This is a genomic window from Mucilaginibacter sp. 320_HR (assembly GCF_059691875.1).
Window position 1 is genome coordinate 807,402 of sequence record NZ_JCAWAI010000003.1, and the last position, 57,671, is coordinate 865,072.

Consider the following 57,671-nt stretch of genomic DNA (forward strand, 5'->3'; position numbering starts at 1 on the left):
TTTGGTAGGGTCGTTATCCAGATCTACCATGTTACCTGCTTCTTTTGCTGCCTGGGTGCCGCTGTTCATGGCTACGCCTACATCTGCTTGTGCGAGAGCAGGGGCATCGTTAGTACCATCGCCCATCATAGCTACAAGACGGCCGCTTAGCTGCTCCTGCTTAATGTAGTTCATCTTGTCCTCGGGCTTAGCCTCCGCAATAAAATCATCTACACCGGCTTTTTCGGCTATGAATTTTGCTGTAAGTGGATTATCGCCGGTCACCATCACCGTTTTAATACCCATTTTGCGCAGGCGCTCAAACCGTTCGGCAATGCCAGGCTTGATGATGTCCTGCAACTCTATTGTTCCGAGGATAACTTCATTTTGGGCAACCACCAACGGAGTACCACCATTTGATGCGATTGCTTTTACCCGGTCCTGAACTTCGTCCGGAAATTTGTTGCCCGCTGAAGTAGATAACTTTAACATCGAATCGAAAGCGCCTTTGCGTATACGAATGCCATCCGGAGTATTAATCCCACTGGAACGTGTCTCGGCTGTAAAGTTGATGAACTCCGCTCCTGCAGGTGCTACATTGGTTATGCGTGTAGTGCTTTGTTGTGCTAGTTCAATAATAGATTTACCCTCTGGTGTTTCATCAGCCAATGAGGATAATACAGCCGCTTTTACCAGATCTTCGGGCAATATGCCGGGAGCAGGCCAAAATTGTGTTGCCTTACGGTTGCCTATGGTAATAGTGCCGGTTTTATCAAGCAATAATACGTCTATATCGCCTGCAGTCTCAACGGCTTTACCAGATTTGGTTATAACGTTTGCGCGCAGCGCCCTGTCCATTCCCGCTATACCAATGGCTGATAAAAGGCCACCGATAGTAGTAGGGATTAAACAAACGAAGAGCGAGATTAGCGCAGCTATAGTAATAGGGGTGTTGGCATAGTCGGCAAAAGGCTTTAAGGTTACACAAACGATAATAAAGATGAGTGTGAAACTTGCCAGCAAAATAGTAAGTGCTATTTCGTTGGGTGTTTTCTGGCGGGATGCACCTTCTACCAGCGCAATCATTTTATCTAAAAAACTTTCCCCTGGCTGTGTGGTAACTACTACTTTTATTTTGTCGGATAAAACTTTTGTGCCGCCCGTTACAGATGACTTGTCACCTCCTGCTTCGCGGATAACCGGAGCTGACTCGCCGGTGATTGCCGACTCATCAATAGTTGCTAAACCTTCAACAATCTCACCGTCTGTAGGTATTGTATCACCTGCTTCGCAAATAAAAACTTCACCTTTCTGCAGCGTACTTGACGAACGCTGTTCAACTGTACCATCTTTTAGTACAACATTAGCAGGAGTTTCTTCACGGGTTTTACGGAGGCTGTCTGCTTGTGCTTTACCACGTGCCTCTGCAATAGCTTCTGCAAAGTTGGCAAACAACAACGTAAGCAGGAGTACCACAAATATTACTACGTTATAAGCAAATGACCCCTGGCCGTTGTGCGTAAAGCTGTAAAAGCACATGTACAGCATAATGAGTGTACCAATCTCCACGGTGAACATCACCGGGTTGCGCATCATTACTTTAGGATTCAACTTTATCACCGACTCCTTCAAAGCGCTTTGCACCAAAGCCGGTTCAAATAATTTATTTTGAGTTTTCATGGATCTTATTTTAGGTCCTTTTTAATAGATAGTGGGAGCTTAGTGCATTGAAAAATATTCGGCAATTGGCCCTAATACCAATGCAGGGAAATAGGATAATGCATTGAGTACAAGTATTACCGCCAGGGTCATCATTCCGAAAGTCATCGTGTCTACCTTGAGGGTACCGGCAGATTCGGGGATAAATTTCTTCTTGGCCAGTAAACCAGCTACAGCTACAGGGCCAATAATCGGCAGGAATCGGCCCAATAAGAGTACTATACCTGTGGTTACATTCCAGAACACGTTGTTGTCACCCAAACCCTCAAAGCCCGATCCGTTGTTGGCATTTGCAGATGTATATTCGTAAAGCATCTCTGAAAATCCGTGATAACTTGGGTTGTTTAACCATGCAGATGGTTTTACCGCCCAATCGGAATTGCCATGGTTCATGAATACGTAGCTGGATAATGCAGTGCCGGCCATGATCAAGAAAGGGCTAAGCAAAGTTATTAGGGCAGCGATCTTCACTTCGCGAGCCTCTACCTTGTGCCCTAAAAACTCCGGCGTGCGCCCAACCATTAATCCGGATATAAAGACGGCAATGATGAGGTAAATAAAGTAGTTAAGAATACCAACACCACAGCCCCCAAAAAAGCCGTTAATCATCATGGCGAGTAGCTGCCACAGGCCGGTGAGTGGCATAGTACTATCGTGCATTCCGTTTACCGATCCGGTAGATGTTACCGTGGTAAGTGTGCTCCAGTAAGCAGTGGCTGCCGGCCCGAAGCGAACTTCTTTACCCTCCATGGCGCCGGACGCTTGCGTGATGCCCATTTTAGACAGGTTAGGATTGCCGCCCAATTCGCTTGTGACAGATGGTGCCATAAGCATCATCACGCCGAGCATCATTACCGTGAATATTACCCAGCCAAGCTTTTTGCGCCCAATAAAATAGCCGAAAGCAAGTATCATAGCAATAGGAATGATCATCTGAGAGATGATCTCTACCATATTAGTGAAGTAATTGGGGTTTTCAAGCGGATGAGCGGAGTTTGCACCAAACCATCCGCCACCATTAGTTCCCAGGTGTTTAATTGCAATCATCTGCGCAGCTGGCCCGCGTGATACGTTTACTGTGTCTCCCTGTAAGGATATAAACTGGTCTTTACCGGCATAGCTTGATGGCGTACCATTAAATGTTAGGATCAACGCTACAACAACCGATAAAGGCAGCAGCAGGCGAGTAATTGCTTTTACAAAGAAGTTCCAAAAATTACCAACGTCAGTAGTTGTTTTTTCTTTAAATGCTTTAAAGACGGCCACAGCACAGGCAATACCTGTTGCCGCACTGGTAAAGTGCAGGAACATGAAGATGAAGTGCTGCGTTAAATAAGTAGCGCCGCTTTCGCCACTATAATGCTGTAAGTTGCAGTTTACTACAAAGCTAATGATGGTGTTAAAAGACAAATCGGCCGTCATACCCGGGTTACCATCCGGATTTAATGGCAGCTTATCCTGGAACATCAGTACAAAAAAGCCATATACCAGCCAAAGCAGGTTAATGGTCATCATGGCCTTCAGGAACCGTTTCCAATCCATTGGCTCACTAGGATTAATACCGCTCAGTTTGTAAATGAAGTTCTCGAGTGGGCGCATAAAGTCCGTCCATACCCGTTGGCCGGCAAACATCTTAGCCAGGTACTTACCAAGTGGGATGGCGATAACCAGCGTAATGGCGAACGTGGCAATTATGCCTAATAGTTCAGTGTTCATTGTGTAGATGGGTTAAAAATTCTCTGGTTTAAGCAGTACATATATCATGTACATGAATACTGCAATGGAAATGATAAATAATGCAATCATGGCAGACTAAATTTTTTCGAACCAGTTGATAGTTTTACATGCAAGCCACCATAAGAAGACGATGGCCAGAAAAAGGATGATAGTGATCATACGTGTATTATTGTTTGATCACCCTATGCCAATAGGAATGCCGATTTCAGTAGACCAACATCAATAAACTGTTTATCAGTTAGTTAGTTATTGATGTTTATTTACAGCAACAAAAAACCTTTCCATAATGGAAGGGTCTAGTATCGTTTTGGAAGGATTTTTAAATGAAGATCAATGGTATGCTTTGACCATTGTCTTGCGAACTTTACCCTAACTGGTACTCTTCTATCTTTCTATAAAGTGTAGTGAGGCCGATGCCAAGTAAGCGAGCAGTTTCGGTTTTGTTGCCGTTGGTGTAAGCGAGCACTTTAACAATGTGTTGTTTCTCTACACTTTGGAGATCGAGCGCGTTGGAGTTGGTCTGGTTGTTAAAATTCGGAGGCAGGCTGTAACGGTCGAGTATATTATCAGAGAGAATCACAGCACGCTCCATTACGTTTTTTAATTCACGGATGTTACCTTTCCAGGAATGCTGTTTTAGCTGATCCAAAAAGTCATCATTCATGGTTAACTGATGACCGGCCTTATCTGTGAATTGTTTGAGGTAATATTTGGCAAGCAGCTCCACATCGCCTTTGCGTTCATTTAACGATGGTAAGGATATAGTAAATACCGATAGCCTATAATACAGATCCAGCCTGAACTTGCCTTCTTCAGCTTCCTTCTGAAGGTCACGGTTAGTGGCTGCCATAATACGGATATTTACCTTTGTAGCAACGGTATCTCCAACTTTAACAAATGTTTTGTTCTCCAGCACACGCAGCAGTTTGGCCTGTAGTTCGAGGCTCATCTCACCAATTTCATCCAGGAATATGCTACCGTGATGGGCTTCCTCCAGCAAACCTTTCTTGTCTTTTACAGCGCCGGTAAATGCCCCGGCCTTGTATCCAAACAATTCGCTTTCCAGTAATTCGGCGGTAAAGCTGCTACAGTTAATAGCCACAAAAGGCATCAGCCTTCGTTCACTTTCATAATGTATAGCTGATGCAAAAACTTCTTTACCGGTACCGGTTTCGCCAAGCAGTAGTACCGTAGTATCTGTAGCAGCCACGCGACGTGCAAGGTTGATGGCGTCCAACAGGGGTTTGGATTGGCCTATGATCTGCGCAAAACTGAACTTGCCCGCCACTTTTCTCTCTGCTTTATAAGCGTTTTGCTGTAAAATGGCCTTTTCTACAGCTTGATTGAGCAATGGGATGATCTTGTCATTATCATCACCTTTAACAATGTAGTTGAACGCGCCGTTTTTAATTGACCTTACACCATCATTAATGGTGCCGTAAGCAGTAAGGTTAATTACTTCAACATAGGGTTTTTTAGTTTTAATGGTATTAACCAGGTCGACACCGTTTACATCAGGAAGCTTAACATCACTTAAAACAACCTGTACATCTTCCCGCTCCAGTATCTTTATACCGTCTTTGCCATTATAAGCCTGCATAACCTTAAAGCCTTCCAGACCAATGATCCGGGCAAGCAGGTCATTAAGTTTTTTTTCGTCGTCGATAATGAGGATGGTTGCCAGCATTGTGAATGCAATAATATAGATTATTGCTGGGTTACAAAGGCCTTCTGAAAAATAGCTGGCCTTGTCCTGCCTGCTACTTCGTGAACAATTCCACTAAATCCACCTCGCCGGTTTTGTACTTGTCTTTGCAGGCGTATTGCTCATGATCAGCGTACATCGCTCAATAGTAAAACGTATGGAGCACTAAGTAACTGCAGTTCGTTGGTGTTAGTTTTGCTTTGCGCAACTTATCAGAATATCCCTATCTTGTTCTAGGCGATATGCTATGTGCAAGATTGGCCGTATCGTCGGTGATAGTCTAACGCTTAGGAGGGCCGCCAGGCGCCAGCCGAATCCCTTATGTTACTTTTAATTTTACAGGATGACTGATACTGATATTCGGGCGACCGATGATTACCTTACCGAACTGTTCCCACAATTTGAACCTGAACTGAAAAGGTTTTTAGGTGATCATGCTAAACAAAATGCCTTCAAGGCAGGTGAACTGCTGATGCAGACGGGCCAGTATATGAAAGCCACGATGCTTATTGTTACGGGTAGGGTGAAACTGTATCGTCAAGGCGGAGACGGAGGTGAATTTTTCATATATTACCTGGAGCCGGGTAACGCCTGCGCGCTGTCGATGATCTGTGCCACCAAACAGGAAACCAGCCAGGTGATAGCTAAAGCTGTGGAAGATACCACCGTATTAATGATACCGATCAGTTACATGGACGACCTGATGCGCCAGTACAAAACCTGGTATTATTTCGTACTCGAAACCTACCAGGCCCGGTTTGAGGAATTGCTCACCGTGATTGACGATGTAGCATTTCGCGCTATGGATGAGCGTCTGTTTTTTTTACCTGCAAAAGCAGTATCGCCAGATAAAATCTGCGGAGCTCAAACTTTCCCACAGTGAGATAGCGGCCGATTTAAATTCTTCACGGGAGGTGATCTCGCGTTTGTTAAAGAAAATGGAACAACGCGGAGAGGTTCGCTTGCATCGCAACTGGATTAAATGGTTAAAAAAAGGCGAAGTGTGACTAAGTCACCGTGATCCTACCCCCAAGCCGCCATCTTTGACTCACAATTCAAATGATGGAAATATTAGCTTATATCGCGTCGGCTTTGATCGGCATTTCATTAGGCCTTATAGGGGGCGGCGGATCGATATTGACGGTACCGGTCCTGGTGTATCTGTTCGGCCTCAATCCGGTTTTGTCTACGTCTTACTCCCTTTTTATTGTCGGCTCTACCAGTCTGGTCGGCGCTATAAACAGTTACCGCAAAGGCTTGGTGCGTATCAAGACGGCCCTGCTGTTCGGCCTGTCTTCTATAACCACCGTACTCCTGACACGCAGATACCTGATCCCAATTATTCCGGACCAGCTACTGATGATCGGAGGCTTCAGTGTAACCCGCGATTTAGCAACCCTGGTGTTATTTGCGACACTCATGATCGCCGCGTCGTTAGCAATGATCGGCGATAACAACAAGCTTAAGTCTGGTGAAACAAGTAAAAAAGGGGTACATATACCCAGATTGCTGTTAACCGGTGTAGCGATAGGCCTGGCAACTGGCCTACTCGGTGCAGGTGGCGGGTTTCTGTTGATACCCACTTTGGTACTGCTCATTGGCTTACCGATGAAAGAGGCTGTCGGCACATCTCTGCTGATCAGCGTACTAAACTCACTGATCGGTTTTATAGGTGACCTGGGCCACTTTGACATTAACTGGTTATTCTTGCTTAAGATCACCGCCATTGCCATTGCCGGAATAATCGCCGGCGAAGCGCTCAGTAAACAGATAAGCGGCCAAAAATTAAAAAAGGGATTCGGCTGGTTCGTGCTGATGATGGGCACTTACATTATTGTTAAAGAACTCTTCTTAAAAAAATACACGCCAAAAACTTTCAAAAACAACAACCGGCCGGACCTTGCCCAAAAAGCAGCGCACCTTACACAGGAAGAACTGGCTGGTACATTATACGACTCCTTGCGCAACAAGATCATGCCCCTGAATGATGACATCATCATCTATCCTGCGCATGGTGCAGGTTCTGCCTGTGGTAAAAATATGAGTAGGGAAACCACGGACACTTTGGGTAACCAGAAAAAATACAACTATGCGCTGCGGGGAAATATGACGCGGGACGAATTTATTGTGGAGGTAACCCGCGGCCTTATGCCTCCACCTGCTTATTTTCCGATGAATGTGAAAATGAACAAAGAGGGCTATAAAAGCATAGACGCCATCCTTAGCCAGGGAACTACCCCTTTGTCCGTGCAGGCATTCGAAGCCGCTGCCAATGAAACAGGTGCTATTGTGCTGGATACCCGCGCTCCTGAGGTTTTTGCCCGGGGATTTATACCCAAATCTATCAATATAGGAATTGAAGGTAGCTTTGCACCGTGGGTTGGTGCCCTGATAAGTGATATTAACCAGCCGATTTTGATTGTTGCTGAAAATGACCAGGTGGAAGAAGTAGTCACACGGCTGGCCCGTGTAGGTTACGACCATGCTTTAGGTTATTTGCAGGATGGTTATAAGGCCTGGATGGCAGCAGGTAAAGATACCGACAAAATTGAATGTTTGTCTGCTGAAGAGGTTGAGAATTTGAAACTAAGTGTTAGGGAGGTGAACATCCTGGACGTACGTAAAGCCAGTGAATTCAATTTGGAACATATCATTGGCGCCGAGAACGTCCCATTGGATAATATCAATGATCACCTGAGCCAGGTGGATGAAAACAGAACCTATTATGTACATTGTGCAAGTGGCTACCGGTCCATGATCTTCATTTCTATCCTGAAAGCACGGGGGTACGAACGCCTAATCAATATTAGCGGGGGATTTAAAGCACTTAAAGAGACGGGTAAGTTTAACATCAGCCCGTATGTTTGCCCCAACACGATGCTTTAATTTAATACAAAAACGAAATGTTCGAAATACTTAAACAACCCTGGCCCTGGTATGTATCGGGCATAGCCATCGCCTTTATTATGGTTCTGTTGCTTTACTATGGCAAGTCCTTTGGCTTTTCTTCCAACCTAAGAACGATTTGCACCCTGGCCGGTGCAGGAAAGAGGAACGCCTTCTTTGATTTTGACTGGAAGCACCAGCGCTGGAATTTATTATTTTTACTGGGGTCTATCCTCGGCGGATTTTTAGCATCAACCATCCTGAAAAGTGATGCGCCCTTGAAGTTATCTGCAGTCACGGTGCATGATCTGAGATCATTAGGTGTCTCTTTTGATGGTGGCTTTAATCCGTCGGCTATCTTTAACTGGCATTTCGCTGCCAGCCTCAAGGGTCTGTTGATCTTATCAGGCAGCGGTTTTTTAGTTGGTTTCGGTTCGCGCTATGCCGGAGGCTGCACCTCGGGGCATGCCATCAGTGGTTTATCTAATCTCCAGCTACCGTCGCTCTGGGCAGTCATTGGCTTTTTCGCCGGCGGACTGCTCATGACACACTTGATATTACCGTTAATATTTTAACCATGAAAGGACTAAGATTCATAATAGCCGGGATTATATTCGGTATCATCATGGTGAAATCCGAAGCAGCTTCCTGGTACCGTATCCAGGAAATGTTCCGGTTTCAATCGTTTCAGATGTATAAGATTATCGGCACAGCCGTCGTGCTGGGCATGCTGTCCGTTTACCTTATTAAGCGTTTTCACCTAAAAGATCATACCGGCCAAACGATCAAATTTCAACAAAAAGACAAACGCTGGCCTAAATATGTTATCGGTGGTACTATTTTTGGCTTGGGCTGGGCGCTGACAGGAGCCTGCCCCGGGCCCATGTTTGTTAATTTGGGTTTTGGCTATACTGCCTTTGTAATGGTCATTATTGGCTCGTTATTGGGTACCTATGTGTATGGCCTTATCAAGGACAGGCTGCCACATTGAACGCGCCGTGGATGCAATTACATTCATCAGGTGGCTCATATGGTGTTGTTTTAATCATAAGTGTACTTGCCGAACAGTTCAGCCAGCAACTGACCAGCGCTAAATTAAAAAAGGCTGTATCCACTTTAAAACTAATGAGCCCTTGCCACTGGCAGGGCTCCAAGCCCTCGTCACGGCTGCGCCGTACATATGCCGGCATTGATAGCACAAGTCAAAAAAATAACGGACGTTGCTACTCAGCACTTTCAAACCGCCCGCTGGTTTCGCCCAACCGAATCCGGTAAATGACCAACTCAACGTTGGTACCCACATCGCTTTCCTTTTCGGTGATACCGTGTGAGGGATGACCCTCCGGCTTCGTGACCAGCGGCATGATCCGGTGGATGATGCCCTGCATGGTCTGCTGTTTTTCTTCTATATCGGTGATCTCCTCAAAGGTGCCCTGAGCTATCACACTTTGCCAGTTGAACACACTCCGGATGTCATCCACCGCAAAGCAGACTTTGGGGTTTTCCCGCATCATGCGGATCTTCTTGCCCTCACCGGAATGAGCGTAAATACACCCGTCACGGTACACATAGTTAATGGGTACCAGGTAGAGTTCGCCCTTACTCTGGCAGGCGATACGGCCGACCACCTGCTCGTTCAGCAGGCGCTCAATCTGTGCGTGATTCAACTTTCCTAACATAATCTTATTGCTGAAAGCAAAGGAGCCGAGCCATAATGGTGCAATGTCCTTCACCAACAAAATTACAACAACAACTACAGGTCTGGGATGATCAGGGTATGCCGCTGAAGTGATGCTGGTCACTTTTGCCCCGGCCGGCCTTACCCTTGGGCTGGTTTAATGTTTTGAAAAGTGTTCAGAGGCGGTTACGTGAATGATATCGATCAATAAATTGACTGCTGCTGGTCATTATAGCGGGTGAAAGAATGAAGGATCTTTGAGCATGGAAAAGATCATGGTAACCACTGATATGTCTGTTAATTCAAAGTCAGCCCTCCGGTTTGCAGTTCAGCAAGCCGTAGCCAGAACGGCTGAGCTAGAGATCGGCTATGTCTATCATTTAATCAAACCGTTCAACTGGTCGCCACTAGCTTTCGAGATTTACACGACCGATTATAAACGCACCATGCGGAAAGAACTATCTGCTTTCGTCCGGGGGATTTTACGCCAGGTTGGCAATCCTTCCCTGGATTACCGACTTGCATTGATTGATGACAGTGACGTCACCGAAGGGATCATCCGGCATGCAGTAAAAGAACGCTGTTCCTTTATTTGCATCGCTACACGCGGTGCCGGGCCTATTAAAAAGCTATTTGGCACGCATACCAGCAATCTTATTGGCCGTTCGCCCGTGCCGGTGCTAACTATACCAAGTCATTACCGGCTAAAACCCCTGAAAACGCTGCTTTATGCCAGTGATCTTACGGATTATAAAAGAGAATTGAAACAGGTCATTTCTTTCGCACAGCCCGTCAATGCCAACATTCAGCTATTGTACCTTAAGGAAAGCTACGAAACTGACCCCACCCCTGAATTGGTTTCGGCCGCCTTAAGCAAACAGATCAATTATAATGTCGAGGTGATCGTAAGCGATCGAAAAATTGTTCATACGCTTTTGGATGATATCGGCAAGATGCTGCGCAAGATCAATCCGGACCTGTTGGTTTTAGTCACGCATCAGGAGAGGTCCCTGACCGAAAAACTTCTTTATCCTTCAAATGCCAAGAACTATTCTTTTAAAGGAAAATTACCGTTGCTGACATTCCCGAAGTTACCGGAATAGCCGCTGAGCCGGCATGGCTATTATCTTTACGAGTAAGCCGACCATTCCACATATGGCTCACGCTATCTATCTGAAGTATTCTTAGACATTCTAATTTGTTTTGTAAAACAAAACAAACAGTGGTCATCAGCTACGGCGCGTTCCACGCCTTCTTTGAGCGGCATGTCGGATGCACGGAGGCAATAAGCGACTGGTACCGGATGGTGCCACATCGGGTTCTAATTCCTATAAGCTAAATTGTGGGCAACTAACAACCACCGTCCGAAACCGCATTCTGTTTAAAGCGTAATCACCTAAATCGTTCACACGGAAAGATGCGCCATAGATGACGCCCTGAAATATTGGTGATTTTTGACAATTTGGGAGGCCTTAAAAACAAAAACCCTTCAAATATCTAAATTTGAAGGGTTCTGCACATTTGTGAATGTATTTTGCGGAATGGACGGGACTCGAACCATTCAGTTATCGTAAAGACTATCAATAATTTATGTTTTTAAATATCCCGTTGGTAACCGATTAGGTAACCGAATATTTTAATATCAATTGACTGGTTTTGAAAGAACTACAATATAAATATAGCAAGAAAAGGTTTAAAATCCAAACTTTATCTTTTAAATATCACTGATTAGAAGTTAGTGTGTAAACCTGGTTGAAGTTATATAATTTGCTTACCACTACATGAGGTATTACGTCACTTAATAATCTAGTCTAATTCGTAAATACCAACAAAAACATCGGTACTACCGAAAAGCTTGTCATTAAGTACAATTTGCTATTACCAGATTTGTATAAAATAATTCAAATCATGGCAACAGAAATTATAACGAAAGAAGATCTCAACGAATTCAGGGAACTGTTATTAAACGACTTCAAAGCAATTCTACAAGGAAAACCCATCGCTGAGAACACTAAGTGGCTCAAAAGCTACCAGGTAAAAAACATGCTTAAGATTTCGCCGGGAACTCTTCAAAATTTAAGGGTCAACGGCACCATTAATTATACAAAGATTGGAGGTATCCTGTATTATAAGTACGAAGACATTCAGCGTTTACTTGAGGGCAACCATAAAAGAAAATAAAGTTTGCATTGAATTAACTTTTAAGGAAGCATGCTATTAGCATCAACGAATTGGGACTGCTTATAGCAAGCACTAGAACCTAGCTTATACAATGCTTTTATCGCTTCGGCCTATTTGGTTTCTGCTCGTTAGCTACAGCCACCTCGGTAAATTCAACCATATCTTTACACCAATCAGGGATTAGCTGCTCCTTAAAGACTACTTTCCCGTTTTTAAGAGTTAATAAAAGCTGTGGCTGTGTATTAATTGCCAGATTGCTATTAATGCCTGAAAGAAGCATAACTCCGTCAAAGTAATTCGAAATTTTAAGCATGTTTTGAGGACCCTGCTCGAAATTGATTTTGATACTGGCCGCATCTACAAAGTGTCCTTTCTGTTTTACACGCAAAGCTACCCGGTCCATTGAAGCAGCTATATCTGGCAGTAAGAGGTAGATGAGCCGGGTTTCGTATCCTGCACTTTTAAAGAGCTCAGCACTCTCTGATAAAAAATCGTTCCGTAGATTTGTCTCTACTGTCAGATGCAGGCCCGTACCTAGTGCCTTAGTTTGAAAATTGAGGTATACCCTGTTTACCGCTGATTCGAGTGCCTCCTCCGCTATGTCAGGGAATTGCTTCTCAATTTTAAACTTTTCAATATCCGGATCGAAAATTAACGTACCAGGCCGAGAAAAGAAAGTAGAAAAAGTGCTTTTACCAGCACCATTCGGACCTGCCACCACAGTAAAAACCGGCATGCGCTATCGCTTTTTTACAATATGTTCCTTGCCGGTTTCCATGTCATACGCTACCGTTTCCTGTGAGCCATCTTTGTACTGGTGGATAAAAGTATTTGGCAATCCTGCAGGATAAGAAAGATACAGTCCATTTTCCAGCGCCTTATTCACTAGCTGCTGTGAAGGGAGCTCTAAATATTCAGAAAATTGAGAAGCGTTCATTTCAAAAACATCAGGATGACTTAGGTCATCCATTAGCTTATAAAGCTCGCTGGCTTTATTAATGCCGAATTTAAGTGTTTCCCATTCCTCTAATGGAAGGAAAACGCCGCGTGGACGTTGTCCATTATCAAGTATTACTTCCATAGGAGCGCTTTAAATAACAATCAAATATAATCATATTTAACAAATGTTATGCCCAAGGGTTAGCAGGTTTTTGGGAGAGTATGCCGGTTAACTGTTTCGATCCTGATTATATTCTCATGCATAAACTGACTCAAAAGATTGCCTTAATAACTCTAATGCTTTCTTTTGTTCCCTGACTTTGCCAACACGTATAGCATCAACTAATGCCAACATATTATAAAGCTTTTCATCAGCCAGAGCTGCTTTAACCTGGTTAGGGTAAAGCGGGTTTATTGCCTGGCCTTTTACTTTTCCTTCAGGGCTTGCCCAAACGTAATGATCTTCTGCAATAAAATAATCTTTGAGAATAGGCGCACTATGTGCTGTAGGTACTCCCCTTACAACCGCGCCAGGTTCCGCAGGAAAAACAAATTTCAAGCCATGCTCAATAAAGTTATATAAAGCTGTTTTAAAAACGACCCGTTTATCAGGGCTGATCAGTTTGGCGATCATGGACCGGTTTAAAGACTCACTGATCTCCGAATTACTAATAAACAAACTTGCGGCAAGGTCTTTATTTAACCAATCCCTATCGGATGCGATGATTTTCAGAAGCACCACCAGATCGTGTGGCCTCATGCCGTTATGTGCCTTCATATACAAATTTACCATTTACTCTTCAATTCGCAAATCGCGAATTATACCAATATTTAATTTAGCCTCCATTATCTTTTGTTCGTTCTGGCCTTTCTTTGACGGTGCCTGTTCCTGCCGTGAATTGCTTCATCATCGATATCATCACTTATCTCTATTCTTGGGTTGCTTTGTAAATCAGTACCAGTGTAACTATTGCTATCAGTATCAATATAACTATCGTCCTTAATATCTTTAGCGCTACCTGTTGACTGGTTACCGTCTTCTCCAGATCGGTTATCCGTTGTGCGTTTATTTGCTGGCTGTCTTTCATCTCCCGAAGAAACTTCGCGCTCGCTGTCGCGTTTAGTTGCATTTGGGCTAACGTTTGAACCAGTATGGCCTGGTTGTCTTCCTGCTGCGGTTTGTCCTTCAACTGATTTTCCGGCTGTAGTGAGTTCGCCGTATCTTGCTTTTGTAAGATCGTTTGCGCGGCTAATTGCCTTGCGGTCTCTGTCTTGCTCATAGTCAATAAATTTAGTTAGCTCCGCCCACTTGAACCGGTTACCTAATGCCTGGCCCTTGATCTTAAAATCATTGATAAAATAAGTGATGCCGCTTATCCTACCGGTGCTGGCCTGGTTAAAGAGCAAGTATATACCAGCTTGCTCACAGCGTTTAATAAATTCTTGAAGAGATTGATGGTTTTTAAAGATGATCGGCTCAAGCAAGGCTTGTAAAAGGCTTTTATCTGAAGGAATACCGGTACGCACCGCCTTTTCGATTTCGTTCTTGGTCAGAGAGCGCTGGGTTGCACGGTTACGCGGTTCAATTGTTCTTTTGCGATAAAGTTCTGCCGTTAGCTCATTACTTTGTTCGCCGGCTCCAAGGTTAAGTTGATTTTTTGATCCAATGTTATCTTGTGCTAATGATATGAGGTTATATTGTTCTTCCAGCTTTCTTAACGCAGATAAACTTTTCCTGTAATTATTGCTGTCGGATACGACGCTGCCATCGTAACGGATACGGTTGACCAGTAAGTGAACATGAGGGTGGTCTGCATCATTATGCCGGACGATCAGGTACTGGTTATCATCATACCCCATGGCTTTCATATAGTCAAAAGCAATGTCCAGTAAATTCGCGTTAGTCAGGTTCGTCGGTTTCTCATCATTGGAAAAATTGAGGCTGGTGTGCCAAACGTATTTGCCCAATGTCGGCCGCAGCTGCCTGATCAGTTCCACCTCTTTCTTTATATCGCCCGGCAATAGGGAAATGAAGCTGGTCGCTAATAACTCGGCTTGTTGCTTCCTATCCGGGTGATTCAGCTTTTTTAGGTTATAAGCTAACGCACCTATAAAGTTTGATCCGAACTTTTCAACCGCGATCATCCAGTAAGTGCTTAATGATGGTTTGCTGCTGGGCAAACAGCGCATTTAGTACCTGTAGCAATCCCACTGCCAGTTTGCCGGAATTCACCTGCCTGGTCAGTTGGTTCAGATTTACGCCGATGCGGTTGAGTTCAGCGTATAGCTGGACGGTGATTTTCGGAGGCAGGGCTTTAGGGTAATTGCCCGAGAAAAGTCGTTTCCTGACCATTACGGAAACATGCTGGCGGCACATGATGCTGAATTGTTCCAGTTGCCGCAATTCGCTTTCGGTCAGGCGAACTACGAGCACTTTGGATAGCTTATGTTCTTTTTCTTTTTTTGGCCGGGCCATTTTGCTGCATTGATTAGAAGCAAAGCTGGGGTTTAAAAAAATGCGTTTATGACAAGCATTTCGGTAGTACAGAAACATAATTTTCGGGCGGATGCAAAAACGCTAATATCCACCTCTTCTTTTATTGGTCTGCGGAACGAAGTGAGGTAGCAATTAGGAGCACACCGAACGAAAGCAAGTCGTTTTGGTATTACCAAAACATAACTTGCTTAAACTGATTACTTAATTTTTTAGTTCTGAATATAGATAGGTATAAAGGTTTTATTATTTTATCCATTTGAATTCTTTGCACTTCAAAATTTCTCCAACATGTTTTGGTAAATCGCCAAAAAGATTTTAATGGCATTGTACAAATTAGTTAGGCTGGCTGCTAAATTTTCGAAGGATTTATTAAATACCCATCTATCGAAAAACATGCACTTTCATAATTTATCACATACCCAGTATGTGGTAAACGCAGTTACAGAGATCGGGTTTAAATGCAAGATAAGCGATCTCGAAATGGTTATTGTACAAACCGCTGCATGGTTTCATGATACCGGTTATTGCTATGCTTACCTTGGCCATGAGGACAATAGCATTGGTATTGCAGCTACTTTTCTAAAGCAGGTAGATGCGGCTGCAAGTTTCACTAATGATATTTTAGCTTGTATTGAAGCTACTAAAATGCCGCAAGCGCCACAAACGCTTTTACAACAAATAATGTGCGATGCTGATATGTTTCACCTGGCGGATGATGATTATCCAGCTTATGCGGAGCGCCTCCGCAGCGAATGGGACCTTGTTTTAAACCAACGCTATACTGATGAGCAATGGGGTAAAACAAATCTGAATATGCTAATACAGCATAAATACTTTACAGATTTCGGAAAAACCGAATTACAGGAGCACAAGCTTGCCAATATAGATATGCTGTTGAGATAATTACAGTAGCGAATACTGCAATCCTCTAACTTTAAATATTAAATTTATAAAGTGAAAATACTTATTGTAGAAGATGAGACCGGTCTGCGCGATAGCATTGAGGCCTACTTTACCGGCAGCGATAGTATCTGCGAAACAGCAACCAATTTTACGACGGCACTGGCTAAAGTAAGCGTTTATCGTTACGACTGTGTGATACTTGATCTTACACTGCCTCATGGGAACGGTTTGGATATTGTAAAGCATTTAAAAGAACATAGTCATAATGATGGTGTGCTCATCATTTCGGCTAAAAATTCACTGGATGACCGCCTAACTGGGCTCGACCTCGGCGCCGACGACTACCTCACTAAGCCATTTCATTTGTCTGAATTGAAATCCCGGGTTACGGCCATTGTCAGGCGAAGATCTTTCAACGGAAGCAGTCAGCTTAAATTTAATGAGATTAGTATCGATCTGGATGCAAAAGTAGTAAGAGTGAACGAGGCGGTAGTAAAATTTACTCGTAAGGAATATTCATTGTTAATTTACTTCATTGCCAATAAAGGAAAGGTGGTATCCAAAAGCGCCATTGCTGAGCACCTTTGGGGTGATAGTATCGATATTGCCGATAATTTTGATTTTATCTATTCACATATAAAAAATATCCGCAAAAAATTGGTTGAGGCCGGCGCAAAAGATTATATCCATGCAGCTTATGGCATGGGTTATAAATTCACCGATGCATGAAATTACTTACTAAATATAACCGGATCAATATAGGACTTACCGTTATCATCATGCTGGTGACAGGCCTCATCTATTATTACACAATCAGCCATATTTTAACTGGGCAGATAGATAAGGACCTAGTATTAGAAGAGAACGAAGTGTTTAGCTATGTAAGCAAAAACCACCGCCTGCCCGATGTTTATGAAAGCAATCATCAACAAATAATTTTCACCCCGTTAAAAGAAGAGAAAATAAAACGCCGTTTTTTAGACACCACCTACCATGACTCGGACGAAAAAGATCTAGAGGCCGGCCGTGCACTGATCAGTTCGGTGGTAGTCGCCGGCCGCAATTACAGGGTACTGGTAACGCAAAGCAAGGTGGAGACAGAAGACCTGATCCAGATCATCTTTTTGATCACTATTGGAGTGATCGTTGCCCTGCTTGCCATCTTACTCATTCTGAACAGGGTGATCTTAAAAAGTATCTGGAAGCCATTTTACAAAATTCTCCTGCAGTTAAAAGATTTCAGTTTGGCTAACCATGCCAGTATTTACTCCACCCCGTCGAACATAGACGAGTTCGCAGAGCTTGACCAGGCGGTAATCAGTATGGCTGACAGGGTAAAAAGCGATTATCAAAACCTGAAAGTATTTACTGAAAATGCTTCTCATGAATTGATGACACCCATATCCATCATCAATTCCAAACTGGATACCCTTGTGCAGACCGATGAATTTACCGATAGGCAAAGTAAGCTGCTAAACGACATATACGGCACGGTATCCCGTTTAACCCGACTGAATAAATCGATGTTGCTCCTTGCTAAGATCGAGAATGGGCTGATACATGATCAATCAGACGTTAATTTGAAAGCGGTTCTGGAAGAAGCCCTTTACCAGCATGAAGAACTGGTAGAGCAGTTAAATATCCGGTTAACGATCAATATGCACGATAAAACGGTTCAGGCAAATAAGTCGCTTATGGAAATCATGTGTAACAACCTGCTTAGTAATGCAATCAGGCACAACCACCAGAATGGCGAACTATCGGTTTATCTCAGCCAGGATAAACTAATCATCAATAATACCGGCAAAGGCAGTTTTGATTTTAAACAGGTAATAAAAAGATTCCATAAGTCTGATGGATCTGAGGGTATAGGTCTTGGCCTAACCCTTTGTAAACAGATATGTGACAACTATGGATTTACACTTTCTTACCAGCCGGATGGTAAATTACATACCTTCTTGGTAATATTTAATAATCCCAATTCTCTACAGTATTAGTCCAGATTGTTCACAGCTTTTGCAAATAGTTTAGTGCAAAATGATTAAATATGAAATACACTAAAACAACAGCAGCTATTTTTATAGCAACAGGCATGGGCTTGACAGCGATAGCCCAAAAAATCAATTCAAAACAAATACCTGCAGCGGTTAAAGCATCGTTCGCCAAAACTTACCCGGCGGTAAAAACTATTAAATGGGAAAGAGAAAAGGGCAACTTTGAAGCAGGATTTAAACAGGGCAACAACGAAATGTCGGCAGTTTTTAAGGCTGATGGCACGCAGACAGAATCTGAAATGGAAATAAGCTCGGCTACCCTGCCTGCCCCGGTTTTAGCCTACGTGAAGCAGAACTACAAGGGAGCCACAATTAAAGAAGCCGCAAAGATCACCAAAACCGATACCGGAGAGGTTAATTACGAGGCCGAGGTTCAAGGCAAAGACTTGCTTTTTGACCATACCGGCAAATTCATTAAAATAGCCAAAGACTAACAGCAAACATGCCCATTTATTAGCCGATTGTGGCCTGTTAAAATACTGCGGGTAAAATTACCCGCAGTATTTTTTTATCGTACAAAATGTTTACAGATTTACTTAGCAATTTACGCTTTAAACTGCATAACTTAATAGCCCATAGCCGGATACCGGATGAAATATTTTACAAATCTGTTATTACTTCTTTTACTTACAACAACCTGTTTTGCCCAAAACAAAACGCTGGATGATTACCTGCAACAGGCGGTAAATAACAGTCCGCTGATCAAAGATCTGAACAACCAGATCTTATCAGCCCAATTAGATAGCGTACGTATTAAAGCAGGCTTTAAACCACAGGTTACTGCCAGCAGTACGGGTTTATATGCGCCGGTTATTCGTGGATATGGTTATTCATCGGCTATTACCAACGGGCAATCATTAAACGGATTGGTAACTGTAAATAAGGCTTTTATTGGCAAAGGTTACCTAAACGCACAATTTGCATCGCTCGGTATTCAAACCGACTCTTTACGCAATAGCATAAAACTATCTGAACAAGACCTTCGTCGTACAATCATCGGCCAATACATTACCGCTTACGGCAGCCTGCAGCAGCAACGCTTTAATCAGGAAGTGGTTGACCTGTTGAGTAAAGAAGAAGACCTGCTCAAACGCCTTACCCGCAGCAACGTTTATCGGCAAAGCGATTACCTTACTTTTTTAGTCACCCTTAAACAGGCGCAGTTACAGCTATTGCAAACCCGACTGCAATACAAAACAGATCTCGCGACCCTTAGTTATATTTCCGGCGTAGCTGATACCACTGTTTTTGAAATAGCTAAACCCCAACTTCAAAAGGCAGTAAACCTTACTGACCGCAATACAAGTATCTTTTTTAAACAGTATCAATTAGATAGTATACGGCTAAACAATAGTCGTAAATTGATAGATTATAGCTACCGACCCAGGCTTAGTGTTTTTGCGGATGGCGGCTACAATTCTGATCTGACCGCTCAATATTATAAAAACTTTGGCACAAGCGTTGGCTTTACTGTAAGCGTGCCACTGTACGATGGCGGGCAACGGAAGCTGCTTTATAAAAAACTTAGCCTTGAGCAGGAAACCAGCCGGGGTTACAGAACGTTTTTTCAAAACCAATACACGCAGCAAATCAATCAGCTTAACCAGCAGATAGGGGAATATGATAAGCTGATAGCCGAAATAAACGATCAGTTCAAGTATTCTGAAAGCCTGATAAAAGTGGATACCAAGCTTCTGCAAACCGGCGACCTTAAAATTGCCGACCTGATATTAGCAGTTAACAACTACCTTACTATAAAAAACCTGCTTACACAAAATACCATCAGCAGGCTGCAACTCATTAACCAACTTAACTACTGGAGCCGATAAGATGACACTATATAAGAAGCCGTTAGCCCTATTTCTTGCCTGTTTAGTAATGACGGCACTTTACTCCTGCGGAGGCGCCAAGCAAGCTGATGAAGAAGACAGTGTAGAATCGCAAACACCTGTTACGGTCACTACCATTGGCAACAGTGCACTGGCAGATACAATTGAATTAAACGCTACTTCATCGTTCCTGCAAAAGAATTTTGTAAGTGCAAACGCTATAGGCTACATCCAAAAAGTAAGTGTACAGCCAGGCCACTATGTTGAAAAAGGCCAGCTTATGTTTACCCTTAAAACCAAGGAAGCGCAAAGCATTGGCAATACCATTAACGTACTGGATACTACATTTAAGTTCTCCGGCATGAATAACATCCGGGCATCCCGCAGCGGCTTTGTAACCCAACTGCTGCATCAGGTAGGCGATTACGTGCAGGATGGCGAGCAACTGGCCATCATCAGTGACCGCGAAAGTTTTGCTTTTGTATTGCAATTGCCTTACGAATTAAGAAGCGTTATCGCCCATAACCAAAATATGACCCTCACCCTGCCTGATGGTGAGAAACTAAGCGGGCACATTGCCTCATTGATGCCGTCGGTCGATACGCTTTCGCAAACCCAGGGCATTGTAATAAAAGTAAATAACAGCCACCCTATCCCAGAAAATTTGGTAGCAAAGGCGCTTATCATCAAGGCGGCAAAAAGCAGCACGCCATCGTTACCAAAATCGGCGGTGCTGTCAAACGAAACCCAGAATGAGTTTTGGGTAATGAAGCTAATCAATGACACTACGGCGGTTAAGACGCCTGTAAAAAAAGGTATCGAATCGGGCGGGAAAATAGAGATCCTGTCACCCGCATTTAACCCAACTGATCGTGTCGCGGTGACCGGCAATTATGGCTTGGCAGATACCGCCAGGGTTAAAATTGTAAAACCATGAACAGTCTTAACAATTTTTTCATCAGCCATAAAAAGCCTATTAGTCTGGTGCTTTTCATTATACTGCTGGGAGGCGGGTTCGCTTATTCGAGACTTCAAACTTCTTTGTTCCCTGAAATTACTTTCCCCAAGATCAAGATCATTGCCGATGCGGGTTTACAGCCGGTGAATAAGATGATGGTTACGGTAACCAAACCCCTGGAGAATGCCGTTAAACAGGTACCTGATCTGCAATACGTACGCAGCACGACCAGCCGGGGAAGCTGCGAGATCTCCGCCTATATGAACTGGGATGCGGATATTGATCTTAGCCAGCAGCGTATTGAATCGCGCATAGCGCAGATCAAAAACCAACTGCCACCGGAAGCCAACGTAACGGTAGAAAAAATGAACCCCTCGATATTGCCGGTTAGCGGGTACACGCTGGAAAGCCATGATCTTTCGCCTATTGAACTAAAACAACTGGCTACCTATACAGTAAAGCCATTTCTTTCGCAGGTTGATGGTGTGTCGGAGATTAGGGTTATCGGCGGCAAAACCAAGGAATACTGGCTAGTGCTGAACCGCCAAAAAATGAGCGCGCTGGGCTTAACACCAGACATGATCACCAACACGCTGGCGCAAACGGCTTTCATTAAGAGCAACGGCTACCTGTCTGATTTTAAGATGCTGTATCTAACCGTTACGGATGCCAGCGTAAATACCAGCGAGCAATTGCAAAACCTGGTGGTTAGCAACAACCGCAAGCGCATTATCCAGCTAAAAGATGTGGCTGAGATCCAGATCAACCCGGGCATCGAATACACAAAAATAAACGCCAACGGGCACGAGGGTGTATTGATAGCAGTTATCAAACAGCCAAATTCCAATCTGATAGACCTATCCGCTGCCATGACTGCCAAGGTTGCCGAATTACAAAAGGTACTTCCAAAAGGAGTGTCCATTAAGCCTTATTACGTGCAGGCGGATTTCGTGAATGAATCCGTAAAAAGCGTAAGTGATAGCCTATGGATAGGCTTGGCGCTGGCTATTATTGTGGCCATTATCTTTCTGCGTTCCATCAAGGCAAGTGCTACCATTTTACTAACCATCCCGGTTACGCTGGGGTTAACGCTTATTATTTTATACGCCATAGGTTACACCCTGAACATCATGACGCTGGGCGCCATTGCGGCTGCCATCGGTTTAATTATTGATGATGCCATTGTGGTTGTGGAGCAGATCCATCGCACGCATGAGGAGCATCCTGAGGAGCCAACTATAACGCTTTTACAGCGGGCCATCAATTACCTGCTCCCGGCAATGGTGGGTTCGTCTATCAGCACTATTGTCATATTTATTCCTTTTTTACTGATGACTGGCGTTGCCGGTGCTTACTTCAAGGTAATGACCGATACCATGATCATCACACTGGTATCATCCTTTTTTGTCACTTGGATAGGCCTTCCTGTTATTTATCTTCTGCTCACCAAAAACTCGGAAGTAAACGCCGTCGGTAAAAAAGAAGAAGCGCACGAAGTAAAAAGGCAGCGCTGGGTATCATTCTTTATCCTGCGCCCGTTCATGAGCATTGTTTTGATACTGGCCCTTGTGGCAGTTATTGTGATCATCCCGGGCAGGTTAGAAACAGGTTTCCTGCCCGATATGGACGAGGGTAGTATCGTATTGGATTACACGTCGCCGCCCGGCACCTCACTAGAGGAAACCGATCGCATGCTACGGGAAATTGAAAAAGTGATTATCAAAGAACCTGACGTAGCTGCCTACTCGCGCCGTACAGGTACGCAAATGGGTTTCTTTATCACCGAACCTAATACCGGCGATTACCTGATCCAGCTGAAAAGAGGGCATAGCAAAACATCTGAAGAAGTGATCAGCGACCTGCGGGCACATATCGAGGCGACGCAGCCGGCACTGCGTGTGGATTTCGGCCAGGTCATCGGCGATATGCTGGGTGACCTGATGACCTCGACCCAACCTATTGAGATAAAAGTCTTCGGCGATGACCAGGCAAAGCTACAGGTGCTATCTAAACAAGTAGCAGCCATCGTAACAGATGTAAAAGGTACTGCTGATGTATTTGACGGTATTGTTATCGCAGGCCCATCCGTAGATGTGGTACCCGATTATACAAAGCTTGCGCAATACAACATTACCCCTGCCTCATTGCAGACACAAGTGCAATCAGCCTTGGAAGGCAATGTGATAGGTAACTTGTTCGAGCGCGAACAGCAATCACCTATTCGGATGGTTTACCCCGGTAACCGCATGCAGGATGTAGCGGGTATCAAACACCTCAGCCTGTTTTTACCTGACGGCAGGTTAATACCCATCACACAATTAGCCAGTATAAACCTGCACGCCGGAGAAGCCGAAGTAGAACGGGAGAACCTACAGGCAATGGGCGTTATCAGCGCACGTTTAGAGAACAGCGACCTGGGCAGCGTTATACCCGCTATACAAAAAGGCATAGCCGAGAAAGTAAAACTGCCGCCCGGTTACCACGTGGAATATGGTGGCGCATATGCGGAGCAGCAACAATCGTTCAAAGAGCTATTGATGATATTGGTTACGGCAAGCCTGCTGGTTTTCGGGGTAATCCTATTTCTGTTCAAACAATTCAGGATAGCGCTGTTGATTTTGGTTGTAGCCGTTTTAGGCATTGGCGGCAGCTTGCTCGCCTTATTCCTCACCCACACGCCGCTTAATGTAGGCAGCTATACGGGGCTCATCATGATCGTAGGGATCATTGGTGAAAATGCCATCTTTACTTTCTGGCAGTTCCGCGAAAGCGCGAAAGCAAGCAGTGTGGATGATGCCATTGTTTATTCTATATCAACACGGCTTCGCCCTAAATTAATGACGGCTTTGGGTGCTATCATCGCGCTTATGCCTTTAGCATTGGGTATCGGGGCAGGCGCGCAATTGCACCAGCCATTAGCTATAGCTGTAATTGGTGGCTTTTTAGCTGCGCTGCCTTTGTTATTAATTGTTTTACCGTCGATGATCAGGGTGCTGTATAAAAACCATTCTTTTGAAAACGCAACTACGTCTGTCAAATAAATATAAAAATCATGTGGTGGATTTATGCCCTTTTATCAGCCTTTTTTGCCTCTTTAACGGCCATTTTCGCGAAAATAGGTGTAACGAATGTTAATTCAGATTTGGCTACAGCCATCCGTACAATCGTGATATTGGTTGTAGCATGGGGTATTGTTGTTGCCCGCGGTGAATTAAAGGGTATTACCGACCTGTCTAAACACAGCATTTGGTTTTTGATCTTATCCGGTCTCGCAACCGGTCTTTCCTGGATTTTTTATTACAAGGCGCTGCAGATAGGAAAGGTATCGCAAGTTGCACCGGTAGATAAACTAAGCGTTGCGCTAACCATCATACTTTCTGTAGTAATTTTGAAAGAGACGCTTACCATAAAGGCAGCATTTGGTGCCGTATTTATTTTGATTGGCACCATCATCCTCATTTTTTAATGTTCTTGTTCTGTTTACAATTGCATAGCGAAATGTAAACCCAGCACACCGTCGTTGTATGAAGGCATTATTATAGAACTGGTTTTAGGTTGCTTTTTCAACTCGTCGGGCACGTCCCTGTTATTTTCCTTTTCACGGCCGGCTTTAAACAGGCGGTTACGGATGTAAGGATAAAGCAGGTATGCCGCTTTTGTAGAAAGGATGCCAAAACCGGCTCCTGCAACTACGTCACTAAACCAGTGATCGCGGTTATACATACGTAAAATACCGGTAGCCGTTGCAAAACCATAACCCACGGCGCTGTAGCCAATAGATTTATCACCTAATTCCTGGGCCATAAACTCCGCGCCAAGAAAAGCGTTGGCAGTATGGCCTGATGGAAAAGAGTAATAGTTAGAACCATCGGGACGAAGCCTATGGGTTACTTTTTTTAAACTAAAGGTTGTTAAGCTCATCATCCCTTCGGCCATAGCAAATATTAAGGTGCGGTCAACAAAAGTGTTTTTGCCATGTATGCCAACTAAATTCAACCCGTAAACCAAGGCTACCGGGGTGTACTGAAAAAAGTTCTCCGGGTGATGTCGAAAGTTAGGCGCGTCCTCCATGATATCATTATTGATACTAATATCGAGCCGCCTTACAGGATGAAAGAAAAAATTACTGGCGCCATAAGCTACCAAAATCGATGGCGGTACTAAAGCCCATGCTTTACTGCGTAAATGCTTGACCGTATCGGGCGCGGTAAACAGATCTTTTTTGAGTGTATCAACTATGTTTACTTTTTTAGTACTATCGGTTACCTGTGCAGAGGCATTAAACCCGGCAAGGCAAAGTATGATGTAGATTACTTTCTTCAATGTACAGTTGTTAGGGGTATTACTTACCTATTTCTATAATATGGAACGAACCGGCTATCATGTGCGGCCTGGGGTGTGCATTTTCTGCAGTTGGCGGCGTTGCTTCCATTTGAGCGGCTGGTAAAAACAAGTGATGGGTTGTTAGATCGATGCCGATAGTACGCGCGCTTTTTTCTGTGGTAATATTTTCGATGAACATAAATTTATTAGCGTTCAACTCTTTTATAACCGACATATTACCATCTCCGTTTGAGCTGTATATCAACTTTAAGGCAGGGTCAAAAGCCACACCATCACAATCGCCAATTTTAAATTTGGCTATGTTTTTACCATTTGCGGCATCCATCACAACCATGGTAGCATTACCACCGCAACCGATGAATAAGCGGTTGGACAGCTTGTCAATAGCGAGGCCGGAGGGCTCATCGCCTTCGTTTATTTTGTAACGGTTAACCACCTTATAAGTATTGGCATTTATCACAACCACCTCGTTGGTGGTTTCAGAATTTACAAAGATCTTCCCTTTACCATCAGATACGCCTGTTTCCGGTTTACCACCTAACGGAATAGTAGCAACTACCTTATCGGTAACCGGGTCAATTACCGAGGCATCGCTGCTCTTACCATTAAATGCATAAACCTTTTTAGAAAAATCGTCATAAAATATCGCATCGGGGTTGGTGCCGACGGCTATTTTACCTATCTCTTCATTGGTCTTTAAATCGAACACGGTACAACTGTTATCACGGCCGTTACTGGTGTAGCCCTTTCCTAAAGCTTTAACCAAAGCGATACCATGAACGCCGTTCGTGTTTGGGATCACTCCGATAGAATCACCGGTTGCAGTGCTTAAAATATTAACCTGCGTACCATGCGATACATAGATCTTTTTATCGGCAGCATCAACGGTAACATAATCCCAGCCACCGCTGCTTTTTATTGCGTGCTTTTTGAGGATGTGTAAACCGCTTTTACTTTGGGCTGACACATTTAGCGATGCAAGGGTAATTAAAATTATACCTAAAGCTCTTAATTTATGAGTAAATAACATAGCTACCTTAATTTGATGCTATTTAAGGGTATATTCTGTAGGAATGTTGGATAAAGTGGCCGAAAGATGTTGCAAAAAAAATTACAAAACTTGCGAATGATTAGATTAGTAATATATTTGCAGTGACCTATGTAACTAAGACACTATATATGATAGAAGTTAAAGGATTAGAATTCGGCTATGCTAAAAAGAAACTATTATTTCAGGGACTTGATCTGGAGCTTAAAAAAGGCCATATATACGGCTTATTAGGGAAAAATGGCGCAGGCAAATCGACCTTACTAAAAAATATCACCGGGCTAGCTTTTCCAACAAAAGGCAGTTGCCTATACAATGGTGTTAACGTTGCAAGGCGGCCGGTCGCTGTACTTTCCGATATTTATTTTCTGGCCGAGGATCTTTATGCACCCTCGCTGTCTTGTGAAAAGTTTGCCGCAAGTACCGCCGCCTTTTACCCCAAATTCAGTAAGTCTGATTTCTACCATTTTTTGAATGTATTTGACGTTGACGTGGCTGCAGAAATGGATCAGCAATCATTCGGGCAGCAAAAAAAAGCTTTGATCGCATTTGGCCTGGCAACAAATACTGGACTGTTGATCCTGGATGAGCCAACAAATGGCCTTGATATCCCTTCGAAAGCCCAATTTCGAAAACTCATTGCATCGGTGTTAACCGAAGACCGCTGTATAGTGATCTCTACGCACCAGGTGAGAGATTTAGATAATCTGATAGATACTTTATTAATATTAGATAACCGCGACATTGTCGTCAACCAATCTCTTGATAAGCTCGCAGCTCTACTTACTTTTGGGATTTACCCCGCTACGGAGGGCTTACCCGTGTTATATGAAGAAAAAGATTTTCGGGGCAAAAATGCAATCTTAAAAAATCACAAGGGCTTATTCAGCAAAGTAGATCTGGAACTGCTATTTAACGCGGTCATCAGCGGCAATACAACTCTCTTAGATTTTATCAATTCATCCAAATAATATGGCACTGACCTCTTCATTCAGCTATAACCGTTTTGGCCGGCTGTTCATCAAACACACGGCTGACCATTATAAAACCTACTTCATGAGCTGGGCTGTACTTATTGGTGTTTTATTATTAGGAGGGATTCTTTTTATCTACGCACTTCCGGATGAGATGAACGTCAGCTTTCAGATTACATTATACGTTATGGTGATGCTTGCTGCAGGAACCATTTTCACAAGTACCCTTTTTGCTGACTATGGCGAAAAGAAGAAGTCCGTTTCAGCTCTAACACTGCCGGCCTCGCACTTTGAAAAATACCTGGTCGCATGGGTTTATTCATTTCCATTGTTTTTAATCATTTATACGGCAAGTTTTTACGGAGTGCTGATTTTCTTGCTTCGGTTAAAGCCCGGGGGGGAACATGCAAGGATATTCAGTATTATCGCTGATAATCCTGCGGGATTCAAGATATACATTGTATATGGTTTATTACAGGCGGTTTCTTTTTATGGTGCCATCCATTTCAACAAACTACACTTTATAAAAACGGCATTTGCGTTTTTCATAACGATCGCTTTGATGATGATAAGCAATAAGTATCTGCTTGGCTTGATGACGGGTCAGAAAGTAAGGCCTAATGTACCGTTTGGAGAAATGAGGTTTACCGAACAAATGCATAACATCGTGATCAGGACGCCCCCTCACTATGACTGGATAACACAATACACGGTGATAACGTTCATCCTGATTTTGTGGGTTGCCGCATATTTCCGCTTAACAGAAAAACAGGTATAATTATGGAGTTTAGAGATAACGAGGCGATATACCTGCAAATTGCCGCCTATATAAGTGAACACATTTTGCTAGGCAAGTGGAAAGCGGAGCATAAAATTCCTTCTGTTCGTGACCTTGCGGTTGAACTGGAGGTTAATCCCAATACGATCTTGCGATCATATGAATTCCTACAACAGCAGGGCGTGGTGACCAATAAAAGGGGCCTTGGCTTATTCGTTGCAGTCGATGGTCTTGACAAAGTAAAAGCTTACCGAAAAGAGCGTTTTGTAGCACAAGACCTCCCGGAGTTTTTCCGTAATATTTTCCTGTTGGATATTGGTTTGCAGGACTTGCAGGAACGCTATGAAAAGTTTATATCCGAAAATTACAAACAGCCCATAAACCAACAAAATGAAAACAAGTAACCGATTAATAATACTTGCTCTGCTACTGATCGTTGTTTCGCAGCTGGGTTATGATAATCTATTAAAAGCCGAATTCATCAGTGGCCGTTATAAAGATCCATATAAGGACTTTGTAAAATTAAATTTTAAAGATTTTGACGCGGTAGATCTTGTGTCTTCTACTGCAGCCAATGTCAAATTTGTACAAGGGCCATTCAAAATAATAGCTGATGCCGCGGCATTAACTAATATAAAAATTTCCCAGGAAGGTAGAAAGCTAGTCATAAAGGCCGTATATGATAAAGAATATTTATGGAATGTCAATCCATACCTAATCGTGATTTCCTGCCCAAGATTATCTGCTGTACACGCCGGTGCAACCTATACCGTCAGTAAAGATATCAGGGTTACAGATACGGTAAATTACAACAGCTGGAACATGCGCAAAGTTTTGGTAGACGGATTTAAACAAGATAGTTTGACGATCTCGCAGGACGATGGCAGTATGGTGGAACTTGCAAATAATGAATTGGTAAATGTAAACGCTACGGTAGGGAAAAGCCCCGGAAGCGGTTCAAAGATCAACCTGTTGAAAGGCAACCGGCTAAAAAACGCAAACTTTGAAATTCTGAACCGCAGTGAGCTCCTACTCAGTAACAGCGGAATCGAAAATATCCGTTATCATTTAGCTGATAGCGCCAAATTGACCATCGGTGCGCAGTCCCAGAACTTATTTAAAAAGCAATAACCATTTATCCAAGTCGAATGCAATTAACCATCAATTCCCTTTCAAAAACTTACTCCAACGGGGTAAAGGCATTGAAAGGTGTTTCACTTAATTTAAGTAACGGTATGTTCGGTTTACTTGGGCCGAACGGTGCGGGCAAATCATCCTTAATGCGAACGATCGCCACGCTACAGGAAGCAGACAGCGGAAGCATTTTTTTGGATGATCTGAACGTTCTGCAGGATAAAACGAAAGTTAGGCAACTACTGGGTTACCTGCCGCAGGAATTTGGGGTATACCCGAAGATATCAGCCGAAAGGATGCTGGACCATATCGCGCAATTGAAGGGGGTAGGCAATAAAAGTGAAAGAAAAGAACTTGTTGCTGCATTACTGGATAATGTAAACCTATCAAAAGATAAAAAGAAAAGCCTTGGCACTTACTCAGGAGGGATGAAGCAGCGATTTGGTATCGCCCAGGCACTGATAGGGAACCCAAAACTTATTATTGTTGATGAACCGACCGCCGGCCTAGACCCTGCAGAACGAAACCGCTTTTATAATCTTTTAAGTCAGCTGGGCGAAAATACGATCGTTATTCTTTCCACCCATATTGTGGAAGATGTCAGCACGCTTTGCTCCAACTTCGCGATCATCTGCCAGGGCAAAGTGCTTTATGCCGGCCAGCCTGATAACGCCGTGAAAGAAATGGAAGGAAAGATCTTCACCAAAGCGATCTCCAAACAAGAGCTGAGCTTTTACCAGGATGATTTTACCGTCATATCCACTCAGCTAAAAACAGGGAAATTGCATATCCGCGTATTACATGAAAGCGATCCAGGGAAGGGTTTTTTACCTGCAACGCCTAATTTGGAAGACGTATACTTTAGCAATATTGCGACCCGTGTTGATGTAAATACTATTTAAACCACCACTAAAAAATAGATTATGTTTTGGAAAATATTTGTTTTTGAGGCGCAGAACCGCCTCAGGAGACCGGCGGTTTATGTTTATTTTTTAGCTGTATTACTTTTCGTAATCTTCTCATTTTCAGCAGGTGCACTTCCGGCCGGCGAAAAAGAACATTTTAACAGCCCGATGATGATCGCCCGGACGTATGCGTGGTTAAGCATCATTATGATGCTCGTGACGTCGGCAATAATGGGCATGCCATTGTATAAAGATATCGAGTATAATACGAAAGATTATTATCTCACTTACCCGATCACAAAGGCAGGGTATTTTTGGGGGAGATACTGCAGTTCATTATTGTTTGTTCTAATTATTGGCAGCGCAGTGATGTTTGGCGCATACATCGGCACATTCCTGGGGCCCCTACTCGGTCTTAACGACGCCGGTCGTTACGGTCCCAATAAATTAATATACTATTTACAGCCCTTTCTGCTGATCGGTGTACCTAATCTTGTATTTACCTCGTCCTTATTTTATGGCTTGGTCGCGCTTACCCGTAATATTAAAGTGATTTACAGCGGTGGCACTATTCTGTTTTTGGGTTATTTAATAGCCACCTTTTTTCTTGCTCATTCCAGTAACGAGATGGTAATAAAACTGGCCGACCCATTTGCCTTTAACGGAGTACGCATGCAGGTCAATCAGGCTGATGACTATCTTAAAAACATTTCTACGGTAAGTTTTGAAGGGGTGCTTTTAATCAATCGCCTGCTGTGGCCGGGTATAGGTTTCGCACTTTTGTTATTCAGTTATCTCCGGTTTAATTTTGCAGATTTTTTTAGCGGTAAAAGGGATAAGAAGATCATCAAAGATGAAATCGTTAACCGAAGTGCGCAGCGGCCAAAAGTCTCAACCAGCTTTGCCGGCAAATATAATATCAGGACCTTACTTACGCTAACCAAAACCGAATTGTCAAATATCATCCGGGACAACTATTTTTGGATCATTATCGGCTGCGGGCTTACCTTTCTTGGCTTCATATTTTACCTGGGGGATAGTTTTTATCGTGTGCCCAACCTGCCGCGTACCGTTTCCTTGCTGGTGATCTTTTATGATAATTTCCTGTTCTTCATATTTTTCATCATCATCTTTTATACAGGCGATACCGTTCACCGTGACAGGACAACACGATATGCTTACATTAACGATTCACTCCCGGCCCCAAACTGGGTGTTGAATGGTTCCAGATTGTTAAGCCTTCTTGTCTTGGGGACTTTCCTGTCCACTATACCCATGTTCCTTGGAATTTTCATCCAGGTTATAAAAGGATATTACCAGTTTAACCTATTAGTTTATTTGCTGGACGTATTTGTGCTCATGCTACCGCGTTTCCTGGAAATGGTGGTGTTTGCTTATGTGATACACGTGGTGATCAATAATAAGTTTGCCGCACATGGCGTTGGCATCGCCATCTGGATCGTCCTGTTCTTCGCGCACATAACTGGCGTGTTTAATTACAATTTGTTTTTATACTCTTATCCTCCGAATTATTCAATATCCGATATGGATGGCATCGGCCATATGCTGACCCCGGTATTATGGTTTAACATTTACTGGCTACTGGCCGGTGGATTACTCATTATTATGTCAGCATTGTTTTATTATCGTGGCATTTCATCGTCCTTTAAAGAGAGATGGCAACTGGCCAGGGAACGCTTTGACCGCAAAACGAAATGGATGGCCTTCGCCGTAACGGTATGTTTTCTCGCCGCAGGGTCATACATCTATTATAATGTAAGCTATTTAAATAGCTACCTGACAGGTGCCGAATCCGACAAGCGTGCGGTGGATTACGAAAGAACATTAAAGCGGTATGAAAACCTACCGCTGCCAAAATTAACCAGTATAAAATTGGTAGTCGACCTTTTTCCTAATAAGCTGGAGGCTAAAACACATGCCTATTTCACCTTAGTCAATAAAACGGATAAACCTATTTCAAAAATGCTGCTTGATGGTGAAGGCATCACATATGACCTCAAAATTGAAGGAAAAGATATGGATTACACCGTTCCGCTAACCTATGCCCGCGGCAAGTTTAACTGGTTTAGGCCGGAAAGAGATACCGCTGATTTCCGTATCTATAGCTTTGCCAGGGCGCTTGCACCGCATGATTCTGTTGTGGTTGAAATGAACTCTGTTGTCAAACATAAAGGATTTCAGAATGATTCTTATAGCGGTGACATTCTCCATAATGGCACATACTTCAGCGGAGGAATACCCGGGTTAGGATATGATGAAGGCGAGGAACTGGGTAGTAACTATGAGCGGAAACGTTTCGGCCTCAGTCCAAAAACGGATAAAGAGGTATCCCAAAATGATCCCGTCGGAAAGAGCACTTTAATCATGGGTTCAGCGGCAGATTTATACAGCCTCGACATTACTGTCAGCACCGCGGGCGACCAAACCGCCATCGCACCGGGAGAGTTGCAAAAGACATGGAAACAAAATGGCCGTAATTATTACCATTACGTGCAGCAAAGCCCCGGCCTTTACCCGTCGTTTAAAATCTTGTCAGCAAGATATTCAGTATCTTCAGGTAATGTAAAAATTGACAGCTTGCATAACGTAAAAACAAGTATTTACTATAACCCTGCCCAGTCGATCAATACCTGGCGGTTTATGAATGCGATGGAGGATGGATTGAAGTATTACTCTAAGGTTTACGGCACTTATCCTTATAAAGACCTGCGGCTTGTTGAAACGAGTATTTATAGCGGCGGCTCATCTTCCTATCCAACCTTAAATACCTACAATGAAAATACCGGCTGGAGTGCTGATTTTAGTCACCAGGGTTTGCTTGACTATTGTTACTATGATGCGTCAAAGCTCATTGCAAGACAATGGTGGATCTTTCAAACACCTCCAAATAATACGGTTGGTTCACAGGTTATTTCTGTCGGCCTGCCGAAGTACGATGCTTATGTGATGATAGAACGTAAATATGGTAAAGAGAATATGGGTGAAATACTGCAGGAGGAGATCTGGAATTACCTTTTTTGGCATAGTCGCGGACAGGAACCTGAACGTCCACTGATCAATGCAAACCGATGGTATGAGTGGGAAACGAAAGCCGCTCAGGTGTTATACGGCTTACGGGATCTTATCGGTGATGAAAACATGAACGCAGCGCTCAGAGGATTTAAAAATGAATATGCTTTTAAAAAAGATCCTCCTTACGCAGGGAGTAGAGACCTTTATCGTTACCTAAAAATGCATACACCGGATTCGCTGCAATACTATCTAAAAGACACGTGGGAGAAAATAACATTTTATAACAATAAGATTCTTAGCGTCACGGCGTCCCCGCTAGATAAAAATAATTACAAAGTCACCATCATTCATAAGGCAGAAAAGTCTTATTTGCTTGGAAAAGGCAACTACGTCTCTACTCCCATGGACGATTACGTAGACCTAGCGGTATTTGCAGCACCATCCGAGGATAAAACCGGACGGATGCAATTGAATCCGTTATATGTAAAAAAACAGAAATTAAAGAGCGGAACGCATTCGATTGTCCTTGTTGTAAAAGGGAAACCGGTCTCCGTGGGAATTGATCCTTATGGAAAATTAATAGACCAAATGCCTGATGATAATATAAAAAAATTTTAAAATTAAATTCTCGGCTATGCCAAACAATTGAAAGTAAACGTGATGCAAATGTTTACATATCAAAATGTTTGACTTCTTGGGCCTACAGTGGTAGGTAGCCCCATTAAGACCCAAACCAGGTAACATTCCTTTTTCGTTAAAAAGCGGTTTTTTAAATTTCTGTATACGTTAATTTCCGGTTCAGTGCTGCCATATCGCGGCTTATTTTATTTTCTTGAACACGGGCATAAATTTGAATTGTGGTTATTTTAGTATGCCCCAACATCTTGCTAACTGTTTCAATAGGTACATCATTGCCTAAGGTTACTGTCGTTGCAAAAGTATGTCTTGCAATATGTGTTGTGAGATTTTTTTCGATCTCACATAAATCGGCTATTTCTTTCAAGTAGGCATTCATTTTTTGATTGCTTTTAATTGGAAGCAGCCTGTTGGATGCTGTACATACATCATTGTCTTTGTATTTTTTAATAATTGCTATTGCCTGGGGGAGCAATGGTACGTTTGCGACTATCTCCGTTTTAGTTCTGCTTGTCTCAGTCCAAAATTCACCATTGTTTCTTCTATGGATATGGGCCGATGTTAATTTTTGCGCATCCACAAAAGCATAACCGGTATAACAGCTAAAAAGAAAACAATCCCTGACCTCTTCCAGTCGCTTAATTTTAAACTCTTTCGAGGAAAGAACGAATAGCTCATGCTCCGTTAAATGTGTCCGGGAAACCTTACGGCTTGTGCATTTAAATGCTAAGAAGGGATTATGTGCGACCCATCTATTATTAACGGCAATAGTCAAAATTCGTTTTAACCTTTTAATGTAACTCATCGCAGTATTATGCTCAATACCTTCTTGAATTTTAAGATGTTTTTCAAAGTTGCTTATAAAAGTGAAATCAAGGCTGTCAAGAAATAGATCTTGCTTTTTATACTTCTTTATGATAAAGTCGCTCACCTTCCCCCTTATTGTTCTATATTTAGTTACGGTGGCTTTAACATAGTCTTTACCTACAAGGCTTTCAATTTCCCGGTTGTGTTCTTCAAAGACCTCCAATAAACTTCTGCCTGGGACATCAACATTCATTTGGCCTGTAAACTTAATTTTGATGTCGTCCGCGCTAATCTTTTTCTCACTTCCATTAATTTCCATGTAGATCTCGAATAGCTCGTTACGAACTTCATTGATATATTTGTTAGTTATGCGCACATCTTCTCCGCTGCCTTTCATAAAACCTGTTCGCACGTCCCACTTTTTGAGATTCAGTTTCTTTTTAAGGGATATCTCCGCTCTTTTACCACCTATCGTAACCCTTGCATAGAGAGGTACGAGGCTATTATTGTCTGCTTTTGCTTTGTTAGTCCAGAAAAGGACCGAAAAACTTGTCGAATTCTTCATAATACCATGAATTTTTAGTTACCGAATTAATACGTTTTGAACTACTATGATTTGCTTTGCAATTCATTCAAAATCAATCAATTATTAGCTATTCGGTTACCTCAAATTTAGTGAATCTCAATAGGTAACCGAATAGGTAACCGAATGATCCATTTTTCTTGGTATGAAACGGGTATTTATGGCATAAAAAAAGCGCCTAAATCATTGATTTAAGCGCTTTCGATGGGTTTTGTTACCCTTTTTGCGGAATGGACGGGACTCGAACCCGCGACCCCATGCGTGACAGGCATGTATTCTAACCAGCTGAACTACCACTCCGTTTGGGACTGCAAATATACGCTTCGTTTTTTATTACGCAAGCGCTTTTTTAAAAAATTAAAAAAAATGCCTTTTCCAGCTTTATTTGCAGCAAAATGCCACAATTTCAAAAATTAATTTAATTTCGTTGCTGGTTCTCCAAGTATTAACCTTTACTAAATTTTCTACTGAACATGTTGCTATTAGGCATCGATATAGGCACCTCTTCGGTGAAGGTAAGCGTGGTGGATGCTGCTGCACAACGCGTTGTTGCTTTTGCGAGTTACCCGGAAACTGAATCGCCTATAATTTCTTTGCAAACTGGTTGGGCCGAGCAATCTCCCGACATGTGGTGGCAGCAAACCGGCCAGGCAATAGCGCTCTGCCACAAAAAGGGGGGCTATAATCCGGAGGACATATCGGCCATTGGTATAGCTTATCAAATGCACGGCCTTGTGCTGGTAGATAAGAACCAGAAAGTGTTGCGCAACAGCATTATTTGGTGCGATAGCCGCGCTGTTGAAATTGGTGATAAAGCCTTTGAAGACATAGGCCAGGAGGCTTGTTTATCACACATGCTTAATTCACCAGGTAACTTTACAGCCTCAAAGCTTGCTTGGGTTAAAGCTAATGAACCTGAATTATACGATAAGATTGACAAGATAATGCTTCCAGGCGATTACATAGCCATGAAGCTTACCGGTGAGATAACAACTTCTGCATCTGCTTTGTCTGAAGGGATATTCTTTGATTTTCAATTTAATGGATTGTCCAAAGATGTTGTAGATTATTTTGGATTTGACAACGAATTATTCCCGGTGGTCAAGCCTGTATTCTCATCTCACGGCCGCTTAACGGCTGATGTAGCAGCGGCATTACGCCTAAATACAGGCATTCCGGTTACCTATAAAGCGGGCGATCAGCCTAATAATGCACTCTCATTAAACGTATTAAAACCAGGAGAGGTAGCAGCTACTGCAGGAACATCCGGCGTTATCTATGGTGTTAGTGATGAGCTAACATATGATCCGCAATCGCGCGTGAACACTTTTGCCCATGTAAATTACACTAACGAGCGCAAGCGCTTGGGCGTTTTACTTTGTATCAACGGTACGGGGAGCTTATATCGATGGATAAAGAATAGTTTTGGCAGCAACTTAACTTATCAGCAGATGAATGCAGAAGCAGAAAAAGCACCGATTGGGGCAGACGGCTTGCGTGTACTTCCGTTTGGTAATGGCGCAGAACGCATGCTGAACAACAAGTTAGTAGGTGCTCATTTATTGAATATCGATCTTAATTTACATTCGCCTGCCCACATCTTCCGTGCTGCGCAAGAAGGTATAGCCTGTGCTTTCAGGTATGGGCTTGATATTATGCGTGAGAACGGCATGAACCCTACTCTTATTAAAGCAGGGAAAAACAACATGTTTTTAAGCGAAATCTTCACCAGAACATTTGTAAGCGCTACGGGGGTGCCTGTCGAACTTTACAATAATGACGGCAGTGCGGGTGCCGCAATAGGTGCGGGAATTGGTGCAGAAATATTTTCGTCTGCTGCAGATGCATTTAGTAATACGGGTCCTATAGACCGCATTGAGCCAAAGAGCGATAGCTTTGAAGAAGTTTACCAGGATTGGAAAGGCCTTTTGCAGAAGCAGATAAACAGTTTACAACCATCAAATAATACATAATCTTTAATTTAATTCAACAACAATGGCTATAGTAACCGGCGATAAAGAGTTTTTTAAAAACATCGGACAAGTTAAATACGAAGGAGCAGCATCAGACAATCCTATGGCTTTCCGCTGGTACGATGCGGACAAGATTGTTGCTGGAAAGTCGATGAAAGATCACTTGCGCTTTGCCTGTGCTTACTGGCACTCGTTCTGCGGCAACGGTGCCGATCCTTTTGGTGGCCCAACCCATAACTTCCCTTGGGATGAAAAATCTGATGCGGTAGAACGCGCTAAAGACAAAATGGACGCAGCGTTTGAGTTCATTACTAAAATGAATTTGCCTTACTACTGCTTTCATGACGTGGACGTAGTAGACTATACCAATGACATAAATGAGAATGACCGCCGCTTACAAGCTCTTGTTGAATATGCTAAGCAAAAGCAAGCCGCCAGCGGCGTAAAACTACTTTGGGCTACCGCCAATTTGTTCAGTCACCGCAGATACATGAATGGTGCTGCAACTAATCCTGATTTTCACGTGCTTGCGCATGGTGCCGCTCAGGTGAAAGCTGCGCTGGATGCAACTATTGCGTTAGGTGGCGAGAACTATGTATTTTGGGGGGGCCGGGAAGGTTACATGAGCCTTTTAAATACCGATATGAAGCGAGAGCAGGAACATTTAGCCAAATTTTTGCACACTGCTAAAGATTACGCCCGCAAACAAGGTTTCAAGGGCACTTTCTTTATTGAGCCAAAACCATGCGAGCCAACTAAGCATCAGTATGATTATGATGCAGCAACAGTATTCGGCTTCCTGCAGAAATATGATCTGCTGAACGACTTTAAACTGAACCTTGAGGTTAACCATGCAACCCTGGCCGGTCATACCTTCCAGCATGACCTGCAGGTAGCTGCAGATGCTGGTCTGCTTGGCTCGATAGATGCCAACAGGGGCGATACTCAAAACGGCTGGGATACTGATCAGTTCCCGAATGACATTAATGAAGTAACCGAATACATGCTGATTATTCTTAAAGCAGGTGGCTTTGCAGGTGGCGGTATCAACTTTGATGCTAAGATTCGTCGTAACTCTACCGATCCTGCTGATCTGTTTTACGCACATATTGGTGGCATGGATATGTTTGCACGTGCGCTGATTACTGCAGATAACATTCTTGAGAAATCAGATTACAACAAGATCCGTGAGGAACGTTACGCGTCTTACGATAGCGGTGCAGGTAAAGATTTTGAAGCGGGGAAGCTCACATTAGAAGACCTTCGTCAGTACGCGATGGACAATGGTGAACCAGCCACTATCAGCGGGAAGCAAGAATACCTTGAAAATTTAATTAATCGTTATATCTAAACATTAGCCACTACGTTAGCATTGGCCAAATTAAACCGGCGGAGTAAATGAATGCATTATCCAATAGCGACAAGATCGTTTTTGTTATCTATTTTCTGATAGTTTCTTTCTATGGCTATTGGATATACCGTCGCAAGCGCAATGCTGATGCGACCTCAAAGGACTATTTCCTTGCAGAAGGATCACTTACCTGGTGGGCTATTGGCGCCTCGTTAATTGCTTCTAATATTTCTGCAGAGCAGTTTATAGGAACCAGCGGCTCCGCATTCAAAATGGGCCTGGCTATTTCAACTTACGAGTGGATGGCCGCAGCCACGCTGATCATTGTGGCTGTATTCTTTATCCCGATTTACCTCCGTAACAAAATATTCACTATGCCGCAGTTCTTGCATCAGCGGTATAATGGCACAGTAGCTATGGTAATGGCAATATTTTGGTTGCTGTTGTACATCGTGGTGAATTTAATGTCTATCCTGTACCTTGGTGCACTGGCCATTAGTGGTATATCCGGCATAAACATTTATATATGTATACTAGGCCTTGCTGTATTTGCCGTGGTAATTACTTTAGGCGGTATGAAGGTTATTGGGTATACCGACGTTATCCAGGTATTTGTACTAATTCTGGGCGGGTTGGCCGCTACTTACTACGGCTTGGGTGAGTTGACTAAAAACGCGCCAGATCAATCGTTAATTGCAGGTCTAAAAACGTTGCATGCCGAGGCGAGCGATCACTTCCATATGATATTTAAAAAAGATAATCCTAACTATATGGACCTGCCGGGCCTTTCAGTCCTGATAGGCGGTATGTGGATCGTAAATCTAAATTATTGGGGATGTAACCAGTATATCACTCAACGTGCTTTAGGCGCAAACCTTAAGACGGCCAGGGGTGGTATTCTCTTTGCTGCATTCTTAAAATTATTAATGCCGATAATTGTGGTATTACCTGGTATTGCAGCTTATGTATTACACGAGCGTGGAATGTTCCACCAGGAAATGCTAAGCTCAAAGGGCGTTATCGATTATAATAAAGCCTATCCTACTTTGCTTTCTTTGCTGCCTTCAGGTTTAAAAGGACTGTCGTTTGCTGCATTAACAGCCGCTATTGTAGCATCTCTCGCAGGTAAGGCCAATAGTATTGCTACCATATTCACGCTGGATATTTACAAGAAGGCTATAAACCCGGAAGCTCCGGACAACAAGTTAGTATCCTTAGGCAAGTGGTCGGTGGTTGTGGCCATGGCAATAGGTGTAATCATGTCACTTGCAATAGGCGAATCTTTGATGGGTGAGGGTAAACAAGGATTCCAGTACATACAGGAATACACCGGGTTTGTATCACCGGGTATTTTTGCCATGTTCATACTGGGTTTCTTCTGGAAAAAAGCCACCTCCAATGCAGCATTATTTGCAACGATTGGCGGATTCATATTTTCGGTATTTTTTAAGTTTCTTCCAGATTTTGCGAATCTGCAGTTCCTATCGCCAATGGGGTTTTCTAAGCTGAACGACAAAGGCATCTACGAAATCCCTTTTATTGACCGTATGGGATTTGTGTTCCTGCTATGTGTTATAGGCATGTACATTATCTCCAAAATAGATAACGCTAAAGGTGTAGTTCCTAACGGGCTTGAGATAGATTCATCTATGTTTAAGACCTCAAGGGCATTTACAGCCGGTGCCTTAATTGTTGGCGGAATAATTGTGGCACTGTATTCGTTCTTCTGGTAGATTAAAGAAAAACAATAAGAAAAGGAGGGGCAGTTTTTCCTCTGCTTTTTATTTACTTCCTCATCCTCTTTATAATACCGGCAGCTACCACGCCACCCAAAAGGTACCATGCTACTGTTAACGCTTTTGTCGTGTTTGTACGAGTTACCGGAGCATCACTTAAGCCCAGGGGTTTTGTAAGCACCAATGCGCCAACTCCCGCAGCCAGGCCTAATATGGAGCCATTTAGCAAAACATTCTTCTTTTTGCCTACTCCGGCAATGCTATAGTATATGGCATTGCTGATAACATCTCCGGCCAGGGTTGCCAGGTAAAGGTTAGTGCCTGATGGTGGCGTAAGCCCTATTTTAGGCAGCCATTTTTTTATAGCTTCCTCGCCAACAAGGTCTACTCGAGGGGCAGACCTGCTGTACCGCTTTACTGTTTCATGTACCAGGTTGAGGGCTATTGAACCCGCAATACCACCCAAAATGTTTTGCGATGCTTTCATGATTTTAAAAGCCTGCTGAACGACAGATTGTTTTAGATTTATGAAAAGTGTTCACGTGTTTTTGACAACACACAATTGAACACCAGTTTGAACGCCCGGACAAATACTTAGAAAAAACCGCGCTATTAGCATCAAATAAGCTGTTTTTGATATAAAATCCTAGCTGTAATCTTCAAAAACCACACCTTTTTTACAGGCAAAATGAAAATATATTTGCAGGTAATACAACAAATTACAGGTGTAAATTGATTTCTTGATGTACAAAAAAAGGCAGCCCGTTTTCGGGCTGCCTTTTTCTTGTTCTTGTTTATGAGATTAATGACGACCGCGATCATGCCTTGCATCTTTACGATCATGCTTTAGTTCCTTACGGTCCTGGCGAAAATCTTTGCGATCATCGCGGATTTCCCGGCGATCGTTGCGGATATCTCTTCGGTCGTCCCTACGATCGGCTGCCCAGTGATTAGCGTACCTGGCATCACGGCTATCACGAATGATTGGCTGGTTACCTCTGCCGCGGTAGTTGGCATATTTGGCACGGTATACATTATTGCGCACCCATGGGTTACGTTCGTTAACCACTACTTTGTAGCCGTTATAAACGTTGTAGTTGCTGTAGCGCGATGGCAGATTAGAGCGGTGTACCCAGTTGTTATTTTCAAGGTAAACGTACTGGTGTGCCGGTACATCGTAATATGCATCAATGTCGGGCATGTAATAGTAGTCTACATGATCGTATCCTACTGGTCCCCATTCTGGCTGGCTGCCAATATTTATACTAAAACTTACCTGGGCTTTAGCGGCCTGAAAACTCAGGGCGCTTAAGAATATTGCGGTTGTTAAAATTATCTTTTTCATTATCGTAATGTTTGGTAGTATGACGGTACCACATCACGATAGTTTAACGGATCGCCACCCTTAGCCGGGTGTATAACAAGGAAGTTACAAGCTGTAAGTATCACGTGCGCTGTTCCAGCACCAATAAAAAAGGCGAAACATCTATGCCCCGCCTTTATCAATTTTGTTCACAATGGTCTATTGGGTTGTGTCTCTATCTGCTTTAGGGTTTGCCATAGCCAGCATAGGTTTACCTATGGTTTTAAAAACGCCTTCCCCTTTTAATATAGAGGCTACCTGATTTTTATCCTGCATGGTCTTTACCGCTTGTGCCAGTTCTTTATCATACTTAAAGTTGGTCTCGTAGCGGCCTTTTTCATAGTAATAGCGGGAGGCTATCTCGTTTTCCAGTATTTGCTTAATTTCTTCTTTATGCAGCTGCAGGTCATTCTTTTTGCTTGCAGCCATTTTGGCTTTCAGCACATCGTATTCGGCCTGTATCTCCGGAAATTGTTTCTCCTTGGTTGCTTCTGTTTTAAGCTGAGTGAGCAACTTTTCTGATACGGTGCTGTACGTGTAATTTTTAGTGCCTAAGTATTTTACAAAATCAGCATAGCCGGCTTCGCTCAATGCAAATGCCCGTGGATCGCCTATTTCAGGGTGTGTATTGCGGTATTGTGTAGCGTAGTCAAATATCAGCAGCTTGCTTACCAGCGTTTGGGTAATATTGGCGAAGCGTTCCTGCTTTACCAAAATATCAGGGTAAACGCCGCTGCCATCATAAACGGAGCGGCCATTTTTGGTTTTAAATTCATGTATAAGCGAATCGGCAACCTTTATAACGCTGCCGTCGTCTTTCCGGTGTGCATAATCAAGTTCCTGCACGCAACGGCCGGAGGGCACGAAGTACTTGGCAATGGTTATTTTAACCAGGCTGTTGTACGGCAGGTTAAAGGTTTGCTGCACCAGGCCTTTTCCATAGCTGCGCTGTCCTATCACAATAGCGCGGTCCAGGTCCTGCAGAGCACCCGCTACAATCTCTGATGCTGATGCCGAACGACTGTTTACCAGCACTACCAGCGGCAGGTTTGGCTCCATCGGTGCAGACACCGTATTATAAGTAAAGTTCTTTTCTTTTATCTTGCCCTTTTGTGATACCACAGTTATGTCTTTAGCAACAAACAGGTTCACTATTTTAACAGCCTCCTGTAGTATGCCGCCGCCATTGGAGCGGAGATCCAGTATAATCCCGTTCGGGTTGTTCTTTTTGAGTGTGGCAAGTGCAGTAGTTACTTCCTCGGCAGAATTCTCCAGGAATTTGTTAAGCTTTATATAGCCCATGTTACCGTCAACCATTCCGTAGTACACTACGTTTGGCTGCTTAATCTCATCACGTAGCAGGTTCTTTTCAACGGCCGGTTCGGTACCGCGCTTAATTAAAAGCTTTATTGCAGCTCCTTTGCTGCCTTTTAACAGCTGGCTTACCTGGTCGTTAGTTTTGCCGGTAACTTCAATGTCGTTTATCTTCAGCAACTGGTCGCCCTGGCGTACATCTGCTTTTTGAGCTGGATAGCCGGCAAATATATCTGCTATAAATATTTTGCCTTCACGCACGAATATGCTTGCTCCTATACCACCGTATTGAGTACTTACATAATGAAGCTTGTAATCCTCTATTTCAGATTCGGGCACAAATTCGGTATACGGATCCAGTCCGTCCAGCATAGCATCAACCCCGGTCTTTATAAGTTTGGCCGAGTTTATATCGTCAACGTAGTTAATGTTCACCTCCTTGTAAACCGAGGCAAAAACATCTAGGTTCTTGGTGATCTGGAAAAGGTCATCGCTAAAACCAAAACCGGCTATGGCAAACGCAAGTACGCCTGCAATAATGGCCGGCCGCTTGTAATTCTTCTTCCTTTTCTCTGTTATCATCTTTTCCCTAAACTATAAAATTACAAAAAGCGCTGAGCTTTAAGTAATAAACTCAATTTACAGGCGGTTATTGTCAATATTCACCAGGGCCTTCTTAAGGGTGAACACCACATATTTGCGGTCGCGGTTTATTAACGCCATCAGGCGGTTTATCAGGCCTTCTTCGTCGCCGGGAGTATATTGCAGCTGCTCATCAGTAAGGTGGTTATACTTGCGCTGAACCTTAATTTTAACCCTTTGCCAGTCTTTATCGCTGATAGTAATTTCTGCCATAAATAAATTATTTGAGCAAAAATATAAAAAATACCATGGCGGTTGCGTTAAATACCCGGCTTGCGGTTAAACTTTTACACGCCAGCCACATCAAACCAAATTATTAACCATGCTAATTACCTGTGGTTTTAAACAAAGGCAACTATGATGGTATAATTACGGGTAATTACTAAAACTCATTTACAATTATGAAAAAGTTATTCTTAAGTATTGCTATCCTCATATCGGCAGCAATAACGGCAAAGGCCCAGTTCTCATTGGGTATTAAAGGTGGGGTAAATTTCTCCAAAATCAACACCGATCAATTTGACGAGTCTACAAAAACGGGTTACCAGGCAGGTGTTTTCGCTAGGTTTGGCAGTAAGCTATACCTGCAGCCCGAGCTGTACCTGGGCAGTAGTGGTGGTAAGTTCGATTTTCAGAACAACAACAATACGGTTACTACCAACGGCAAGGTTTCTTTTACCACTATAAATGTACCTTTATTAGTAGGTAAAGGCTTTGGCGGCGATAACCTCAACTTCAGGATAATGGCCGGCCCTCTTTATAGCTACGTACTGGATAAGAACCAAAACTTTGCCGACAACGTGAATGGCGCATATCAAGATTTTGGAGATTACCGCAAAAGCACGCTAGGTTTCCAGGCGGGTGCCGGTGTAGATATAGGCCATATTACTGCCGATCTACGTTATGAAGGTGGGCTTACCAAAATCAACCAGAACTACGGCCAGCGCCAAAACCTATGGGCATTAAGCATTGGTTTTAAATTGTTCTAATAGATAAGTTAATATGTGTTGAAGGCTCCGGTGTTTTCCGGGGCCTTTTTATTTACTCACCCCCCTGCCCCCTCTCTCCGCGTTGCGGAAAGAGGGGGTGCTGTCGCGGGTATATACTATTTCCGTCTTAACCATCTTTGAGCGTAGTGGAGAGAGGGGGTTCTGTCATATATATTTGTTTAATTCCGCATCTCAACCTTCTTTGCGCAAAGCGGAGAGAGGGTCGACAAGCGATAGCGATGTCGGGGTGGGTAAGTTATGAGAGAAGAGGCTGGCATTGGTGTTGTTGATGATAGAAAATGGGTATCCTGCGAGAATATCTAGGATTTTATTACGAAATCTAACTACCACGTCATTGCGAGGAATGAAGCAATCTCCACAGTAATAAGGTCTTTGCAAGCATGTCGGGAGATTGCCACGCTATCGCTCGCAATGACGATTTGTTGTATTACCCTGTTTCAGTGCAGCGGAGAGAGGGTCGACGAGCAATAGCGATGCCGGGGTGAGTCGTTAAGCGTTACTACTCATGAGGAATAATCCTTTTTATATGTAATGAATATTCAATCCTAAATATTAGTATTCCCCTTCAGGGGGTTAGGGAGGTGGAGTAAAAACCTTATAAAACAGCAAAGCCCCTGATGGGCAGGGGCCTTTACTAACCAATTATAAACCTAAATTATGAGAAGAGCTGTAGGAGAAGGGGTCGAACCTTCACAGAGTGGTTATTCCTATTGCTAGAAGTTTCCCAGGATCTCCGCCACCGCGACAAGGAGGTGTGTCTGCCAAAAATTTCACCATCCTACAGGATAAAAACTAAACCTTGCGTTTAGCGTGCTGTTGGGGAAGGGTTCGAACCTTCACAGAGTGGTTAGCCCGCTTCGGGTTTTCCATGATCTCCGCCACCGGGACAAGGAGGTGTGTCTGCCAAAAATTTCACCACCCAACAATGTTTTTTCTTAAAAGAACAGCAAGCAATTCTCATTTGCTTTATACAAATTTAAAGGAGTTTGATATTCCTTGCAAATATTTCAATAAAATATTTTTATTTTTAGCTTTCTTTTAATTAAACTTGTATTTGAATATAGATATTAAAAAATATGCCTCACAGGAAACCCCAAAATTTAGAAATTGACAATCTTGATATCCAGATTTTGTCAATTTTGATGAAAAATGCAACTACTCCTTACACGGAGATTGCGAAGGAATTGATCGTTTCAGGCGGAACAATACACGTGCGGATGAAGAAGCTGGAGGAGTTGGGTGTGATAAAAGGTGCCAGCCTGGAAGTTAACCCTCAAAAGCTCGGTTATGACGTTACGGCATTCCTGGGCATATTTTTGGAGAAAGGTTCGCAGTACAATGAAGCAGTAAAACAGTTGAAAATGGTTCCCGAAATTGTGGAACTACATTATACTACAGGCAGCTGGAGCATATTTGCCAAGATAGTTTGCCATGATACCAACCATCTGCGTGAGGTATTAAATGAGCAAATACAAAGTGTAAAGGGTATACAACGTACCGAGACCTTTATTTCTTTAGAAGAAAGTATTAAAAGGCAGATAACCCTGGAGTAAATTCTTTACGGGCTATTGTAATAGTATTATGCCGGATAACTGAGGTGGTTATCCGGCATTGTTTTTACCAGACCCGGCAAAGCAGCCCCTTGAGATACTCACCCTCCGGGAAAGATGAACGTACCGGGTGATCTTCCGGCTGATGGAACTGGTGAATGAATTGTACCTGCTTACCTGCATCCAGCGCTGCCCAGGCAAGCACTTGCTTAAATGTTTCCATATCCATAGCGCCCGAGCATGAAAATGTGGCCAGCAAGCCACCGCTGTTTAGCAGCTGCATGCCAATACGGTTAAGATCTTTATAAGCGCGTGAAGCCCTGTCCAAAGCCGACCGGGATGGCGCGTACTTGGGTGGGTCTAGCACAATTACGTCAAACTTCTCACCTTCTTCCCTAAACTTGCGCAGTTGGCTGTTAACATCCGATTTGATGGCGATGTGCTCTGTATCGTTAAAGTTGTTGAGATTGATATTCTCGTTCAGGGTCTCTATTGCAAGTGCCGAACTGTCCACACTGGTAATGGAAGCAGCACCTTCGCGCAGGCTATTAAGTGTAAATCCGCCTGTATAACTAAAGCAGTCCAGCACTTTTTTACCTTTCGAATACGACGCCAGTAAGCGTCGGTTATCCCGCTGGTCGCAGTAAAAGCCTGACTTTTGTCCTTCGGCAATGTTAATACCGTAAGTAATTCCATTTTCCTTAACCATAACCAGCTCGGGTGGAGGTGTGCCGGCCAGCAGGGTGTTGGTGGTTTCCAAACCTTCGTGCGCACGCGATGTGGCATCGCTTTTATCGTAAATACTTAATGGTGACAGTAGTTGCTGAAGCTCGTCGATAATAACAGGAAGAGCATTCTGTATCCCCGAGGTGAGCACCTGTAAAGCGAGGTGATCTGCGTATTTATCAGCAATGAGGCCGGGAAGATAGTCGGCCTCGCTAAAAATCAGCCGACAGGTATCTGTTTCGCCGCTTGTAAGGATATGCGCGCGGCCTGCAATAGCTATCCTAACTTTATTGCGAAACCAGTCATCGTTTACAGCAACGCTCTCGTCCCACTCTAATAAGCGCACCGCAACCCGCGACTGATTGTTGTAAAAGCCATAAGCCATAAAAACTCCCTGGGCGTTTACCAGCCGTACAATTTCGCCATTGGCAGGGTTGCCTTTTACCTTTTCTATCGCACCGGAAAATACCCACGGATGCCTTTGCAGCACCGCTTTTTCTTTTCCTTTTTTAAGCAAAACGTCAATCATAGCGCAAAGGTAGCAACAATATGCCACCCTTGAGCTATGAGCCTGGCGCTTAGTCCTGGTTTATCCTCTCGTGGTGCACATGGCAAGCTTCGGCACATTGGCGGCATGCATCGGCACAAATCTGGCAATGGTCATGCCCGTGCATACCACATTCTTCGGCACACATGCGGCAAATCTCTTCGCAAAGCAGCAGGTATTGATGCGCTATTTCTGATTTGCGCTCAAGCAGTCGCACGGCTTGAGAACACAAATCGGCACAGTCGCGATCCAGGCTTATGCAGCGCACCATAGGTTTAACATCGTCCTCGTTAAGGCAGGCAGTTGCGCAATTTTCGCATGCTGCTACACAAGCTAGCAGCTTTTGTATAAGGTAAGTGTGATCATGATTTTCCATAGTAGTACATTTAAAATGTTATAAGTACTACTATGCTGGTTTTAAATAGTTTTCATTAATTTAAAAAGGCAGCCAATTAAAATAAGAAAGGCGTGATGGATACCTCCATCACGCCTTTACTAAAACATTAGCTCAGAAATTTATTTTTGATCGTTGTCTGCAGGCTGTTCATCGCCTGGCAAACCTACCACCTTGTAAACTTTTTTATTGTCTTCGTCACGCGCTTCCTGGAAATAAGTTCCGTCAGGAGCAACGAATAGCTTTTCGCCATTCACTTTTATCTTGCGGCTATCCGGAGGCAATTGATCAACAATATCGCCTACCTGTAGCGGAGCATCGTCAGCCGATGAGTAAGAGCCGTCGTCGCCGTCAGTGCCGGTATTTAGTTCACCGTCTTTACCTGCAACTTCGTACACTACACTGCCATCATCTTTGGTAACTGCACGATAGTAAACACCGTTCGATTCGAAGTACTGCTCGCCATTGATAGTGATAGACTCTGCGTTTGATGGCAAAGAATTCACTTGTGCGCCAACCGGCGGTTCAACCACAGTATACTGGTTGTTGTTCTGGCGATAGTATAAGCCATCGCTGTAGTAGTATTGGTAATCGCCCCAATAGAACGGGTAATAACCGTAAGGCAGTACGCCTATGCTAAAACCAATACGTGGCAGATAATAGCTGTTGTAGTAACCACGGTAGTTATAAAAACCACGGTTGAAATAGCGCGGGCCATAATAGTACGGGCGATATCCGCCACGGTAGCCACCATAGAAGCCGCCACGATAAGTACCGCGGCCATAGTTACCGCCACGGTAAGCGTAAGCACCACGGCCAAAACTACCACGGGTACCTATAGAGCCCCTGTTGAAGCCGCCACCATAGTAGCCGTTAGTTCTTGGGCTGCGGGAAAAACCGCCTTGTGAATAACCGCGCTGCGGCGAAACGCCTACGTTAGGGCGTGAGAAGCTGCCACCACCCGGGCGGCTGAATGTGCCTTGAGGCCTTGAAAAGCTGCCGCCGGAAGGTCTGCTGCCACCGCCGAAGCTACCGCCACCACGGCTAAAGCTGCCTCCGCCGAAACCGCCTCCACCACGACTAAAGCCACCACCGCCTGAAGAACGACCACCGCCGCCTCCGCCACCTCTGTGCTGGGCAACTGCGGGCAACGCCAGGAACAAGCCAAACAGGCCAGTAAAGGCGATTGATAATAATTTTTTATATGACATTTTCATTTTGAAATTAGGATTGCCTCAGTTTTCTACGCTGATGATGTATAGACTAAGAACTACACTAACGGTTTAACAAAGCTTAAATTATTTTTGCTGTAAATCGCCGTGTATTTTGGAGTGAATTAATTTAAATAATCTGCTCTGCTATAAACAATAACGGCTCATGGAAAGTAAAGCTGTAATAGCCATCTTTAGTAGTAGTGTAAATGTTGGGTGTAACACACTCAAGGCCATCAAACTCCAGTGTTGATGTGTCGGATAATACCCGGATCTGCTCTCCTTTTGGCTTCCATTTTTTAAAGCCGCTGCGGATTGGAAAAACCTTCTCATTTCGGCAAAACCAAACAATATTTATGCTATTGCTATATTGCTCTGTAGCGGCAATGTCTAACTCATCAGCAATTATATTCACTGCCGGGTACCCGGCCTCTACCAGGTGGTGGAGTACAGCATTGGTGGTACTTTGTCCGTTCAGACGGATTTGTTTGATATTTGATTGGTTGTCTGCCGGGCTGTGATCATCAGCAATCACATCTATTTTAATACCGAAAGCGTAAACCTGTTCCGCTGTTTTTGAGGTGGCAATTACAGTAGGGCTCCACTCCAGTAGCTGACCCAACAATTCGTCGTCAAAATTATCCAAGCTTAACAGCAGCAGCGCCGGCTCTTGTTTCTCGCGTACAATGTGGTGGGATGACATACAATTTTTCGGTCTGTGCGTTTACTTTTGTAAAGATAAACGAATACGCAACAACAATAATCTATTTGTGGAAGAGGCCGGAACAACAACACGCAGAAAGATCATTCATATTGATATGGATGCATTTTATGCGTCGGTAGAGCAGCGCGATTACCCGGAGTATCGCGGTAAGCCGCTTGTTGTAGGCGGTTTGCCTGAAGGCCGCGGGGGTGTTGTTGCTACTGCGAGTTATGAAGCCCGCAAGTTTGGTGTACGGTCTGCCATGCCCAGTAAACAAGCATTGAAGCTTTGCCCGCACGCCGTATTCGTGAGGCCACGGTTTGCGGTGTATAAAGAAGTGTCTGAAAAAATACGGGAGATTTTTAGCCGCTACACCGATCTGATTGAACCACTTTCGCTTGATGAGGCGTACCTTGATGTTACAGCGGATAAGCAGAACATCGGCTCGGCTATTGATATCGCCAGACAGATAAAGCAGGCAATTAAAGACGAGTTACACCTTACGGCATCAGCGGGCGTTTCGATTAGTAAATTTGTAGCAAAGATAGCGTCGGACATGCAAAAGCCCGATGGACTCACGTTTATAGGCCCATCTTCTATAGAGGCCTTTATGGAAAAGCTGCCCGTCGAGAAGTTTCACGGTATCGGCAAAGTCACTGCCGACCGGATGACTAAGATGGGTATTTTTACCGGCGCTGACCTTAAGCAACTTACCGAAGAAGAGATTGTAAGGCATTTTGGCAAAGCTGGTTCCTTTTACTATAAAATTGTAAGAGGAATAGATGACCGGGCAGTACAGCCACACCGCGAGACCAAATCGATGGGTGCAGAAGATACCTTTGCTTATGATCTCACCACTGTGGAGGAGATGAATGCAGAACTGGCTAAGATTGCCCTCGTTGTACATCAGCGCTTGATGAAATACCAATTAAGGGGCCGCACGGTTACATTAAAAATAAAATACAGCGACTTTAAGCAAATTACCCGAAGTATTTCGCTGCCTCAATGCGTAAGCGACCTGGAAATTATACTACAGACTGCCCGGGAACTGCTCCTAACTACAGACACGGAAAATAGCCGAATAAGATTGCTAGGAATTACAGTATCAAACTTTATTGACCCAGAAGCAAAACCCAAGAGCAATTTCGGGCAACTTTCCTTATTTAAATAATCCATAGTGGCATTTAATATCTTTTTGTAGGTCCGCCGATATTATTTTAATAAAAAGGTATACTGTTTTGATAGTTATTTTACTACTAAGTTCAAATTAGGTGTATTATTGTGAAAAAATTATAAAAATATGATGTTGTTTTTGAAATATTGATTTTAATATGCTACTTTTAGGGTATGCCGATAAGAAAATATAGACATATATTAACTTTTCTCTTACCAATAGAGGCATTATTGTTGTTTGCTAACACTTTTTTTAGAAACAATGCTTATTTTGTTACAAGCAGAACCACGTTTAATGCTTTTAATAGCTTAAGTCCGGCTTTTTCGGATTTAAATCACCCATTTAGCATTAAAAAAGATCAAGAAAAACCGTTTAAAGGGATTTTAAATTACCCTAATAGGATTTTAGCATCTGGTATTTACTTCCCTGTTTTAAAGCTTACAGATTATTTACAAGCTACAGTGAGACCTTGCAGTAATATCCAATTGATATTATTCCCGTTCCATTCTTTTTTGTAATAAGCTATACATCGGCCTTATAACTCATACTACTTGCGTTTTGAAAAGGCTACCCACCACCTAACATAGTAAACAACCCTATTAACTAACTATTTATCAATTTCTTATCACTAAACACATGAAAAAAATTGTACCTTTTGGCATTCTTGTCATTGTTGTTATCCTGGCGCTAATGTACCCGGGCAACGTGGCGGCGGCTAAACCAGCTGAATTCAACGCGGCGGACATTGCCTGGTTGCTAATTTCTACAGCCCTTGTATTATTAATGACACCCGGCCTGGCTTTCTTCTATGGCGGTATGGTTCGCAAAAAGAACGTTATTTCTACAATGCTTCAAAGCTTTGTTTGTATGGGCCTTATCACTATCATTTGGGTAGTATTTGGATTTAGTATGGCCTTCGGCGAGGATGTTGGCGGTTTAGGTTTTATTGGTAATCCTAAATCATTCTTCATGATGCAGAATACCATTGGCACTGCCTGGGGCACTATTCCAGTTATATTATTTGCTATGTTCCAGTTAAAGTTCGCGGTTATTACACCGGCGCTTATTACCGGTGCCTTTGCCGAACGTATCCGTTTCAATTCCTATTTAATATTCATCACACTCTTTATCGTAATCATCTATATTCCGCTTGCCCACGCAACATGGCATCCACAAGGTTATTTCTTTAAGATGGGCGTTCTGGATTTTGCAGGTGGTACCGTTGTACACATGTCTGCAGGCTGGGCGGCTTTGGCTTCGGCTATTTATCTTAAAAAACGTAATGAGGTTGAGGAAGCACATACCCCTGCACGTATTAGCTACGTAATACTGGGTACAGGTTTACTTTGGTTCGGTTGGTTCGGTTTTAACGCGGGTTCTGCGTTAACGTCCGGCGAGCTTGCTGCTACTGCATTAGCAACTACAACTACAGCTTCTGCTGCAGCTGCTATGTCATGGATATTCTTTGATATGCTGCGTGGTAAAAAACCGTCAGCTTTGGGTGCCTGTATAGGCGCTGTAGTGGGCCTGGTTGCTGTAACTCCGGCTGCGGGCTTTATCACCGTATCCAGCTCACTAATAATTGGTATAGTTGCAGCGGTAGTAAGTAACCTAATGGTTATGTGGCGCTCAAAAACTAATATCGACGATACGCTTGACGTATTCCCATGCCACGGTGTAGGAGGTATGGTAGGTATGATATTGACCGGTGTATTTGCTACTAAAAGCGTGAACAGTGCAGGTGCCGATGGTTTGTTCTACGGCGATAGCGCATTGTTTGTAAAACACCTTATCGCATTAGTAGCCGTATCGGTGTTCGCATTTGTTGGTTCATTCATACTATTGAAAGTTACCGACCTGATCAGTCCGCTTCGTGTTAGCAAAGAGGAAGAGCTTGCAGGTTTGGACATCAGCCAGCACGATGAAGAGTTGTAGCAGTAATCTACATATCATAACAAAAAGAGGGGATCGCATTTGCGATCCCCTCTTTTTGTTTATTTACATAATTCTCGTGCTTTTTACTGCTTTTCAAATCGTGCAGCCCAGCCTCCGCCGGATGCCATCTTTACGGTAAGTTTGTCTTTGCCACTAACGGTTAATTCTTTACGCACATAGTCTGTTGCATTGTGGTTGGCATTTATGCCATCTTCAAAAATTACAGCTTTATAGCTTCCTTCACCTAAAAAGGAAAGATCTATGGTGATTTCACGTGCGTCCCAATTGGTCATGGCGCCTGCATACCACGTGTTGCCCTTGCGGCGTGCAAGGCTGATAAACTGAGCCACTTTGCCATCCAGCGCTACAGTTTCATCAAATGTAGTCGGGACAGACGCAATGAAATCTGTACTCTCCTGCTCACGCATGTATATAGTTGGGTTATCTGCCAGCATTTGCAGGGGTGCTTCAAATATTGGGTACATAGCCAGTTGGTGGGTGCGGGTACCCTGCGTCATGGGGTTGTTATTTACCGGCCTGAAATCGCCTTTCGGTGCGTTGCGCATGCCGCCTGGTGTGTAGTCCATTGGCCCTGCCAGCATTCGGATGAATGCTGCACTTACATCGTAACCTGGTTGGTTGTCTACACCCCACTTCATGTTCTCCAGGCCTTTTACACCCTCAAAGTTCAGGATATGCGGAAAAGTACGCTGCATGCCTGAAGGTTTGTACATGCCATGGTAATCTACCAACAGGTGGTGGTCCGCAGCTTTTTGTGCTATTTCGTAAAGCGACCTTACAGCAAACTGGTCATCCCGGTCGATAAAATCTATCTTAAAGCCTTTAACACCCATTTTGGAGTATTTATCGAACACTGCATCTGTTTGCTGCATGGTGGCAAACCAGCTTGCCCAAAGGATAACGCCTACATTTTTTTCTTTAGCATAGGCTACTACTTCGGGAATATTAATCTCCGGAGAGATCTTGTTCAGGTCGGTATCGCTGGACCAGCCTTCGTCTATAATAATGTACTCGAGTTTATTTGCTGCGGCGAAATCTATATAGTATTTGTAGGTTGGTACGTTTATACCGGCTTTAAAAGAAACATGACTAATGTTCCAGTCGTTCCACCAGTCCCAGGCCACTTTACCAGGTTTTACCCACGAGATATCCTTTATCCTTGATGGCGCCGCCAATTTTTGCGTCATATCGTTATCCGCTAGCTGTTTATCTTCGGTACTGATAACCACGGCGCGCCACGGAAAGCTGCGAGTGCCCATTGTTTTGGCAATGTAATCAGCCCTTTGTTTCACCACGTAGTTCATTGATGAATAACCCCCGGTGCCCTGTTCTGCCGGGTAGGCTGCAAATACGCCATGTAAACCCGTACCATTGTTGGTGAGGTACATGCCGGGATAATCCTCAATATCTGCTTCCATTACGGCGGCTTTAATTTGGTCGCTAACATTTACCACGACAGGTAAAAACGCAGGCACATCTTTTTTTATCGCCGATACTTTGATGTTGTCGTAATGCGCCTCAAAGGATGTATTGAACTTGTCTTTGTTACGATAGTCATTTACAAGCGGAAAGAAGCCTTGATTATCGTCAGCAAAATTGAAATTCGCTTCCTCGTCTTTAATGGTCAGCTCGTTATTTATCGAAGTAACAAAGCGGTAAGCAACACCATCGTTATACGCGCGGAAGATTACACCATAGTCACCTTTAAACTTCAGGGTAAGCTGGTTATAGTTATCGCGAACACGGGCCCGTTTGTAAATAGGAGTACTAAACGACTCATCTTTGTTAACTGTAGTATTGCTTTTAACCACCGGGTTGTTGCCCAGTACGGCACCATTACTAAGTACCAGCCCAATAGCTGATGGGGTGATCACATCTGTTTGGTTATACTTTACAGACCACTGTATATTGCTGCCAATGTTAATGCCGGCATCAATTTTACCATCGGGCGATTTTACGTGATAGGTTTTTACCGATTGCGCAGACGAGACCATAGGCCAAAAGGCCAGAAGCAACAAATATTTTATCTTCATGACAGGAATAATTAGTGCCATGAAATTATGTAATTTATCTGTAAACCTGACGGTTATTTAAAAAACGTGAGCTGGCGTGGTTAAAGGGAAAGGCCTAGTCCGGGCAGGTTGTTTAGTACCCACTTGCCATTTTCAAATTCTGGCTGACGGTAGGGGTTGTTAGAGGTTAGGAATGGCCCGTCCAGATCTGCCCAGTCGCATTGTGGTGCTAATGCCGCCGCGGCAAGCGTTGCGCAGCTGGTTTCGCTCATGCAGCCAATCATTACCTTCAGCCCGAGTTGTCGGGCTCTCTTAATCATTAACGAAGCTTCATGCATACCGGCAGACTTCATTAGCTTGATATTTATACCATGGTAACCCCCCTTTGCCTTGTCAACATCGGCTAGGCGCTGCACGGCTTCATCACCAATCAACGGGATAGGGCTGTGCGCTGTGAGCCATGCGTTTCCTTCAATGTCGGTCTTCTGCATGGGCTGTTCTACCAGCAGTACGCCTTGTTCCTGCAGCCAGTACAATAGGTCGAGGCTTTGCTTGCGGTCTGTCCAGCCCTGGTTGGCATCTACGTACAAGGGCACGCTGGTTACCGAGCGGATTGTTTGTATAAGCTCCCTGTCGTTATCGCGTCCCAGCTTTACCTTAATTACTTTAAAGCCTCCAGCCTCCTGCACTTTTTGCAAGATCACGTCTTGGGTGTCTATACCAATGGTGAAGCTGGTTACCGGCATCTTGTCTGGCAGGCTGCCTGCTATTTCCCAGCAAGGCTTTTGCAGCAGCTTTCCCTCAAGGTCATGCAGGGCAATATCTATGGCGGCTTTTACTGCCGGATTACCAGGCGCTATGCTGTCTAAGTAAGTAACAACATTATCAAAATCGAACGGATATTGTATTTGACGGGCATCAACACGGCTAAGAAAGTCTGCCGCGGTTTGGTGGCTTTCGCCCATGTAGGGCACCATAGATGCTTCGCCATATCCCGTTACGCCTTCATGCTCTGCCTGTACCAGCATTATTGGTGTTGAGCTACGCGAGAACCTGGCTATAGTAAAAGTATGCTTAAGCTGTAAATTGAACGGCTGCCAGGTCAGTTTCATGTTATTATGCCCTGTTGTGTTTGTTTGAGGGTTGCAGGGTCATATTTACCCCATAAAACTCAAAGCTAAAATAATCATTTAAAAAGCTGCTTATCTTTGCCGCTATGGCCGCACAAATTTATAAGCCTTTCGACCTGTTTAACTTTAGCAACCGCAACTGCTTCCTTACCGGGCAGGCGCTGAGCAGTACGGAAGAAAAGATCCAGGTTTTTCCACAATGGTTAATGAGCATGTACGCGCTTGAAGACAAGCCGTTTAAAATGCTTGATGAAAGCATGGCCACTTACAAAGACCTTAAAATACCTTGCGCCGCAAATGTTAACGAGCAGCATCTAGAACCATTAGAGATCGAGGTATCTGATGCGTTTGCTAACGGATACGAGGGTGTCAAATCTCTGGATAGCCTTAAGCTATTCCAATGGGTAGGTAAGTTGTTGTATGGTATAATTTTTAATGAGATACAAGCAGGCATAAAAATGCAGCATGCCCAGGGCGAGGAGTTCAGCATGTCGCAGGCTATTATCCATAAATTTGGGCAATTGCACCTGATGCTGCAAAGCCTCAACCAGCCAATACATTTTGAGGACTTTACTCCTTACAGCCTTTTCCTTTTTCAGGTGGACAACCAGCCGGAGGAGTTCGGGTACCGTGATGAAATAAACACCCAGACTTTTGCCTTGCGAATAAAAGACTTTGGTTTGGTGATGTGCCTTCAAGACAATGGAGCCAATGCCCGATACCACCAAAAAATATACGAGCAGATAAAAGACGACAGGCTGCATCCTATACAATTTGAGGAGTTCTCGGCCCGGGTGTTTTATTCTGCCTATCTGTTTAACCGCCTGCCGGAGTACAATATTTTACCCGTTGGGGAGGAGGTGTACATAGAAGCAATGCCGCTGCGCGGCATGAGCAGCAAGCCGCTGTTTGATGACTGGATTGTTAAGACATACGGGCAGGTGCTGGAGAATTTCTGGAAGAATTGGGGCTTCTTGTTGTTCGAGATCATAAAAGACCCGGAACAACCAATGAGTTTCCTGTTTAATGCAGATGGTAACCGTATACCTGCCGCGGATGTTAATTTGCCCCGCTGAACTGAGATATGAAATCGTTCACTACGCTGTGGTGAAGAATTATGGTGATGAGTATACCGCTAAGCGCGCCAAATAAGTGCGCGTCGTGGTTGATGTTGTCGCGTGCATGCTTAGACGCGAAGTGACAGTATACCAGGTATAATATACCAAATACCCAGGCAGGAAAGCTAATCCCCGGAATGATAAGCAGGCCCATCTCGCCACGGGGGTTGAACAAAATAGCACTGAAAACTACCGCGCTGATTGCCCCGGATGCACCAAGTGTATTATACCAGGTGTCATCTTTGTGTTTTTGAATGGATGGCAGATCGGCCAGTATCATGCTGACAAAATATAACACCCCAAACTGCCAATGCCCCAATACAGCCTCCAGCTGAAAAGCAAAGAAATAGTAGGAGAGCATGTTGAAGAACAGGTGGTTCCAATCTTTATGGATCAGCCCGCTCGTAATTATGGTGTATACCCTGTACCCGCGAGATACTTCATATGGATTAAG

53 protein-coding genes and 2 tRNA genes (2 of these 55 cut by a window edge) are annotated in these 57,671 nt (G+C 43.7%); 30 read left to right on the plus strand and 25 right to left on the minus strand.

Annotated elements, in window-relative coordinates:
- The 3 genes from kdpB to AC59GT_RS14215 form a co-directional block, all read right to left on the minus strand.
- Positions 1 to 1,659 carry the 5' portion of a potassium-transporting ATPase subunit KdpB gene (gene kdpB, locus AC59GT_RS14205; protein WP_497238245.1) on the minus strand. It extends 372 nt beyond the left edge of the window, so the window shows 1,659 of its 2,031 coding nt (coding positions 1–1,659); its start codon is at positions 1,657 to 1,659; the stop codon falls past the left edge of the window.
- A gap of 39 nt (positions 1,660 to 1,698) precedes the next feature.
- Complete coding sequence (gene kdpA / locus AC59GT_RS14210) at positions 1,699 to 3,414, minus strand: potassium-transporting ATPase subunit KdpA (protein WP_497238246.1); 1,716 nt, start codon at positions 3,412 to 3,414, stop codon at positions 1,699 to 1,701.
- Positions 3,415 to 3,799: 385 nt separating this feature from the next.
- Positions 3,800 to 5,122: a sigma-54-dependent transcriptional regulator gene (locus AC59GT_RS14215; protein WP_497238247.1), complete on the minus strand. Its 1,323-nt coding sequence runs from the start codon at positions 5,120 to 5,122 to the stop codon at positions 3,800 to 3,802.
- Positions 5,123 to 5,483: 361 nt separating this feature from the next.
- Between AC59GT_RS14215 and AC59GT_RS14220 the strand changes: the two genes are divergently transcribed.
- From AC59GT_RS14220 to AC59GT_RS14240, 5 genes are read left to right on the plus strand one after another with little or no spacing between them, the layout of a single operon-like run.
- The gene (locus AC59GT_RS14220; RefSeq protein WP_497238248.1) at positions 5,484 to 6,023 is read left to right on the plus strand and encodes a Crp/Fnr family transcriptional regulator; all 540 of its coding nucleotides are present in this window, start codon (positions 5,484 to 5,486) and stop codon (positions 6,021 to 6,023) included.
- Positions 5,947 to 6,147, plus strand: a complete 201-nt coding sequence (locus tag AC59GT_RS14225) for a helix-turn-helix domain-containing protein (protein WP_497238249.1) — start codon at positions 5,947 to 5,949, stop codon at positions 6,145 to 6,147. The genes AC59GT_RS14220 and AC59GT_RS14225 overlap by 77 nt, the downstream gene beginning before the upstream one ends.
- A 52-nt stretch (positions 6,148 to 6,199) precedes the next feature.
- On the plus strand, positions 6,200 to 8,026 hold the full coding sequence (locus AC59GT_RS14230) for a TSUP family transporter (protein WP_497238250.1): 1,827 nt from the start codon (positions 6,200 to 6,202) through the stop codon (positions 8,024 to 8,026).
- A 17-nt stretch (positions 8,027 to 8,043) separates the two neighbouring features.
- A complete protein-coding gene (locus tag AC59GT_RS14235) occupies positions 8,044 to 8,601 on the plus strand; it encodes a YeeE/YedE family protein (RefSeq protein ID WP_497238251.1) in 558 nt (185 codons plus the stop codon).
- Positions 8,602 to 8,603: 2 nt separating this feature from the next.
- A complete protein-coding gene (locus tag AC59GT_RS14240) occupies positions 8,604 to 9,017 on the plus strand; it encodes a DUF6691 family protein (protein WP_497238252.1) in 414 nt (137 codons plus the stop codon).
- Between the two features lie 232 nt (positions 9,018 to 9,249).
- Here the strand turns inward: AC59GT_RS14240 and AC59GT_RS14245 are convergent, their stop codons facing one another.
- Positions 9,250 to 9,828: a pyridoxamine 5'-phosphate oxidase family protein gene (locus tag AC59GT_RS14245; RefSeq protein WP_497238253.1), complete on the minus strand. Its 579-nt coding sequence runs from the start codon at positions 9,826 to 9,828 to the stop codon at positions 9,250 to 9,252.
- A gap of 139 nt (positions 9,829 to 9,967) precedes the next feature.
- Between AC59GT_RS14245 and AC59GT_RS14250 the strand changes: the two genes are divergently transcribed.
- Both AC59GT_RS14250 and AC59GT_RS14255 read left to right on the plus strand, forming a co-directional pair.
- The gene (locus tag AC59GT_RS14250; protein ID WP_497238254.1) at positions 9,968 to 10,807 is read left to right on the plus strand and encodes a universal stress protein; all 840 of its coding nucleotides are present in this window, start codon (positions 9,968 to 9,970) and stop codon (positions 10,805 to 10,807) included.
- Positions 10,808 to 11,612: 805 nt separating this feature from the next.
- The gene (locus tag AC59GT_RS14255; protein WP_117383072.1) at positions 11,613 to 11,885 is read left to right on the plus strand and encodes a helix-turn-helix domain-containing protein; all 273 of its coding nucleotides are present in this window, start codon (positions 11,613 to 11,615) and stop codon (positions 11,883 to 11,885) included.
- 97 nt (positions 11,886 to 11,982) lie between these two features.
- On the opposite strand, the gene AC59GT_RS14260 is transcribed toward AC59GT_RS14255, so the two are convergent.
- The 5 genes from AC59GT_RS14260 to AC59GT_RS14280 form a co-directional block, all read right to left on the minus strand.
- Complete coding sequence (locus tag AC59GT_RS14260) at positions 11,983 to 12,621, minus strand: zeta toxin family protein (RefSeq protein WP_117383071.1); 639 nt, start codon at positions 12,619 to 12,621, stop codon at positions 11,983 to 11,985.
- A gap of 3 nt (positions 12,622 to 12,624) precedes the next feature.
- Positions 12,625 to 12,966 carry a hypothetical protein gene (locus AC59GT_RS14265; protein ID WP_117383070.1) on the minus strand — a complete coding sequence of 114 codons (342 nt, stop codon included), beginning with the start codon at positions 12,964 to 12,966 and terminating at the stop codon, positions 12,625 to 12,627.
- A gap of 114 nt (positions 12,967 to 13,080) precedes the next feature.
- Positions 13,081 to 13,602, minus strand: a complete 522-nt coding sequence (locus tag AC59GT_RS14270; RefSeq protein WP_117383967.1) for a hypothetical protein — start codon at positions 13,600 to 13,602, stop codon at positions 13,081 to 13,083.
- Positions 13,603 to 13,670: 68 nt separating this feature from the next.
- Positions 13,671 to 14,969 (minus strand): relaxase/mobilization nuclease domain-containing protein, encoded by a 1,299-nt coding sequence (locus AC59GT_RS14275; protein ID WP_497238255.1) that lies wholly within the window; start codon positions 14,967 to 14,969, stop codon positions 13,671 to 13,673.
- On the minus strand, positions 14,956 to 15,300 hold the full coding sequence (locus AC59GT_RS14280; RefSeq protein WP_165852054.1) for a plasmid mobilization protein: 345 nt from the start codon (positions 15,298 to 15,300) through the stop codon (positions 14,956 to 14,958). The genes AC59GT_RS14275 and AC59GT_RS14280 overlap by 14 nt, the downstream gene beginning before the upstream one ends.
- A 414-nt stretch (positions 15,301 to 15,714) precedes the next feature.
- Between AC59GT_RS14280 and AC59GT_RS14285 the strand changes: the two genes are divergently transcribed.
- The 8 genes from AC59GT_RS14285 (at position 15,715) to AC59GT_RS14320 (ending at position 24,531) form a co-directional block, all read left to right on the plus strand.
- Positions 15,715 to 16,224: an HD domain-containing protein gene (locus AC59GT_RS14285; protein ID WP_117383067.1), complete on the plus strand. Its 510-nt coding sequence runs from the start codon at positions 15,715 to 15,717 to the stop codon at positions 16,222 to 16,224.
- Between the two features lie 51 nt (positions 16,225 to 16,275).
- Positions 16,276 to 16,953, plus strand: a complete 678-nt coding sequence (locus tag AC59GT_RS14290) for a response regulator transcription factor (protein ID WP_117383066.1) — start codon at positions 16,276 to 16,278, stop codon at positions 16,951 to 16,953.
- Positions 16,950 to 18,221, plus strand: coding sequence for a sensor histidine kinase (locus AC59GT_RS14295; protein ID WP_117383065.1), 1,272 nt, complete (start codon positions 16,950 to 16,952; stop codon positions 18,219 to 18,221). The genes AC59GT_RS14290 and AC59GT_RS14295 overlap by 4 nt, the downstream gene beginning before the upstream one ends.
- Before the next feature lie 50 nt (positions 18,222 to 18,271).
- On the plus strand, positions 18,272 to 18,712 hold the full coding sequence (locus AC59GT_RS14300; protein WP_117383064.1) for a PepSY-like domain-containing protein: 441 nt from the start codon (positions 18,272 to 18,274) through the stop codon (positions 18,710 to 18,712).
- A 156-nt stretch (positions 18,713 to 18,868) separates the two neighbouring features.
- The gene (locus tag AC59GT_RS14305; RefSeq protein WP_497238256.1) at positions 18,869 to 20,107 is read left to right on the plus strand and encodes a TolC family protein; all 1,239 of its coding nucleotides are present in this window, start codon (positions 18,869 to 18,871) and stop codon (positions 20,105 to 20,107) included.
- A gap of 49 nt (positions 20,108 to 20,156) precedes the next feature.
- Complete coding sequence (locus AC59GT_RS14310; protein ID WP_497238257.1) at positions 20,157 to 21,044, plus strand: efflux RND transporter periplasmic adaptor subunit; 888 nt, start codon at positions 20,157 to 20,159, stop codon at positions 21,042 to 21,044.
- Positions 21,041 to 24,106 (plus strand): efflux RND transporter permease subunit, encoded by a 3,066-nt coding sequence (locus AC59GT_RS14315; protein ID WP_497238258.1) that lies wholly within the window; start codon positions 21,041 to 21,043, stop codon positions 24,104 to 24,106. Before AC59GT_RS14310 ends, AC59GT_RS14315 begins: the two co-directional genes overlap by 4 nt.
- A gap of 11 nt (positions 24,107 to 24,117) precedes the next feature.
- The gene (locus tag AC59GT_RS14320; protein ID WP_117383060.1) at positions 24,118 to 24,531 is read left to right on the plus strand and encodes an EamA family transporter; all 414 of its coding nucleotides are present in this window, start codon (positions 24,118 to 24,120) and stop codon (positions 24,529 to 24,531) included.
- 14 nt (positions 24,532 to 24,545) lie between these two features.
- Here AC59GT_RS14320 and AC59GT_RS14325 read toward each other — a convergent pair whose 3' ends face one another.
- On the minus strand, positions 24,546 to 25,388 hold the full coding sequence (locus tag AC59GT_RS14325) for a phosphatase PAP2 family protein (protein ID WP_117383059.1): 843 nt from the start codon (positions 25,386 to 25,388) through the stop codon (positions 24,546 to 24,548).
- 19 nt (positions 25,389 to 25,407) lie between these two features.
- The gene (locus AC59GT_RS14330) at positions 25,408 to 26,439 is read right to left on the minus strand and encodes a YncE family protein (protein ID WP_117383058.1); all 1,032 of its coding nucleotides are present in this window, start codon (positions 26,437 to 26,439) and stop codon (positions 25,408 to 25,410) included.
- Between the two features lie 149 nt (positions 26,440 to 26,588).
- On the opposite strand from AC59GT_RS14330, the gene AC59GT_RS14335 reads away from it, so the two are divergent.
- Genes AC59GT_RS14335 through AC59GT_RS14360 form a run of 6 tightly spaced genes read left to right on the plus strand, consistent with a single transcriptional unit; the run spans position 26,589 to position 33,899 of the window.
- Positions 26,589 to 27,428 (plus strand): ABC transporter ATP-binding protein, encoded by an 840-nt coding sequence (locus AC59GT_RS14335; RefSeq protein ID WP_117383057.1) that lies wholly within the window; start codon positions 26,589 to 26,591, stop codon positions 27,426 to 27,428.
- Position 27,429: 1 nt separating this feature from the next.
- Positions 27,430 to 28,209 carry a hypothetical protein gene (locus tag AC59GT_RS14340; RefSeq protein ID WP_117383056.1) on the plus strand — a complete coding sequence of 260 codons (780 nt, stop codon included), beginning with the start codon at positions 27,430 to 27,432 and terminating at the stop codon, positions 28,207 to 28,209.
- 2 nt (positions 28,210 to 28,211) lie between these two features.
- The gene (locus AC59GT_RS14345; RefSeq protein ID WP_117383055.1) at positions 28,212 to 28,613 is read left to right on the plus strand and encodes a GntR family transcriptional regulator; all 402 of its coding nucleotides are present in this window, start codon (positions 28,212 to 28,214) and stop codon (positions 28,611 to 28,613) included.
- Positions 28,600 to 29,340 (plus strand): hypothetical protein, encoded by a 741-nt coding sequence (locus AC59GT_RS14350; RefSeq protein ID WP_117383054.1) that lies wholly within the window; start codon positions 28,600 to 28,602, stop codon positions 29,338 to 29,340. The genes AC59GT_RS14345 and AC59GT_RS14350 overlap by 14 nt, the downstream gene beginning before the upstream one ends.
- Before the next feature lie 17 nt (positions 29,341 to 29,357).
- Entirely contained in the window at positions 29,358 to 30,245 is an 888-nt protein-coding gene (locus tag AC59GT_RS14355; RefSeq protein WP_497238259.1) for an ABC transporter ATP-binding protein, read from the plus strand.
- A 21-nt stretch (positions 30,246 to 30,266) separates the two neighbouring features.
- A complete protein-coding gene (locus AC59GT_RS14360) occupies positions 30,267 to 33,899 on the plus strand; it encodes an ABC transporter permease/M1 family aminopeptidase (RefSeq protein ID WP_497238260.1) in 3,633 nt (1,210 codons plus the stop codon).
- A 151-nt stretch (positions 33,900 to 34,050) separates the two neighbouring features.
- On the opposite strand, the gene AC59GT_RS14365 is transcribed toward AC59GT_RS14360, so the two are convergent.
- Positions 34,051 to 35,289, minus strand: a complete 1,239-nt coding sequence (locus tag AC59GT_RS14365; protein WP_497238261.1) for a site-specific integrase — start codon at positions 35,287 to 35,289, stop codon at positions 34,051 to 34,053.
- Between the two features lie 244 nt (positions 35,290 to 35,533).
- A tRNA-Asp gene (locus AC59GT_RS14370) sits at positions 35,534 to 35,607 on the minus strand.
- A gap of 173 nt (positions 35,608 to 35,780) precedes the next feature.
- Here AC59GT_RS14370 and AC59GT_RS14375 point away from each other — a divergent pair.
- From AC59GT_RS14375 to AC59GT_RS14385, 3 genes are read left to right on the plus strand one after another with little or no spacing between them, the layout of a single operon-like run.
- Positions 35,781 to 37,280 carry a xylulokinase gene (locus AC59GT_RS14375; protein WP_497238262.1) on the plus strand — a complete coding sequence of 500 codons (1,500 nt, stop codon included), beginning with the start codon at positions 35,781 to 35,783 and terminating at the stop codon, positions 37,278 to 37,280.
- 22 nt (positions 37,281 to 37,302) lie between these two features.
- Positions 37,303 to 38,631, plus strand: a complete 1,329-nt coding sequence (gene xylA / locus AC59GT_RS14380; protein ID WP_497238263.1) for a xylose isomerase — start codon at positions 37,303 to 37,305, stop codon at positions 38,629 to 38,631.
- Positions 38,632 to 38,678: 47 nt separating this feature from the next.
- Positions 38,679 to 40,364: a sodium/sugar symporter gene (locus tag AC59GT_RS14385; protein WP_497238264.1), complete on the plus strand. Its 1,686-nt coding sequence runs from the start codon at positions 38,679 to 38,681 to the stop codon at positions 40,362 to 40,364.
- Between the two features lie 52 nt (positions 40,365 to 40,416).
- On the opposite strand, the gene AC59GT_RS14390 is transcribed toward AC59GT_RS14385, so the two are convergent.
- From AC59GT_RS14390 to AC59GT_RS14405, 4 genes are all read right to left on the minus strand, one after another.
- Complete coding sequence (locus AC59GT_RS14390; protein WP_497238265.1) at positions 40,417 to 40,854, minus strand: hypothetical protein; 438 nt, start codon at positions 40,852 to 40,854, stop codon at positions 40,417 to 40,419.
- A gap of 315 nt (positions 40,855 to 41,169) precedes the next feature.
- Positions 41,170 to 41,712, minus strand: coding sequence for a hypothetical protein (locus tag AC59GT_RS14395; RefSeq protein ID WP_497238266.1), 543 nt, complete (start codon positions 41,710 to 41,712; stop codon positions 41,170 to 41,172).
- A 177-nt stretch (positions 41,713 to 41,889) separates the two neighbouring features.
- Positions 41,890 to 43,626 (minus strand): S41 family peptidase, encoded by a 1,737-nt coding sequence (locus AC59GT_RS14400; RefSeq protein WP_497238267.1) that lies wholly within the window; start codon positions 43,624 to 43,626, stop codon positions 41,890 to 41,892.
- A 57-nt stretch (positions 43,627 to 43,683) separates the two neighbouring features.
- Positions 43,684 to 43,899, minus strand: coding sequence for a hypothetical protein (locus tag AC59GT_RS14405; RefSeq protein ID WP_117383044.1), 216 nt, complete (start codon positions 43,897 to 43,899; stop codon positions 43,684 to 43,686).
- 188 nt (positions 43,900 to 44,087) lie between these two features.
- On the opposite strand from AC59GT_RS14405, the gene AC59GT_RS14410 reads away from it, so the two are divergent.
- Positions 44,088 to 44,675 (plus strand): porin family protein, encoded by a 588-nt coding sequence (locus AC59GT_RS14410; protein WP_497238268.1) that lies wholly within the window; start codon positions 44,088 to 44,090, stop codon positions 44,673 to 44,675.
- Between the two features lie 834 nt (positions 44,676 to 45,509).
- Here the strand turns inward: AC59GT_RS14410 and AC59GT_RS14415 are convergent.
- Positions 45,510 to 45,621 (minus strand) — tRNA-Asp (locus AC59GT_RS14415).
- Positions 45,622 to 45,772: 151 nt separating this feature from the next.
- Here AC59GT_RS14415 and AC59GT_RS14420 point away from each other — a divergent pair.
- Positions 45,773 to 46,249 (plus strand): Lrp/AsnC ligand binding domain-containing protein, encoded by a 477-nt coding sequence (locus AC59GT_RS14420; RefSeq protein WP_067188338.1) that lies wholly within the window; start codon positions 45,773 to 45,775, stop codon positions 46,247 to 46,249.
- A gap of 64 nt (positions 46,250 to 46,313) precedes the next feature.
- Here the strand turns inward: AC59GT_RS14420 and AC59GT_RS14425 are convergent, their stop codons facing one another.
- From AC59GT_RS14425 to AC59GT_RS14440, 4 genes are all read right to left on the minus strand, one after another.
- Positions 46,314 to 47,501 (minus strand): class I SAM-dependent rRNA methyltransferase, encoded by a 1,188-nt coding sequence (locus AC59GT_RS14425; protein WP_497238269.1) that lies wholly within the window; start codon positions 47,499 to 47,501, stop codon positions 46,314 to 46,316.
- A gap of 49 nt (positions 47,502 to 47,550) precedes the next feature.
- Positions 47,551 to 47,895, minus strand: coding sequence for a four-helix bundle copper-binding protein (locus AC59GT_RS14430; RefSeq protein WP_497238270.1), 345 nt, complete (start codon positions 47,893 to 47,895; stop codon positions 47,551 to 47,553).
- A gap of 140 nt (positions 47,896 to 48,035) precedes the next feature.
- Positions 48,036 to 49,124, minus strand: a complete 1,089-nt coding sequence (locus AC59GT_RS14435; protein WP_497238271.1) for a DUF6515 family protein — start codon at positions 49,122 to 49,124, stop codon at positions 48,036 to 48,038.
- Positions 49,125 to 49,254: 130 nt separating this feature from the next.
- The gene (locus AC59GT_RS14440; protein ID WP_497238272.1) at positions 49,255 to 49,827 is read right to left on the minus strand and encodes a thiamine pyrophosphokinase; all 573 of its coding nucleotides are present in this window, start codon (positions 49,825 to 49,827) and stop codon (positions 49,255 to 49,257) included.
- A 67-nt stretch (positions 49,828 to 49,894) separates the two neighbouring features.
- Here AC59GT_RS14440 and dinB point away from each other — a divergent pair, with 67 nt between their 5' ends.
- The 3 genes from dinB (at position 49,895) to AC59GT_RS14455 (ending at position 52,936) form a co-directional block, all read left to right on the plus strand.
- Positions 49,895 to 50,998 carry a DNA polymerase IV gene (gene dinB, locus AC59GT_RS14445; RefSeq protein WP_497238273.1) on the plus strand — a complete coding sequence of 368 codons (1,104 nt, stop codon included), beginning with the start codon at positions 49,895 to 49,897 and terminating at the stop codon, positions 50,996 to 50,998.
- Positions 50,999 to 51,174: 176 nt separating this feature from the next.
- Positions 51,175 to 51,519, plus strand: coding sequence for a hypothetical protein (locus AC59GT_RS14450; protein WP_497238274.1), 345 nt, complete (start codon positions 51,175 to 51,177; stop codon positions 51,517 to 51,519).
- 118 nt (positions 51,520 to 51,637) lie between these two features.
- On the plus strand, positions 51,638 to 52,936 hold the full coding sequence (locus AC59GT_RS14455) for an ammonium transporter (RefSeq protein WP_497238275.1): 1,299 nt from the start codon (positions 51,638 to 51,640) through the stop codon (positions 52,934 to 52,936).
- An 83-nt stretch (positions 52,937 to 53,019) separates the two neighbouring features.
- Here the strand turns inward: AC59GT_RS14455 and AC59GT_RS14460 are convergent, their stop codons facing one another.
- Together AC59GT_RS14460 and AC59GT_RS14465 are read right to left on the minus strand one after the other, a co-directional pair.
- The gene (locus tag AC59GT_RS14460) at positions 53,020 to 54,990 is read right to left on the minus strand and encodes a retaining alpha-galactosidase (protein ID WP_497238276.1); all 1,971 of its coding nucleotides are present in this window, start codon (positions 54,988 to 54,990) and stop codon (positions 53,020 to 53,022) included.
- Between the two features lie 80 nt (positions 54,991 to 55,070).
- Positions 55,071 to 56,081 carry a dipeptide epimerase gene (locus AC59GT_RS14465; protein ID WP_497238277.1) on the minus strand — a complete coding sequence of 337 codons (1,011 nt, stop codon included), beginning with the start codon at positions 56,079 to 56,081 and terminating at the stop codon, positions 55,071 to 55,073.
- Positions 56,082 to 56,185: 104 nt separating this feature from the next.
- Between AC59GT_RS14465 and AC59GT_RS14470 the strand changes: the two genes are divergently transcribed.
- The gene (locus tag AC59GT_RS14470) at positions 56,186 to 57,175 is read left to right on the plus strand and encodes a hypothetical protein (RefSeq protein ID WP_497238278.1); all 990 of its coding nucleotides are present in this window, start codon (positions 56,186 to 56,188) and stop codon (positions 57,173 to 57,175) included.
- On the opposite strand, the gene AC59GT_RS14475 is transcribed toward AC59GT_RS14470, so the two are convergent.
- A protein-coding gene (locus AC59GT_RS14475) for a rhomboid family intramembrane serine protease (RefSeq protein WP_317127854.1) crosses the window boundary here: on the minus strand, positions 57,159 to 57,671 show its 3' portion. It continues 108 nt past the right edge of the window; 513 of the gene's 621 nt are visible here — the last part of the coding sequence; its start codon lies off the right edge, out of view — the gene reads right to left on this strand; the stop codon is at positions 57,159 to 57,161. The two genes, AC59GT_RS14470 and AC59GT_RS14475, sit on opposite strands and share 17 nt — an antisense overlap.

Bases quoted from the DNA above. Each gene is read 5' to 3' on its own strand.
- xylA (WP_497238263.1), top strand. From the start codon at position 37,303: ATGGCTATAGTAACCGGCGATAAAGAGTTTTTTAAAAACATCGGACAA.
- AC59GT_RS14465 (WP_497238277.1), bottom strand. From the start codon at position 56,081: ATGAAACTGACCTGGCAGCCGTTCAATTTACAGCTTAAGCATACTTTT.
- AC59GT_RS14295 (WP_117383065.1), top strand. From the start codon at position 16,950: ATGAAATTACTTACTAAATATAACCGGATCAATATAGGACTTACCGTT.
- AC59GT_RS14250 (WP_497238254.1), top strand. From the start codon at position 9,968: ATGGAAAAGATCATGGTAACCACTGATATGTCTGTTAATTCAAAGTCA.
- AC59GT_RS14460 (WP_497238276.1), bottom strand. From the start codon at position 54,990: ATGAAGATAAAATATTTGTTGCTTCTGGCCTTTTGGCCTATGGTCTCG.
- AC59GT_RS14450 (WP_497238274.1), top strand. From the start codon at position 51,175: ATGCCGATAAGAAAATATAGACATATATTAACTTTTCTCTTACCAATA.
- AC59GT_RS14215 (WP_497238247.1), bottom strand. From the start codon at position 5,122: ATGCTGGCAACCATCCTCATTATCGACGACGAAAAAAAACTTAATGAC.
- AC59GT_RS14405 (WP_117383044.1), bottom strand. From the start codon at position 43,899: ATGGCAGAAATTACTATCAGCGATAAAGACTGGCAAAGGGTTAAAATT.
- AC59GT_RS14320 (WP_117383060.1), top strand. From the start codon at position 24,118: ATGTGGTGGATTTATGCCCTTTTATCAGCCTTTTTTGCCTCTTTAACG.
- AC59GT_RS14350 (WP_117383054.1), top strand. From the start codon at position 28,600: ATGAAAACAAGTAACCGATTAATAATACTTGCTCTGCTACTGATCGTT.
- AC59GT_RS14455 (WP_497238275.1), top strand. From the start codon at position 51,638: ATGAAAAAAATTGTACCTTTTGGCATTCTTGTCATTGTTGTTATCCTG.
- AC59GT_RS14305 (WP_497238256.1), top strand. From the start codon at position 18,869: ATGAAATATTTTACAAATCTGTTATTACTTCTTTTACTTACAACAACC.
- AC59GT_RS14270 (WP_117383967.1), bottom strand. From the start codon at position 13,602: ATGAAGGCACATAACGGCATGAGGCCACACGATCTGGTGGTGCTTCTG.
- kdpA (WP_497238246.1), bottom strand. From the start codon at position 3,414: ATGAACACTGAACTATTAGGCATAATTGCCACGTTCGCCATTACGCTG.
- AC59GT_RS14240 (WP_497238252.1), top strand. From the start codon at position 8,604: ATGAAAGGACTAAGATTCATAATAGCCGGGATTATATTCGGTATCATC.
- AC59GT_RS14220 (WP_497238248.1), top strand. From the start codon at position 5,484: ATGACTGATACTGATATTCGGGCGACCGATGATTACCTTACCGAACTG.
- AC59GT_RS14425 (WP_497238269.1), bottom strand. From the start codon at position 47,501: ATGATTGACGTTTTGCTTAAAAAAGGAAAAGAAAAAGCGGTGCTGCAA.
- AC59GT_RS14420 (WP_067188338.1), top strand. From the start codon at position 45,773: ATGCCTCACAGGAAACCCCAAAATTTAGAAATTGACAATCTTGATATC.
- AC59GT_RS14395 (WP_497238266.1), bottom strand. From the start codon at position 41,712: ATGAAAAAGATAATTTTAACAACCGCAATATTCTTAAGCGCCCTGAGT.
- AC59GT_RS14335 (WP_117383057.1), top strand. From the start codon at position 26,589: ATGATAGAAGTTAAAGGATTAGAATTCGGCTATGCTAAAAAGAAACTA.
- AC59GT_RS14260 (WP_117383071.1), bottom strand. From the start codon at position 12,621: ATGCCGGTTTTTACTGTGGTGGCAGGTCCGAATGGTGCTGGTAAAAGC.
- AC59GT_RS14390 (WP_497238265.1), bottom strand. From the start codon at position 40,854: ATGAAAGCATCGCAAAACATTTTGGGTGGTATTGCGGGTTCAATAGCC.
- AC59GT_RS14365 (WP_497238261.1), bottom strand. From the start codon at position 35,289: ATGAAGAATTCGACAAGTTTTTCGGTCCTTTTCTGGACTAACAAAGCA.
- AC59GT_RS14275 (WP_497238255.1), bottom strand. From the start codon at position 14,969: ATGATCGCGGTTGAAAAGTTCGGATCAAACTTTATAGGTGCGTTAGCT.
- AC59GT_RS14225 (WP_497238249.1), top strand. From the start codon at position 5,947: ATGAGCGTCTGTTTTTTTTACCTGCAAAAGCAGTATCGCCAGATAAAA.
- AC59GT_RS14400 (WP_497238267.1), bottom strand. From the start codon at position 43,626: ATGATAACAGAGAAAAGGAAGAAGAATTACAAGCGGCCGGCCATTATT.
- AC59GT_RS14300 (WP_117383064.1), top strand. From the start codon at position 18,272: ATGAAATACACTAAAACAACAGCAGCTATTTTTATAGCAACAGGCATG.
- AC59GT_RS14470 (WP_497238278.1), top strand. From the start codon at position 56,186: ATGGCCGCACAAATTTATAAGCCTTTCGACCTGTTTAACTTTAGCAAC.
- AC59GT_RS14430 (WP_497238270.1), bottom strand. From the start codon at position 47,895: ATGGAAAATCATGATCACACTTACCTTATACAAAAGCTGCTAGCTTGT.
- AC59GT_RS14265 (WP_117383070.1), bottom strand. From the start codon at position 12,966: ATGGAAGTAATACTTGATAATGGACAACGTCCACGCGGCGTTTTCCTT.
- AC59GT_RS14285 (WP_117383067.1), top strand. From the start codon at position 15,715: ATGCACTTTCATAATTTATCACATACCCAGTATGTGGTAAACGCAGTT.
- AC59GT_RS14340 (WP_117383056.1), top strand. From the start codon at position 27,430: ATGGCACTGACCTCTTCATTCAGCTATAACCGTTTTGGCCGGCTGTTC.
- AC59GT_RS14235 (WP_497238251.1), top strand. From the start codon at position 8,044: ATGTTCGAAATACTTAAACAACCCTGGCCCTGGTATGTATCGGGCATA.
- AC59GT_RS14385 (WP_497238264.1), top strand. From the start codon at position 38,679: ATGAATGCATTATCCAATAGCGACAAGATCGTTTTTGTTATCTATTTT.
- AC59GT_RS14435 (WP_497238271.1), bottom strand. From the start codon at position 49,124: ATGTCATATAAAAAATTATTATCAATCGCCTTTACTGGCCTGTTTGGC.
- AC59GT_RS14280 (WP_165852054.1), bottom strand. From the start codon at position 15,300: ATGGCCCGGCCAAAAAAAGAAAAAGAACATAAGCTATCCAAAGTGCTC.
- AC59GT_RS14255 (WP_117383072.1), top strand. From the start codon at position 11,613: ATGGCAACAGAAATTATAACGAAAGAAGATCTCAACGAATTCAGGGAA.
- AC59GT_RS14315 (WP_497238258.1), top strand. From the start codon at position 21,041: ATGAACAGTCTTAACAATTTTTTCATCAGCCATAAAAAGCCTATTAGT.
- AC59GT_RS14345 (WP_117383055.1), top strand. From the start codon at position 28,212: ATGGAGTTTAGAGATAACGAGGCGATATACCTGCAAATTGCCGCCTAT.
- AC59GT_RS14355 (WP_497238259.1), top strand. From the start codon at position 29,358: ATGCAATTAACCATCAATTCCCTTTCAAAAACTTACTCCAACGGGGTA.
- AC59GT_RS14410 (WP_497238268.1), top strand. From the start codon at position 44,088: ATGAAAAAGTTATTCTTAAGTATTGCTATCCTCATATCGGCAGCAATA.
- AC59GT_RS14360 (WP_497238260.1), top strand. From the start codon at position 30,267: ATGTTTTGGAAAATATTTGTTTTTGAGGCGCAGAACCGCCTCAGGAGA.
- AC59GT_RS14440 (WP_497238272.1), bottom strand. From the start codon at position 49,827: ATGTCATCCCACCACATTGTACGCGAGAAACAAGAGCCGGCGCTGCTG.
- AC59GT_RS14375 (WP_497238262.1), top strand. From the start codon at position 35,781: ATGTTGCTATTAGGCATCGATATAGGCACCTCTTCGGTGAAGGTAAGC.
- AC59GT_RS14330 (WP_117383058.1), bottom strand. From the start codon at position 26,439: ATGTTATTTACTCATAAATTAAGAGCTTTAGGTATAATTTTAATTACC.
- AC59GT_RS14230 (WP_497238250.1), top strand. From the start codon at position 6,200: ATGATGGAAATATTAGCTTATATCGCGTCGGCTTTGATCGGCATTTCA.
- AC59GT_RS14310 (WP_497238257.1), top strand. From the start codon at position 20,157: ATGACGGCACTTTACTCCTGCGGAGGCGCCAAGCAAGCTGATGAAGAA.